We start from the raw sequence: 57,671 nt of genomic DNA on the forward strand, positions 1-57,671 counted from the left end.
CTCGCCGAGCAGACCCACGACGAGTCCGGCCTCTGCTGGCCCCGCGAGGTCGCCCCGGCCGACGTCCACGTCGTCGCGGCGGGCAAGGCCCTCCAGACCGAGCTGGCCCTGGACGTCGCCGAGAAGCTGGGCACGGCGGGCGTCCGGGTCATGGTGGACGACCGCGCCGGCGTCTCCCCGGGCGTGAAGTTCACCGACGCGGAGCTGATCGGCGTCCCGACGATCCTGGTCGTCGGCCGCGGCGCGAAGGACGGCGTGGTCGAGCTGAAGGACCGCCGCACCGGCGACCGCGAGGAGCTCCCGATCGACGAGGCGATCACCCGCCTCACGTCCTGACCCGCCCGGGCCCCGCAGAGGGCCCGCCGCGCTCCCCCCCCGGCCCCGGGCCGGGCCGCCGGGCCCAGGAGGGCTGTCCGGGCCCGGGCGGGGGGACTACAGCCAGCCCGCGAACTCCAGCAGCAGCTCGGCCCGCCGCCGGTCACCGGCCGCCCCGTACCGCAGGCCCGCCTCCACGGACCGGAAGAGCGCCCAGCCCCGCAGCCGGTCGCGGTCCACGTCCAGCGAGTCGGCCAGCTTGGCGATGCGGCGGCGCGCGGCCGCGGCCGGGCCGGGGCCCGCGGCCAGGTCCTCGCAGCGGTCCAGGACCAGCCGCGCCAGGTCGTAGGCGCGCTCCCCGACGACCGGGGCGGGCCCCACCGCGAGCCAGGGCGACCGCTCCCCGGCCAGGACCTTGCCCTGCCGGAAGCCGCCGTGCAGCAGCAGCCGTTCGGGCGGCTGGGCGGTCAGCCCGGACCGCAGTTCCAGGGCCTCGTCGGCCAGCGGGCGTACCTCGGCCGCCCAGGCCCCCGAGGCGAGGACGGGCAGCACCTCGGCGGCCGCCCCCGTCCGCCCCTCGACGGAGTCGAACGGATGCTCGGCGGGCGGCGGCACCCACAGCCGCCGTACCGTGCCCGCCGCCTCCAGCAGCGCCTTCGCCTCGGGCAGGGAGCGCAGCGACACGGCGGACTGGAGCCGTTCGATCAGCAGCACGCCGTCGTCTTGGCCGGCGCGCAGGAGCCGGGCCGCGCCCCAGCCGTTCCAGTGCGCGAGGGCGGCCGCCTCATGGGCCGCGTCGGGGCCGGGCACGGGGAGCTTGAGCGCGGCGGGGGTGCCGTCCGCCTGCCGTACGAGCACGACCAGGCCGCCGCGGCCGCCGGGGGCGACCACCCGCTCGGGGGTCAGCTCCCATTCCCGCAGCCGCCGCGCCGCCAGCTCCGGCAGGGCGGCGAGCCAGCTCCGTACGGGCTCGGCCGGTTCGTCGCCCACCGCGTCGATGAGCCGCCTCGGCACCTGGAGGGAGGCTCTGTCCCCGGTGCCGGGTTCCCGCTCCGCTGCCATCCCGAGCTGCCCCCTGTCACCCACGCACGTACGCCACCGAACCAGCGCACGTACACGATCGTCTCGAACTGTCAGACCCCGTCGGCGGCCCCGGTCGCCGAGGCGGACGGGGTGGCCGGCGCGGCGCGTTCGGTGAGCCCAGGGAAGGCTACGCCGCCGCCCCGCCAGCGCACCGACCGGACCGCCGCCTCGCGCAGCGCGCCGGCCGCCTGGCGCCGCAGGGCGCCGTCGGAGGTCCGTACGAGGTCGGCGTAGACGGCGGCCACCCGGTTCTCCAGTTCGGCGGCGAGCCGGACCGCGGCGGCCGAGTCGGGCACCGCGAACGGCAGGGCGTACGCGGGCGCCGCGCTCTGCGGCGTACCGCCCATGCCGCGCACGGTGCGCACGAGGTCGTCGCGGCGGGAACGGTGCGCGGCGTACCCCTCGCGCGCCTCGGCGAGACGGTCGTCGCCGATCCGGCCACCGACGACGCCGTATCCGTACACGGCGGCGTGCTCGGCGGCGAGCGCGGCCTGCGTGGCCTTGAGCGTCGCGGCCCGGTTCATACGGGTACTCCTTCCGCGCGGAGGGGGCTGAAGAGGGTGACCGTCATGAGTCCGGGTCGCTCTGGGTGAGGAGATACACATGGGCGGCCCCGCAGGCCGCGACGGAGGCCAGCAGCCGGGCCAGTTCGGGCGGCGCGCCGAGGAGCGCCGTGGTGCGGCTGTCGGCGGTGTGCCGCTCGGCCTGGGCGAGGGCGCTGAGCGCCTTCTTCTCGTCCTCGGGCACCGCGGGCAGCCGCCGCCCGCCCGCGGCCGGTGAGCGGGACGCGCTCGCGGAGGCGGACGCGGAGGGGTCCGTGGAGCCGAACGCCGCGATGTGCGCCGCCGTCTCCGCCCGCAGCGGCCGCAGCCGCCGCGCGAGCCCGGCATGGGCGTCGATGGTCGCGTCGTAGCGCGCGAGGAGCGCGGCCGAGTCCCGCACGCCCCGGGCGCGCAGCGCGGCGGCGGCCGCGGAACCGGATGAGCGGTCTCCGTCGTCCGAGTCACCGGAGCAGCCGACGAGCAGCGCGGCGGCCCCGGCCGAACCGCCGGCCAGCAGCAGACTTCGACGCCGCGGGGACGCGGCCTGGGGGAGTGACGGGGACGTGGGTCGAGGTGGGGGATTCGTGATCGACACGTTCCTCTTTCCGGGCTGCGGCAGCTCCCGGCCGCCGTTAGTGATCACAGCAGGCGAGCGTACCCGCGTGGGGCCGGAAAGCCGGGCAGCGGCCACCGAATCGTCAGCCCGCCGCCGGAACAGATAGGCTTTGAGCTGACACGCGACCTTCCCACAACAGCACACGCGGCCGAGGAGTCACCCGGATGAGCACGACCCAGAGCGAAAGGCTGCGCGGACTGCTGGAACCGCTCGTCAGCGCACGGGACCTGGATCTGGAAGAGGTCGAGGTGACACCGGCCGGGAAGCGGCGCGTCCTTCGCATCGTGGTGGATTCCGACGACGGCGTGCAGCTGGATGCGTGTGCGGAGCTGAGCCGGGCGATCTCGCAGTCGCTCGACGAGTCGGACGCGATGGGTCAGACCCCGTACGTCCTGGAGGTCACCTCCCCCGGCGCCGAGCGCCCCCTGACCGAGCAGCGCCACTACCGGCGGGCCATAGGGCGGCTGATGAAGGCACAGCTGGTGGAGGGCGGCGAGCTGATCGCCCGGATCATCTCGGTGGATGACGAGGGGCTGGATCTGGAAGTCCCCGGTGTGAAGGGGCGCAAGCCCACCGCGAGGCGGCTGGCCTTCAAGGAGATCTCCAAGGCCCGAGTGGAGATCGAGTTCAACCGCAAGCCCGAGGGCGACGAGAGCAAGGAGGAGGCGTAGCCGTGGACATCGACATGAGTGCCCTGCGGGGTCTGGTGCGGGAGAAGGAGATCTCGTTCGACCTGCTGGTCGAGGCGATCGAGTCGGCGCTCCTCATCGCCTACCACCGCACCGAGGGAAGCCGCCGCCGGGCCCGGGTGGAGCTGGACCGCACCAGCGGCCATGTGACCGTGTGGGCCCGGGAGGACGCCGACGACCTCGCGGAGGGCGAGGAGCCCCGCGAGTTCGACGACACCCCCTCCGGCTTCGGCCGCATCGCCGCCATGACCGCCAAGCAGGTCATCCTGCAGCGGCTGCGGGACGCCGAGGAGGAGATCACCTTCGGTGAGTACGCCGGGCGCGAGGGCGATGTCGTCGCGGGCGTCGTGCAGCAGGGCAAGGACCCGAAGAACGTCCTGGTGGACATCGGCCGCCTCGAGGCGATCCTGCCGGTGCAGGAGCAGGTGCCCGGCGAGGACTACGCGCACGGCACCCGGCTGCGTACGTACGTCGTCCGAGTGGTCAAGGGCGTGCGCGGGCCGTCGGTGACCCTTTCGCGTACGCATCCCAATTTGGTGAAGAAACTCTTCGCGCTCGAGGTCCCGGAGATCGCGGACGGCTCGGTGGAGATCGCGGCGATCGCCCGTGAGGCGGGCCACCGCACCAAGATCGCTGTCCGGTCCACCCGTTCGGGTCTGAACCCCAAGGGCGCGTGCATCGGCCCGATGGGCGGCCGGGTACGCAGCGTGATGGCCGAGCTGCACGGTGAGAAGATCGACATCGTCGACTGGTCGGACGACCCCGCCGAACTGGTGGCGAACGCGCTGTCGCCCGCCCGGGTGAGCAAGGTCGAGGTCGTGGACCTGGCGGCGCGGTCCGCGCGGGTCACCGTGCCCGATTACCAGCTGTCACTGGCGATCGGCAAGGAAGGGCAGAACGCCCGGCTCGCGGCCCGGCTCACGGGCTGGCGGATCGACATCCGGCCGGACACCGATCAGTCCGCCGAGCAAGCCTGATCACAGCTGATCGAGCACAGATCAAGACGTGTTCAAGCCGCGGACAACCGGGATCCAGCCGAAATCGTGTGACGGTTCGATCACTCCCCCCAAGGGGTGAGGTCGGCGCAGGGAGGTAGACTTAAGCAGTGTCTGGCCGCACGCGTGCCCGTGCCTGCCCTGAGAGAACCTGTGTGGGATGCCGGGATCGGGCGGCCAAGAACGATCTGCTGCGCATCGTGGCGGTCGAGGGCGTTTGCGTCCCCGATCGGCGCGGTACGCTGCCCGGTCGGGGAGCTTATATGCACCCCACACGGGTCTGTTTCGACCTGGCGGTCCGCCGCCGGGCCTTCCCCCGGGCCTTCAGGGGACCGGGGGCGTTCGACACCACGGCACTGCGCCGTTATGTCGAGCACCAGGGTGACCAGTCACCCCCGTAAGAAGAACGGCACGGCACAGCCGTGCGGTCAGGTACCTCGCGAGTCGGAAGTAGGTCGAGATTGCGATGAGCACTCGATGAGTACGCGATGAGTACGCCCATGAAGTAGCGACGGTCCGGCGGTAACCCGGACCTAAAAGGAGCGAAGTGGCTAAGGTCCGGGTATACGAACTCGCCAAGGAGTTCGGCGTTGAGAGCAAGGTCGTCATGGCCAAGCTCCAGGAGCTCGGTGAATTCGTACGGTCGGCGTCCTCCACGATCGAGGCGCCGGTAGTCCGCAAGTTGACTGACGCTTTCCAGGGTGGCAATGGCTCCGGCCGTGCCTCCGGCAAGCCCTCGGCGCCGCGCAAGGCGACGCCCAAGCCCCCGACGCCCGGTCCGGCGTCGGCGGCCCGTCCCGCTGCCCCCAAGCCCCCGACGCCCGGCCCCAAGCCGGCCGCCGCCGAGGGCCCGCGCAGCACGCCGTCCGCGGCGCCCACTCCGGGCCCGCGCCCGACTCCGGGCGCCCGCCCGACCCCCGGCCCCAAGCCGGGTCCGGCGCAGCCCGCAGCTCCGGCGCAGCCCGAGTTCACGGCCCCGCCGGCCACGCCCGGCCCCAAGCCCTCCCCGGCCAAGCCGGCCTCGGGCGGCCCCGCCAAGCCGGGCGCCACGCCCGGCCCGCGCCCCGGCGCCCGTCCCGGCCCCGGTGGCCAGGGCGGTCAGGGCCAGGGCGGCCAGGGCGGTCGTCCCGGCGCCCCGCGCCCGGGTCAGGAGCGCGGTGGTCCGCGTCCGGGCGGCGGTCGTCCGTCCGGCCCGCGTCCGGGTAACAACCCCTTCACCTCCGGCGGCTCCACCGGCATGGCGCGCCCGCAGGCGCCCCGTCCCGGCGGCGGCGCCCGTCCGGGCCCCGGTGGCCAGGGCGGTGCCGGTCCGCGTCCGCAGGGCGGCGGCCAGGGTGGTCCCGGTGCCGGTCGCGGCCAGGGCGCCGGCGGTCCCCGTCCCACTCCGGGGTCGATGCCGCGTCCGCAGGGCGCCCAGGGCGGCGGTCCCCGTCCCGGCGGCGGCGCCGGCGGCCCGCGCCCGAACCCGGGCATGATGCCGCAGCGTCCGGCCGCGGGTCCGCGTCCGGGCCCCGGTGGTGGCGGCGGTCGCGGCCCCGGCGGTGCCGGTCGTCCCGGTGGTGGCGGCGGCCGTCCGGGTGGCGGCGGCGGTTTCGCCGGTCGTCCCGGTGGCGGTGGCGGTGCCGGTCGTCCGGGTGGCGGCGGCGGTTTCGCCGGTCGTCCCGGTGGTGGCGGCGGTGGCCGTCCGGGCTTCGGCGGCCGTCCGGGTGGTCCCGGTGGCCGTGGTGGTACGCAGGGTGCGTTCGGCCGTCCCGGCGGTCCGGCGCGTCGTGGCCGTAAGTCGAAGCGGCAGAGGCGCCAGGAGTACGAGGCCATGCAGGCCCCGTCCGTCGGCGGCGTGATGCTGCCGCGCGGCAACGGCCAGACGGTCCGGCTGTCGCGGGGTGCGTCGCTCACCGACTTCGCGGAGAAGATCAACGCCAACCCGGCGTCGCTCGTCGCCGTGATGCTCAACCTCGGCGAGATGGTCACCGCGACCCAGTCCGTCTCCGACGAGACGCTGCAGCTCCTCGCCGACGAGATGAACTACAACATCGAGATCGTCAGCCCGGAGGAGGAGGACCGCGAGCTTCTCGAGTCCTTCGACATCGAGTTCGGCGAGAACGAGGGCGGCGAGGAGATGCTCGTCGCGCGTCCGCCGGTGGTGACCGTCATGGGTCACGTCGACCACGGTAAGACGCGACTGCTGGACGCGATCCGCAAGACCAACGTGGTCGCGGGCGAGGCCGGCGGCATCACCCAGCACATCGGCGCGTACCAGGTCTCGACCGAGGTCAACGACGAAGAGCGCAAGATCACCTTCATCGACACCCCGGGTCACGAGGCGTTCACCGCCATGCGTGCCCGTGGTGCCAAGTCGACCGACATCGCGATCCTCGTGGTGGCGGCCAACGACGGTGTGATGCCCCAGACGATCGAGGCGCTGAACCACGCCAAGGCGGCCGACGTGCCGATCGTGGTCGCGGTCAACAAGATCGACGTCGAGGGCGCGGACCCGACCAAGGTGCGCGGTCAGCTGACCGAGTACGGCCTGGTGGCCGAGGAGTACGGCGGCGACACCATGTTCGTCGACATCTCCGCCCGTCAGGGTCTGAACATCGACGAACTGCTCGAGGCCGTCGTCCTCACCGCGGACGCCTCGCTCGACCTGCGCGCCAACGCGGAGCAGGACGCGCAGGGCATCGCGATCGAGGCGCACCTCGACCGCGGCCGCGGCGCCGTGGCCACCGTGCTGGTCCAGCGCGGCACCCTGCGGGTCGGCGAGACGATGGTCGTCGGCGACGCGTACGGCCGCGTCCGGGCGATGCTCGACGACAACGGCAACCAGCTCCAGGAGGCGGGTCCCTCGACCCCGGTCCTGGTGCTCGGTCTGACCAACGTGCCGGGCGCGGGCGACAACTTCCTCGTCGTCGAGGAGGACCGCACCGCCCGTCAGATCGCCGAGAAGCGCGCCGCGCGCGAGCGGAACGCCGCCTTCGCCAAGCGCACCCGCCGGGTCTCCCTGGAGGACCTGGACAAGGTGCTCAAGGCCGGTCAGGTCCAGCAGCTCAACCTCATCATCAAGGGCGACGCGTCCGGTTCGGTGGAGGCCCTGGAGTCCTCCCTGCTCCAGCTCGACGTCGGCGAAGAGGTCGACCTGCGCGTCCTGCACCGCGGTGTGGGTGCGGTCACCGAGACCGACATCGACCTGGCGACCGGCTCCGACGCCATCGTCATCGGCTTCAACGTGCGCGCCGACGGGCGTGCCACGCAGATGGCCGAGCGCGAGGGCGTGGACGTCCGCTACTACTCGGTCATCTACCAGGTGATCGAGGAGATCGAGGCGGCCCTCAAGGGCATGCTCAAGCCGGAGTACGAAGAGGTCGAGCTGGGCACGGCGGAGATCCGCGAGGTCTTCCGCTCGTCCAAGCTGGGCAACATCGCGGGTGTGCTCATCCGCTCCGGCGAGGTCAAGCGGAACACCAAGGCCCGCCTCGTCCGCGACGGCAAGGTCATCGCGGAGAACCTCAACATCGAGGGCCTGCGCCGCTTCAAGGACGACGTCACCGAGATTCGCGAAGGCTTCGAGGGCGGTATCAACCTCGGCAGCTACAACGACATCAAGATCGACGACGTCATCGCGACGTACGAGATGCGCGAGAAGCCGCGCGGCTGACGCGCTGCCTCTCATCCGGGGCCGGTCGGCGGAGAATTTCCGTCGATCGGCCCCGGCCCTTGCGTGTACGGTTCGAGAAGCCCGAACCTCCAAGGCCCCACGGGTGGCTTGACCCGGATTGCATGTATGTAGGGACGTTGTCCTTCGACCTGCTCCTCGGTGACGTACGGTCGCTGAAGGAGAAGCGCTCCGTCGTCCGCCCGATCGTCGCCGAGCTGCACCGCAAGTACGCGGTGAGCGTGGCGGAGGTCGGCGACCAGGACCTCTACCGCAGGGCCGAGATCGGCCTCGCGGCGGTCTCCGGGGACGCGGGCCACCTGACCGAAGTCCTCGACCACTGCGAGCGGCTGGTGGCGGGGCGGCCGGAGGTGGAGCTGCTGTCGGTACGACGGCGGTTCCACGGTGGCCACGACGAGTGAGGGCCGGGACCGACGACCGTCCCTGACCATCGATGAGTGAAGCGAAGAAGAGAGAAGAAGACGCATGACCGACACCGCGCGGGCACGCAAGCTGGCGGACCGCATCCGGGTCGTGGTCGCGGAGACCCTGCAGCGGCGGATCAAGGACCCGCGGCTCGGCTATGTGACCATCACCGACACCCGGATCACCGGTGATCTGCGGGAGGCGACCGTCTTCTACACGGTCTACGGCGACGACGAGGAGCGCGCGGCCTCCGCCGCCGCCCTGGAGAGCGCCAAGGGCGTGCTGCGGTCGGAGGTCGGACGGCAGACCGGGGTGCGGTTCACCCCGACCCTGACGTTCGTACCGGACGCGCTGCCGGACAACGCCCGCACGATCGACGACCTGCTCGCCAAGGCCAAGGCGGCCGACGCCGAGGTCCGTGAGGCGTCCTCGGGCGCCACGTACGCCGGTGAGGCGGACCCGTACCGCAAGCCCGGCGAGGCGGACGAGGACGAGGACACCGAAGGGAACGACGGTGAGTCCCCCTCCGGCGGCAAGGGTGCCGCGGGCGCATGACACGCAAGGGCAGGGCCGCCTCCACCGCGCCGGACGGCCTGGTGATCGTCGACAAGCCGGCCGGCTTCACCTCGCACGACGTCGTCGCCAAGATGCGCCGCTTCGCCGGTACGCGCCGGGTCGGGCACGCCGGGACGCTGGACCCGATGGCCACGGGCGTGCTCGTGATCGGGGTCGAGAAGGCGACCCGGCTGCTCGGTCATCTGGCGCTGACCGAGAAGGAGTACACGGCCACCATCCGGCTCGGCCGGACCACGGTCACCGACGACGCCGAGGGGGAGATCACCGCCTCGGCCGGGGCGGCCGGGACCACGCTCGACGCCGTGCGGACCGGGATCGGCGAGCTGACCGGGGACATCCAGCAGGTGCCGTCCAAGGTCAGCGCCATCAAGATCGACGGCAAGCGGTCCTACACCCGGGCCCGGGAGGGCGAGGAGTTCGAGATCCCGGCCCGGCCGGTGACCGTCTCGTCCTTCGTCCTCCACGACGGCCGCGAGGCGAAGGCCGACGACGGCACGCCCGTCCTGGACCTCGACGTCACGGTCGTGTGCTCCTCGGGCACGTACATCCGCGCCCTGGCCCGCGACCTCGGCGCCGGGCTCGGCACCGGCGGCCATCTGACGGCGCTGCGCCGCACCCGGGTCGGACCGTACGGGCTGGACGCCGCGCGGACGCTGGAGCAGCTGGAGGAGTCCCTCCAGATCATGCCCATCGCCGAGGCCGCGGCCGCCGCCTTCCCGCGCTGGGACGTCGACGCCCACCAGGCCCGGTTGCTGGGCAACGGCGTACGGATCGACATGCCGCCCCGCGAGGGCGCCGGGGCCGCCGGCCCGGTGGCGGTCTTCGGGCCGGAGGGGCGCTTCCTGGCCCTGGTGGAGGAGTCGAAGGGCCGGGCCAAGAGCCTCGCCGTCTTCGTCTGAGGGGTCCGCCGGTCCCCCGCAGACCGGCCTCCGGTGCACGGCGGCGGCAGGCGGCATGGCAGTCTTAGACCTGCGAAAGCGATAAGTCGGCAGAGTCAAAGGTTCGGGCGAGGAGCGGGCATAGTGCAGCGCTGGCGTGGCTTGGAGGACATCCCCGAGGACTGGGGGCGCAGCGTCGTCACGATCGGTTCCTACGACGGAGTGCACCGCGGGCATCAGCTGATCATCGGCCGCGCGGTGGCTCGCGCACGGGAGCTGGGCGTACCGGCGGTGGTCGTCACCTTCGACCCGCACCCGAGTGAGGTCGTGCGGCCCGGCAGCCATCCGCCGCTGCTCGCCCCGCACCAGCGGCGTGCGGAGCTGATGGCGGAGCTGGGCGTGGACGCGGTGCTGGTCCTGCCCTTCACCCAGGAGTTCTCGCGGCTCACCCCCGCCGACTTCGTGGTGAAGGTGCTGGTCGACAAGCTCCACGCGCGAGTGGTGGTGGAGGGCCCCAACTTCCGGTTCGGCCACCGGGCCGCCGGAAACGTCGACTCGCTGCGCGAGCTGGGCACCACCTACGACTACGAGGTCGAGGTGATCGACCTGTACGAGCGCGGCGCTGCGGGCGGTGGCGAGCCGTTCTCGTCCACCCTGGTGCGCAGGCTGGTCGCCGAGGGGGACGTCACGGGCGCCATGGAGGTCCTGGGACGGCCGCACCGCGTCGAGGGCATCGTGGTCCGCGGCGCCCAGCGCGGCCGCGAACTGGGCTTCCCCACCGCCAACCTGGAGACCCTGCCGCACACCGCGATCCCGGCCGACGGCGTCTACGCGGGCTGGCTGACGGCCGAGGGCGAGGCCATGCCCGCGGCCATCTCGGTCGGCACCAATCCGCAGTTCGACGGAACCGAGCGGACCGTGGAGGCGTACGCGATCGACCGGGTCGGCCTGGATCTGTACGGGCTCCACGTCGAGGTGGACTTCCTCGACTTCCTGCGCGGCCAGGAGAAGTTCGACTCGATCGAGGCGCTGCTGGAGCGGATGGCGGCCGATGTGAAGCGGGCGAGCGAGCTGGTGGAGGAGTACGACAGCCGCCGCTGAGCTTTCTTCCTCCTACCCAGCCCTACAAGGCGATCGCCCCGCCGCACCGGTGGAACCACCGGTGCGGCGGGGCGATCGCCTTGTACGGGACTACTGCCGGGGCGGCGAGGGCGGCTGCTGCCACGGCTGCCCCTGCCGCGGGGGCTCCTGCCCGGGCTGCCCCTGCTGCGGTGCCTGCTGCCAGGGCTGGCCGGGCTGGGGCGGCCGCCCCAGCTGCTGCTGCGCCTGGTTCGGCTGCTGCGGCGGCTGCCAGCCCTGCTGCGGTCCGGGCTGACCGGGATAGCCAGGCTGACCCGGCTGGCCCGGCTGGGGGTAGCCGGGCTGCTGCGGGGGCGGTCCCTGCTGCGGATAGCCGTATCCGTACGGCGGCGGCTGCTGGCCCTGCTGCGGCGCGTACGCCCCCGGGTAGGGCTGCTGACCCTGCCCGGGCATCGGCGGGGCCATCTGCGGCGGCGGAGTGCCGCCGTCGGCCGTCCACAGCCCCTGCGCCTGCTGCGCGCGGGAGAAGTCCTCGGCGACCAGGGCGGAGAGGTTGAAGTACGCCTCCCGGGTCTTGGGGCGCATCATGTCGAGGTCCACCTCGGCACCCGCCGACAGGTGTTCGTCGAACGGCACGACGACCACCCCGCGGCAGCGGGTCTCGAAGTGCGACACGATGTCCTCGACCTTGATCATCTTTCCGGTCTCGCGGACCCCCGAGATGACCGTGATGGAGCGCGACACCAGATCGGCGTAACCGTGCGCGGACAGCCAGTCGAGCGTGGTGCTCGCGCTGCTCGCACCGTCCACGGAGGGCGTGGAGATGATGATCAGCTGGTCGGCGAGGTCGAGCACCCCGCGCATCGCGCTGTAGAGCAGACCGGTGCCCGAGTCGGTGAGGATGATCGGGTACTGCTTGCCCAGGATGTCGATGACGCGGCGGTAGTCGTCGTCGTTGAACGTCGTCGAGACCGCCGGGTCCACGTCATTGGCGAGGATCTCCAGCCCGGAGGGCGCCTGCGAGGTGAACCGCCGGATGTCCATGTAGCTGTTGAGGTACGGGATCGCGGTGACCAGGTCGCGGATGGTCGCGCCGGTCTCGCGCCGCACCCGGCGGCCGAGCGTGCCCGCGTCGGGGTTGGCGTCGATCGCGATGACCTTGTCCTGGCGCTCGGTGGCCAGGGTCGAGCCGAGCGCGGTGGTCGTCGTGGTCTTGCCGACGCCGCCCTTGAGGCTGATCACCGCGATGCGGTAGCACGAGAGCACCGGGGTACGGATCAGCTCCAGCTTGCGCTGCCGCTCCGCCTCCTCCTTCTTGCCGCCGAGCTTGAACCGCGAACCGCCGGTGTTGTTCTTCTTGGGCTTCTGCTTGCCGCGGATGAGCCGGTCCGAGGACAGCTCGACCGCCGCCGTGTACCCGAGCGGGGCGCCCGCGTTGCCCTGCCCGGCGCCCGGGCGCTGCCGCTGGTCGGGCGTGACCACGGGCCAGCCGCCGGTACGGGGATCGGCCGGGGAGGCGGCGTCGGGGCGCGGGTAGGCGTAGCCGTCCTGCGGCTGGGGCGGCTGCTGGTGCTGCTGCGGGTACGGCTGCTGAGGGCCGGGCGCCGGCGCGTCGGGACGCGGATATCCGTAACCGTCCGGGGTGGGCGCCGGGGGCTGTCCGGCCTGCGGATAGCCGTACTGGGGCGCCTGGGGTGCCTGGGGCCCCTGCGGAGCCTGTGGGTGCTGCGCACTCTGCGGCCCCGGCGCGGCGGGACCCGGCATGGCAGGGCCGGGCGTGGCGGGACCGGGCACGGCAGGCCCAGGTACAGCGGGGCCAGGAGCCGCAGGGCCAGGAGCCGCGGGACCGGGCGCGGCAGGGCCGCCCTGTGGGTAACCACCCTGCGCCTGGGCCGGATTCGGTTCCGCGGCGGGCTGCGGCCCCGGCGCCCCGGCGGCCGGGCCGGGAGCGGGCCGACCCTGTGCCCCCGTCGTCGGCGGTGCCCAGGGGCCGGCCTGCGGCGGCAGCGGACCACCGGTGGCGCCGGGCCCGCTCGTACGCTGCTCCGGCACCGGGGGCGGGCCACCGCCCGGGCCGCCCGACTCCGGCGCGGCGGGCTGGAAGTCCGGCGGCAGCGGCGGCAGCCCGGACTGCGGCGCGGCGGGCGGCGCCCAGCCGTTGCCGGTCTCCGGCGGCGCCGTGGCCTCCGGCGCCGCGTCCTGCGGCCCGGCCTCGGCGCCCGCCGCCTTGGCGCGCTCCTCGGCCTCCCGGCGCAGCGATGCCGCGGAGAAGCGCATGGTGCCCTCGCTGCGGACCCCGCCGCTCCCGGCGTCGCCGTCGTCATCCGCCCCGGAGGCGCCGGGTTCCGCGTCGGCGGCCTGCTTGCGCTCGGCGAACTCGCGCCGCAGCGAGGCGGTGGAGAACCGCACCGTGGAGTTGCCCGCCACGGCACCGCTGTCGGAATCGTCGCCGTCACCGCCCGTTTCGGGCGTTTCGGGGGAGGCGACCGGCTGCGGCGCGGCGGGCGCCAGCGCGTAGTCGTCGTCCTTGGTCGCGGCGTCGGGGAGGTCGGACGCCTGCTGCTCGACCCGGTCGCCGCCGTCATCTGTCCCGGCGTCAACCGGAACCGAGGCGGCCGGATTGACCGGAGGACCCGGCAAAGGGGGTGTTCCGTCGGCCTCGTCGTCCCGCGGCCCGGCCTCCGCCTCCGTGTCGCCCGCGTCCGGCGCGGCCTGGCGCACGGAAGGCTCGACCGGCGCGGGCTCGGCGGAAGGCGCCGGGGGTGGAGGCGTCCACGCCCCCGGGAAGTCGTTCGGCTCCGGCGGCCCGGGCACGGCCACCGGGGTGCCGACCGGCGGAGGCGGCGGAGGCGGCGTCGCACCGGCCCCCGTGTCCGTCCCGGCCCCGGCGGCGGGCGCCGACGGCGTGGCGTTCTGCGTGTACCAGGCAGGTGGGGTGTAGTCGATGGTGAACTCGCCCGTGTGCTCGGTCTCGGCGTCGGACCGATCATCGCCGGGTGTGGTTCCGCCCGTGCGGATCTCGTCCCGATCGCTGCTCACAATGCCTCCTGGTGTGGTCGAACACCTTTGAAATTCATGGCGAGGCCGATCTGTTGCCGATCGCTACTGTCGTCCGACCGTTCGGCTTTCCCCTTTTTGTGGCGCCGGGGACACCTGATCAGGTTCATCACCGTGCGCACACCAAGCCTAATCACGAGAACCCTGTGGGCGGCAGGCCCGTCCCGGCGCCGGCAAGCGTCCGATAGGTCACGTCTCTTCGCCGTACCGGAAGATGATCAGTACGGAATCCACTCGAATCATCCCAAGGAGGGACTAGTCCACTCGGCGCGGCGATCCCAGCAACCCCGTCTCGGCGTCGGTCGCCTGCAGCGTCACGGCCTGCCGCGCCTCACGGGTACACCACAGGGTGACCCAATCCTGAAGGGTTGACAGCGCCGCGACATCGGGGCGGGGGAGGGCCATGATCCTGCCGATCTCCTCCGCCTCGTCGGGCGAGACGCGCTGGATCCCGACCAGCCCCGCGTGCTCCAGGAGCCGGGGCGCGACCGGGCTCAGATACGGCAGCAGGGTCAGCACCGACTGCCACGGCAGGGCGGAGACCCGGCCGCGCGGCGGGCGCATGCCACAGTCCCGAATGACCAGCACCGGGCTGCCCACCGAGGGACCCTGGGGCGGGACCCGACCCACGTCGAAAATGGTCATGCACTGCTGTCCGCCGCCCGCGACCTGCACCAGATTGGCCCACAGATGCGGCCGTCCGGTCTCGATGGCGACCCGGGCGCCGGTGGCCGCCGCCCGGAAGGCCAGCACCTGAGCGGTCCACAGCCCGCCGACGAGCACCACGTCGAACGGCTCGGGCCGGTTGAAGCCGAGCACGGCGGGCTGGTTGTGGCCGTCCACGCCGATGATGACGCCGTCGTCGCCGACCGGCAGGGCGAGCGCGTCGAGCTGGTCCGCGGTGAGCGACTGGCGTCCGCGACGGGGCCCGATGAGCCCGAAGCCGGGGCGCGTCCTGCGCGGTGCGCCCGGCGCGGCGGGGGCGTCGGGGCTCGGGGCGGACGGAGTGGAAGTGGCCATGGCCATCAGCGAGTACCTCCCAGCGGAAGCGTGGCGAGCACGCCGGGCAACTGCTCGCGATCGAGACGTACGAGTCCGACCCGCACGCCGCGCGCGGCGCGCTCCAGCGCCTTGCGCGCGGTGACCAGATCGGTGTCATTGCGGCCGGTGACGCGGATGTGTCCGTTGATCGTGGAGGTGTTCCGGCCGCCCTCGCCCTGGGTGAGCGTCAGGCTGAAGGTGCTCGCCAGGGCGGGCATGGAGGTCAGCAGCGCCACCAGCTGGGGCAGCGGCGTGGCTCCCGTGCCCACCTGCGGCCACCGGCCCACCCAGTAGGTGGTGTGCCAGCGGTCGTCGCAGCGCCAGGCGCGCGAGGTCTCCGCGGTCCGGCGCGCCGGAGTGCTCGTGCGCCCCGCCTGGGTCGCCGCGTTCGGGTTGACGCACGCCGAGGTGGCGATGGCCGTGGCCAGTTCGCCCTCGGCCAGCGGCCTGGCCGTGAAACCCGCCCCGGTGAGCCGGCTGGCGAGCTGGTCGACCGAGCGCAGCAGACAGCGCTGAGCCCCCTCCAGGCCGCCGCCACGGGCCCGTATGGCCTCCGGGCACAGCTCGGGATGGAGCTTGAGCGCCACCCAGGTCAGCCGGACGGCGGGCGCCCCGGCGTGCTCCTGGAGCGGGGCGTAACTGCGCGCCGCTGCCGCCTGCTCGGGCAGATGCGGCGCGGGCGCGGGCTGCGCGTGCTGGACGACCTGGACGGACTCCAGCCGGATGCCGTCCACCTCCAGCGCGTCGTGCAACAGCGCGAGCGGAAGCGGCCGCTTGTCCCGCATCGGCCGCAACGGGGCGTCGTGCGACTGGACCTGGAGGACCGCCGTGAGGAACGTGCCGTCGCCGACCATGCCGATCTCGCGCCGGTCCCGGGAGAGGTAGGCGTACGTCCGCAGCGCGGGATCGCATTCGATGGCGGGGGCGAGCGAGGGGTCGATGCCGGCCGGCACGGGCTCCTTGGCGAGCCGCTGGCGGGCCCGCAGCGCGCTGATGGAGACGAGCCAGTCGGTGAACGGCTGCTGCCGGCGGCGCAACACCGCGAGCAGCACGAGCACCAGAGCGACCACCCCGGCGGGCACGAGCAGCAGCGAATCGACGGTCCAGGCGACGACGAGGATCGCGGCGGCGACCTCCACCAGCACGAGTTGGTGCAGCCGTACGGGGCCGAAGCTCCCAGTGCGTGAGGGCTGGCGCGGTGCGGCGGTGCGCGCGTGGGTGGCAGAGCTCATCAGGGAGGCCGCCCCTTGTCCTGGTCTCGTCCTGGTCGATTGTGTGATTACGGTATCGGAAAGGCCGCGTGAGGGTGGCGCGGGTATCAGCTGGGCCGAGTGGGTGAGTAATCTCCCCTGTGGCGACCAAGCGCCGGCACGTGCGCAAGAACAACACGGGGAGAAGCGGGCTAAGACATGGCATCGCGGCGGGATGAGCTCAGCGCCTACACCTTTGCGAAGAAACGAATGGTTGCCTCGTTTGTGCAGCCATCGCCCACCGTCATGGACGACGGCGCCCCGCGCCCGCTGCGCGCCATTCTTCCCGGCGTCATCGTGGGGGCGCTGATACTGGCGGGATTCGGGGCCTGGGGGATGATCAAGCCGACGGCCCCGAAGGGCTGGGACGACACCGCGGCCCACATCATCGTCGGCAACGAATCCACGTCGCGTTACGTCATTCTGTCGACGGGCGGAAAGAAGCAGCTGCACCCCGTCCTCAACCTGGCCTCCGCGAAACTCGTCCTCGAATCCGGCAAGTCCGGCATCGTTCGGGTGAAGGACTCGCAGCTCGACAACGGCGACATACCGCGCGGCCCGACCATCGGAATTCCGTACGCACCGGACCGCATGCCGGCGTCCGATGAGGCCGTCAAGCAGAAGCGCTGGGTGGTCTGCGAGCAGCCCGGCGGCGGGAAGGACAAGGCCACACAGAAGGCCGTCTTCGTCTTCGCCGACCGGGAGGCGTCGAAGGTCCAGGGCGCGCAGCGGCTGCGCGGCAGCCAGGTGATGTACGTCGAGGGCAGCAAGGGCCGTTACCTGGTGGACCCGTCCGGCACGAAGTACCTCCTGGGCGGCCCCCAGGGCGAGAAGAGCATGTCCGCGCGCCAGTACGACCTGCTGCTGCGGACCCTCTTCGAGCAGTCCGCCGAACCGCAGAAGGTGACGGACGACTGGCTGGACACGCTGAAGGACGGCGCGCCGGTGGAGTTCCCCACCGTGCCGGGACAGCCGGGCGCGTCGGCCGGGGTCGACTCCCTGCCCGACGAGGCCGACCGCGTGGGCATGGTGCTGCAGGCCCCGACGGGCGGCGGTACCCAGCACTACGTCGTGCTGCGGGGCAAGGTGCAGCCGGTCTCCGGCTTCGTCGCCAAGCTGCTGCTCAGCAGCGAGCAGCTGTCCGGCCTCAACCAGCTCGGCAAGCCGATGAAGGTCAACGCGCAGGACTTCGTCTCCGACTCCGAGACCTTCGAGGGCAGCACCGCCTGGCCCGCCGAGGCCCCGCGCCAGGTCAACTCCGTGGCGGGCACGTCCGGCACCGCGGCCAGGGACACCGTCTGCAACGTCCTCACCAAGGTCGGCGGCAACGGCACGCCCACCCTGGAGACCTGGGCGGGCACGGACTATCCCGCGCCCGTCGTCGACGGCGGCACCAGCGCGTACGTCACCCCCGGCACCGGCCTGTTCTACCGGCAGTACCAGGGGCGGGCCACGAACACCGGCCAGACCTTCCTCGTCACCGACACCGGTCTGCGCTACCAGGTGCAGTCCAACAGCGACAGCAGCGCGGGCAAGTCCAAGATCGGCGGCTCCGCCGACCAGCAGAAGGCCGCGACCGACGGACAGGCGTCGGCCAACGAGGCGCAGACCCGGCTGGGCTACGGCGATGTGAAGCCGGTGCCGGTGCCGCAGAACTGGTCGCAGTTCCTTCCGATCGGGCCACGGCTCGACCTCAACAGCGCCCGACAGCCGCAGGGTTCGTGACGATGGGAAACCGACACCTGAGGCGGGTGGCCGCGCTCTCGGCCGCGACCGTACTGGCGTGCCTCACCGGCGCGACGGGCGTGACGGAGCCCGTCGCCGCCGCGGCCACCGCCCTCGACGGCAACGGCCAGTGCACGTTTCCGATGAAGGAGCAGATCAAGGGAACGCCCTGGTCGCTGCAGCGGCTGGTGCTGGACCGCATGTGGGAGGAGACCAAGGGCAAGGAGAAGGACGGCACACCGGTCAAGGTCGCCGTCATCGACACCGGCGTGGACAACACCAACGTCCAGCTGAAGACCGCGGTCGACGCGTCGAGCGGCGCGAACTACCTGCCCGTGCCGAAGGACGTCACCGGCGCCGACCGCAAGCGGGCGCAGAGTCCCACGTACGACGAGGTCGGGCACGGCACCAAGGTCGCGGGCATCATCGCGGCCCGGCCCCGCGCGGGCACCGGTTTCGTCGGCCTGGCCCCGGACGCGAAGATCATCCCCCTCAAGCAGAACAACGCCGAGGGCAAGGGCACCCCGCAGATGATGGCGCGAGCCATCCGGAAGGCGGTGGACGAGGGTGCGCGCGTCATCAACATCTCCCAGGACACCAAGGGCGCCCGCTCGCAGAGCGACCTGGAACTGGCGATCGCCGAGGCGGTCAGGAGGGACGTGGTCGTGGTCGCCTCCGCCGGGAACGACGGCGCGGACGGCAAGTCGAAGCGCACCTACCCGGCCTCCTACCGGGGGGTCCTCGCCGTCGCCGCGTCCGACCGCAACAACGAACGCGCGTACTTCTCGCAGAGCGGCGACTTCGTCGGGGTCGCGGCGCCGGGCGTGGAAATGGTCTCCACCGTGCCCAAGGGCGGCCAGTGCGTCGACAACGGCACCAGCTTCGCCGCCCCGTACGTGGCCGGTGTCGCGGCCCTCATCCGCGCCAAGCACCCGGACTGGACGCGGCAGGAGGTCGTCGCCCAGATCGAGCAGACGGCCGAGCGCGGGGTCAACGGCCGGGACCGCTACATCGGCTGGGGCGTCATCGACCCGGTCAAGGCCCTCACCGACGACGAGCAGAAGATCGAACGGCCCACCGTCGACAACGGCTCGGCCGAGAACGTCCCGAAACCCGAGCCGGGCAAGCTCGTCCTGGGCGAGACCCCCCACGAGCGCAGCGTGCGCCTGGCCACCTACGCCCTGGGCGCGGGCGCGGTTGTGGTGGCCATCACGGCGGGCGGCGCGATCGTCCTCCGCGACTGGCGCCGCCGACGGGGTGCGTGAGTTTCGCGTTCCGTCTCACTCGTCCCATCCGTGTAACAACCCGGAGGCTGCTGGTCATGGACACGGGGGCGATGACTAGAGTGGTGTCTTGACAACTTCGGTCCGATGTTCGGGGTGGTCGTCGAGAGGGCGCCCCGCGGCATCCGATTCATGGGGGAAGGTGTGCCATGGCGGAAAAGCTCCGCGTAGAAGGCCATGATTTCAAGACCCTGGAAAGCGCCATCGACTGGATGGAGGGTCAGCTGACCGAGCGGATCGGCAAGCTCAACGGTGTGATCGACCACATCGAAGGGCACTGGAAGGGCATCGCGGCCGGCGCGTACAACAACCTCCAGACGGAGGTCAACAACGACGTCCGCCGGGTCAACCAGTTGCTGAGCTTCACCCGCGAGCTGGTGAAGGCGAGCCGGGACGGCTTCGACCAGGAAGAAATGGATCAGCTCAAGAACATCAACAGCGTTGGTGGCGGCGGTGCCGGTGGCCAGAGCGGCATCCTGGGCTCCTTCCACGCTTCTTGATCCTTCTTGACCCGTCCGCTTCGCACCAGGGAGTTAGAGCTCGATGGAAATCACGTACGAAGTTGTCGTTGAAGCCTCGACCACGGTCAAGAGCGAGGCCGACAAGCTCAAGACCGACCTCGACACCATCATGAGGCAGTGCAAGACCGTCTCCGAGTCGTGGACCGGTGAGGCGCAGCGGGCGTTCAACGAGCGCCAGCACGAGTGGAACACGCGCGTCAACCACCTGCACACGACGCTTCTCACCATCTCGAAGAAGCTGCTGGAGGCGACGGAGGGCTACAAGGCCAATGACCACCGTCAGGGCCAGCGCTTCGCGCAGGGATAAGAGACGCAGCGCACAACCCGCGGTCGTGTCGTGGGTGCGGGACATGACGGCCGCGGCCGCGTGTCCCGCACCCACGACTGCCGCATGTCGGTACCCGGAGGAGGTGTTTCATGGCTGAGTCGGCACCAGACGGGGGGAGCTCTGCTAAGTCTCCTTCGTCGCCGAAACTCGACGCGCCCAGCGAGTCCCTGCAGGAGTTCAAGAAGCGCGTCGACAGACTTCTGACAGAACTGGACAAGTCAACCGCCGCACACGGGACGCTGAGCGAACAAAAGGTCGCCCCCACTGCCTACGGCTCGATCGAGGAGGCGAAGGCGCTGGCCAAGGCGTACGACAAGGCGCACAGCCACCTGCAACTGCTCTCCCGCACCCTGGGCGAGCAACTGGAGGCGATGGGGATCACGGTAGGCGCCGCCGATGGCGACTACCAGGAGATGGACCAGGAGCACGCGCGCCGTCTGAAGGCGATCCAGGCGCGCACCCACAAGTACTACGAGAAGTACCAAGAAGAGCACGGCCACAAGGGCGGCAAGAAGCCCGACGACGGTGCCGAGACCGGCGACGGTAAGAAGGCAGAACGCGGCGGCATATGATCGAGAACGGGGGATCAGGGCATGAGTGAGCCGAATATGTGCTATCGCAGCACGGCTTTCGATGGAATGTCCTACGATCAGATGCTCCTCTTGGTCGCCGGTACGGATGAAAAAGAGGTCATCCGTAAGGGCGAAGCGCTGAAGAGCGCGAAGGGCGAGCTCGACAAGATCGGCGATGAGCTCAAGAGGCGTGTGGGCCGGGTTACCTGGGACGGCGAGGGCGGTGACGCCTTCCGTGAGTGGGGCGACGACTTCGCCAAGCAGACGCTGAAGCTGGCGCAATACATCGGTGACGTCGGCAACGCCATGTACGAGGCGGGCAACGCGCTGAGCGAGGTCAAGAAGGCGATGCCGAAGCGCCCGGATGGCACGGGCGTGTGCTACGCGGACGCGGACAAGGAGAAGGAACGCCTCAAGACTCTGAAGGAGCTGGAGCCCGAAACCCGCGACCAGCTGCTGAGGCTTGCGGGCAGCTACGGGACGCAGGCGGGGGCCATCGAACTCTCCGGGAAGGACGCGCCGGTCTTCAAGCCGCTGCCGGCTGCGGCTCTTCCTTCATCGTCGGGGTACGAGACCTGGCAGGAGTCGTACGGTTCCTCCGGCGGTTCCGAGGGGACCGCCGCCTCGGCGGCGAGTGGGGTGCCCAGAGTCCAGCACGCCGCCCAGGACTCGACATTCTCCGCCGGGCATGCCACCAACCCGTCCGCTCCGAGTGCTGGTGGCCATGTCACTGTTCCGGACGCGACCCACACCAACATCGACGGTGTGAAGGAACTGCCGCGTACGGATCCGTCACCGACCCCCACCGCGCCTTCACCCACCGGGCAGCAGGGGCCCGGTCGTGACATCACGGGCATGCCGGTCACTCCACCCGTATCCCCTTCCCCGGGGTCGGGTAGGTCCGGTCCTACCGTGAAACCCGTCGGGCGGTCGGGCGGCCCCAGGCTGGGAGGCGGCAAGGGGCTCGAGTCCGTCAACGCCCGCTCCACCACCGATCCCGTGCGTGCGAACAGGGACGTCGTCGGTGGTATGCCTCCCCGTCAGACGCCGACGAGCGGCGACGCCCGGGCGGCCCGCGGCCCGGTCATCGGTGGCGAACAGGGCCGTACCGTCGGCCGCACCGGAGTCCCGACGACCACCGGCCAGGGTGTCGTGGGCGGACGGCCCGTCGCGGGCGCCCCGTCTCGCGCGTCGGCGTCCTCGGCCCGCCGGGGCAGGGTGGCGCGTTCCGCGAGCGAACTCAGGATCAACGGGGAGTTCACGCAGGGAGGAAGCGGTCTCGTCCGGGGCTCCGCCGGAGTGTCCGGTGTGCCGTCGAGGAAGGACCCGCGTCGGTCGAAGAAGCGTGACGGTGGGGAGACTCCCGACTACCTGACCGAGGACGAGGAGACCTGGACCGGGGGAGAGCGTCGGAACGCGCCTCCCGTGATCGAGTAAGACCCGCCCGTACAAGTCTCAGATGACGAGCACAGGACGAATAGGCACCATGAAAGAAACGCTCACTCTGGTCCGGAGCCGGGCATCGGCAGTACTCGCGCTGCTGGCGTCCTTGCTCGTCATCATGGGGCTCGTCGCGCCCTCCGCGCTGGCGGAGAACATGCGGGAACGCCAGTGGTACCTGGACGCCATGCAGGCAGACAGCATGTGGAAGGTCGACTCCGGCAAAGGCATGACCGTCGCCGTTCTCGACAGCGGTGTGGATGCCTCGGAGCCGGAGCTGACAGGAAAGGTCCTCAAAGGCAAGAACTTCCTGAACCCCAAGCAGGATGCCCATACAGATCAGGACGGTCACGGAACGGCGATGGCCACGCTCATCGCCGGCAACGGTGCCAATGATCAGGGCATCAAAGGTCTTGCACCGGACGCGCGCATTCTTCCGCTGACCGTCTTCGGTGACAGCCAGAAGGCCGGGACCAACAGTGCCCCGGCTCTTATCAAGGGGATCCGGTACGCGGCTGACAGCGACGCGCAGATCATCAGCATGTCACTGGGTTTCATCGAAGCCAATCTCGGAGACGGCCAGCGTGAGCAGATCCAGCAGGCGGTGGATTACGCGCTGAAGCGCGGCAAGCTTCTGTTTGCCGCCACCGGAAATGACGGGGATTCGGGAAATTACGTCTCCTACCCCGCGGCCACCGAGGGGGTGGCTGCTGTGGGCGCTGTCGACCAGGGCCTGGCCCATGTGAAGTACTCAAGTTATGGGTCCCATGTGGCCCTGGCCGCCCCGGGGGAGGAAATCCCGATCCCCTGCGCGAAGGGCAAGCCCGGCTATTGCCGTAGCGGGGGGACCAGCCAGGCCACCGCCATCACCTCCGGCGCTGCCGCCCTGATCTGGGCCAAGCACCCCAAGTGGACCGCGAACCAGGTGCTCCGGGTCATGATCGAGACCGCGGGCAAGCCCGCCGACGGCAAGATCCCCAGCCGCTACCTCGGCTACGGCACGATCCGCCCCCGCTACAACGTCCTGGAGAACAAGGGCGACCCGGGCCCGGCCGACGTCAATCCCCTCGTGGCCGCCAAAAAGCCCGATTCCCCCTCCAAGGGCGAGGACAAGGGCACCCCGTCCATCTCCCCCAAGGGCGGCGCCGAGGCCGATAACGCCGCCGAGGGAACCGAAGGCGGCGGTGGCAGTGCGATGCCCTGGATCCTGGGCGCGGCGGGTGCCGTGGTCGTGGTCGGCGGTGGGGCCTTCGTCTTCCTCCGCCGCCGTAACGCCCAGCGATTCTGACTGTCCCTCAAAAAGTTCGCCGTGATGTACTGAATTCTTCGCGGTTTGCCCCGAACTCTTGGCGTGCTAGCGTGCACGACACGTTTGAGCCACGTGCTCTGCAAACGCCTCGTAAACGGTCAGATAGGGGGAAGCGTGACTGACGAGATCTTTCGAGGAATGCGGGAGTTCCAGCAATATGCGGAAAAACTCCAGCAGCTCATGACGGATATGCAGGATCAGGTTCCGCGGCACGCCACGGGCGAGGATGCCCAAGGCGCTGTCAGTGTCACTCTGGGCCCGGACCGGCTGCCCGAGTCGATCAAGGTCGCGTCCGACTGGCAGCGTCGGCAGCCCCCCGAGAACCTCGGCCCGGCCGTCGTCGACGCCTACGGCTCCGCCATGAGCGAGCAGATGGAGGGCTGGTCGCGCAGTCTCGAGCAGACGGGCTGGGAGGAGCGGGCCACGGAACTCGACGGCATGCTCGAAGTCCCCGGCTCGGGGACCGGGCCCGTCACGCCGCCCGCGGAGCCTTCCCGGCAGGATCTGCGCCATGTCCGCCCGCGACCCATGGAGGACGTGGTCGAGGACACCCTCGCCGCGCTCGATGCCCTCGACGGGCTGGACGTGGACTCCTTCCGGGCCCCGGAGGCCACGGGAGAGTCCGCCGCGCGCCGGGTCACCATCGGCCTCAGTTCCCACGCCTTGGTCTCCTGCGACGTGGATCCGCAGTGGGCCGCCCAGCAGTCGTCCATCCGGTTGAGCCAGGCGCTCAACGAGGCGTTGAGCCATGCCCGCGCCAAGCTGGCGGACGTCCAGAGCCCCGGCGCGGCCCGGATCGAGCATCTGAACCCACAGGGCCTCATGAACGAGTTCCTGGCCATGCTCAACGACCCGCAGCAGCTGCGCTGACGCGCGAACCGGCGCGGAAAGGAACTGAGGCCCCATGGGGAAGGACCATCTCAAGGTCGTCACGGACGCCATTCGCTCCGAGGCCGGCATGTGGGACAAGCAGGCCAAGGCCATCGGCGAAGTCGGCACCACGATCAAGGGCATGCGGCCCACTCGGCTTGAGTACGGCATGTACCAGATCTTCGTCGGCGCCTATCAGGACGTCATCGATCACTTTTCGGCTCGTTGTGCCGAGGGGGAGAAGCGGATGACGGACATCGCCGACGCCCTGGTCAAGAACGCGAAGGCGTACGACAACCACGAAGCCGACACCAAGAAGTCTGTGGAAGACGCCTACTAGTCCTGAACGGCGCTCGGGGAACGGGGAGAGCAATGGCATTCAGTCAATCGGCATTCGATGATCTCATCGAAAAGATCAATGAGAAGTTGAAGAAGGCCGGGGAGCTGATTAACGATATCGTCAACGATGCCAACGGCTTCGCGGATAAATGGTACATACCTGCTGCTGTGGCGAAGCCGGTCATCGCCGCGGTGAACAAGCTCGTCGAATTCGTCAACTGGATCCTCGAGAAGATCGGCGAATTCCTCAAGGGCGTCATCGCCCCGGTGATGCTGTTCCTGGACTCCCTCGACTGGCAGGACAAGAAGATCCGCGGCAAGGCGAGCACCGCGTCCTCCACCACGGCGAAGGGAAACCTCCAGGCCCCGAAGGAATGGAAGGGCGAAGGAGCCGACGCCTATACGGGTGCGATCTGGACCCAGTCCTCCGCCGCCGGCCAGGTCAGCAGCGCCGCCGACTCGGTCGCCACCAGTCTCCTCGTCGCCGCCGGAGCGGGACTCGTCTTCTACGGGGCCATCGCCGCCTTCCTGGTGCAGTTCGTCCCTGCCATGGTGGCCTGCTCGGCCGCCGGAGCGACAGGCGTCGGTCTGATCCCCGCCGCGATCGCCGCCATCGGGGAAGGCACCGCCGGGTGGGTGCTTGTCACCACCGCTTCGCTCGCTCTGGTGACCGTGCTCGGCGACCAGGCGAAGACCCTCGCCGAGATGAAGGGTCAGGCCGGCGACAACAGCGCGTTCCCGAACGGCCACTGGCCGATCGGCACCGCCTGACCAGTACCACTTTTGGGGTGAACCTGTGTACGGACCTCGTATCGCCGGAGTGAGCATCGCAGTCCTGGCGTTGCTGTGGCTGATGATGCCCGTCCTCACCGACTGGGCGGTCGCACCGTCCAAGCCGGTGGGCGTGGTGCTCTGCGTGCTGATCGTGGCGTGTCCGGCGATCGGTGAGGTGTTCACGAGACGGCGGCAGCAGCGCAACCGCCGCTGACCACGACCGGACAGCGGTAGGGGCTCGTCGATGATTCGACGAGCCCCTACCGCTGTGCGCTGACGCTGGTTACCGCCGCCTCACTCCTCCGGCAGCCACGCCGTCTGGATCAGCGACGCCCCACCGCGCCGCGAGACGAACACACCCCGCCCCGGCGGCAGCGGACGCGCCTTGACCTGACCGAGCAGTTCGCCCTCACCGGGCGAGCCCGACAGCACGACGCCCTGCGCGCCCAGCTCCTTGAACCGCTGCATGAACGGCTCGTACGAGGAGCGCCCGGCACCGGCCGTCGTCCGCGCGACGATGATGTTGACACCCGCGTCCCGCGCGTACGGAAGGTTGTCCACCAGCTCCGACATCGGGTTCCCGGACGACGTGGCGACCAGGTCGTAGTCGTCCACCACGATGAACGCCCGCGGCCCCGACCACCAGCTGCGGTTGCGCAGCTGCTGCGGGGTGACGTCCGTCCCCGGGATGCGCTGGCTGATGAGGGTGTTCATGTCGGCGATGTACTTCTCGAACGCGTCCTGCGTCGTGCCGTAGCCGACCAGATGGGACTGCGGCGCGACCTCCAGCAGGCTGCGCCGGTAGTCGCCGACGACGATGAGCCCCTCTTCCGGGGTGTAGCGCTCGGTGATCTGCTTGATGAGCAGGCGCAGCAGCGCCGTCTTCCCGGACTCCGTCTCGCCGTAGATGGCGAAGAAGGGGTCGCTGTCGAAGTCGACGAAGACCGGTTCGAGGTTCATCTCGTCGATGCCGATCGCGACGCCCCGCCGCGGCTGTTCGTGGCCGCCCGGGATCTCCCGTACCGACAGCTGACGCGGCAGCATGCGCACCTGCGGGGCGTGCGGGCCCGGCCAGTTGTCGACCGACGCCTTGACGAACTCCGAGGTCGCGTCGGCCAGATCGTCGGCGTTGCCGGTGACGCCGTCGATGCGCGGCAGGCTGCTGAGGAAGTGCAGCTTGTCTGGGGTGAGACCGCGCCCGGGGTTGCCCACCGGCACGTTCGCGGCGATCTTACGGTTCAGCTCGGAGTCCATCGGGTCACCGAGCCGCAGCTCCAGCCGGGCGAGCAACTGGTCCTTGAGCGCCGCTCGCATCTCCATGTAGCGGGTGACGGTGACGACCAGGTGCACCCCGAGCCCGAGGCCACGGGTGGCGATGTCGGCGACGACCGGCTCGAGCATCTCGTAGTCCGTCTTGAAGGACTGCCAGCCGTCGATGACCAGGAAGACGTCACCCCAGGCCTCGCCCGGCAGCTGTCCGGCCGCGCGCATCTGCCGGTAGGTGCCGATCGAGTCGATGCTGTTGTCCCGGAAGAACTCCTCACGCCGGTTCAGCACACCGGTCACCTCGGCGATCGTGCGGCGGATCTTCTCCGGGTCCAGCCGGGACGCGACCCCGCCGACGTGCGGCAGCCCCTGCACCGCGACCATGCCGCCGCCGCCGAAGTCCAGACCGTAGAGCTGCACCTCGTACGGGGTGTGGGTGAGCGCGAAGGCGCCCATCAGGGTGCGCACCAGCGTCGACTTGCCGGAGCGCGGACCGCCGACGATCAGCATGTGGCCCTGCGCGCCCGAGAAGTCGTGGTAAAGGATCTCCCGGCGCTGCTCGATCGGCTTGTCGACCATGCCGAGCGGCACGCACAGGCCGCCGCTGCGGGCGTAGCCGCTCGCGTGCAGCCCGCGCTCGGTGGAGACCGCCAGCTGCGGCATCAGCTGGTCCAGCGGCGACGCCTCGGTCAGCGGCGGCAGCCACACCTGGTGCGCCGCCGGACCGCGTCCCTCGAGCCCGCGCACGATGACATCCAGCACCGTGTCCGCGAGGGCGTCGTCGGTGCGGTTGCTCTCCGGGGTGTACGAGTAGTCCGGGTCCGGCTCGGCGAACCGGACCGGCACCGGGGAGGCCGTGAACAGTACCGGCCGGCGGTCGGTCGGCAGCGGCCCGCTGCCCGCGATGGTCGTCGTCGTGGACCGGTAGGCCCCGGACACGTACGCCGCCTTGAAGCGGACCATCTCGTCGGTGCCGAACTTGAGGTAGCCGGAGCCGGGCACGGACGGCAGGTGGTACGCGTCCGGCACGCCCAGGGCCGTACGGGACTCCGCCGCGGAGAACGTCCGCAGACCGACGCGGTACGACAGATACGTGTCCAGACCGCGCAGCCGCCCCTCCTCCAGGCGCTGCGAGGCCAGCAGCAGGTGCACACCGAGCGAGCGGCCGATGCGGCCGATCTGGATGAACATGTCGATGAAGTCGGGCTTGGCCGTCAGCAGTTCGCTGAACTCGTCGATGACCAGCACGAGGGAGGCCAGCGGCTCCAGCGGACTGCCCGCGGCGCGCGCCTTCTCGTAGTCGTGCATGTTGGCGTAGTTGCCCGCCGAGCGCAGCAGCTCCTGGCGGCGCTGCAGCTCACCGCTGATCGAGTCGCGCATGCGGTCGACCAGGGTCAGATCGTCCGCGAGGTTGGTGATGACCGCCGCGACATGCGGCAGTTCCGCCATACCGGAGAAGGTCGCGCCGCCCTTGAAGTCGGCGAGCACGAAGTTCAGCGTCTCGGACGAATGCGTGACCGCCAGGCCCAGCACCAGGGTCCGCAGCAGCTCCGACTTGCCGGAACCGGTGGCGCCCACGCACAGCCCGTGCGGGCCCATGCCCTCCTGCGCCGCCTCCTTGAGGTCGAGCATCACCGGAGCGCCGCTCTCGCCGACCCCGATCGGCACCCGCAGCCGCTCCGCCGTCGAACGGGGCCGCCACGTGTTCGCGGGGTCCACGGACGCCGCGTCCCCGAGACCGAGCAGATCGGTGAACTCCAGATTGGTCAGCAGCGGTTCGTCGTCCCCACCGCCGCTGGACATCCTGAGTGGGGACAGCTGGCGGCTCAGCGCCTCGGCCGCGGGCAGCGGCAGCGCGTCCGGCACGCCCTCGTACACCGCCGACGCCGATTCCACCTGCAGCAGCCCCGGCCGTACGATCAGCGACAGGCCGCCGCGCAGCTCGTCCAGCTCGCCCCGGATGACCTCCAGCACCGTCACGCCCTGCAGGCCCTCCTGAGCGGCGAGCATCGAGTCGGGCGGCACGAAGCCGCCGTCCAGGATGACCACCACATGCGGCTGGTCCAGCAGCGGCTGCCCGTCCCGGTTGAACCGCGAGCGGCCCTGCAGGTGGCCCTTCAGCAGCTCCTCGACCTCGGCCAGGTTGTCGCCGAACAGCCGCTTGGTGCCGGCTCCGTCCACCGTCCCCGGCACCTGGGTGTGCGGCAGCCACTTGACCCAGTCCCACTCGTCGGTGGTGCCCGGCGCGGCCACCACCGCGATCACCAGCTCCTCCGGCGAGTGCAGCGCCACCAGGCTCGCCACCAGCGCCCGGGCGGTGCCCAGCGTCGTCTCGGGCTCCCCGGAGACCGTCATGTGGTAGAAGGCGCGCAGGCTGACCGCCATCGGCATGCCCTCCAGCGTCCCGTGGGACGCCAGGAACTGCTGCATGGCACCCGCCGACAGCGGTTCCAGCTCCTCCACCGGAGCCGTTTCCGGCGCCACCAGCGGCGTCCACAGCTCCTGCGGGCCGAGCCCGATCCGCACCTGGACGAAGTCGTCGTCGGTGATGCGCCGCTCCCACAGCCGGCTGCCCTCGGCCACCAGCGACCACAACTGCTCGGGGGAGGGATGCAGATAGAACTGCGCGTCCCGCTGCTTGCGCGCGGTGCGCTGCACCTGGCGTCGCGTCTTGGAGAGGTACTTGAGGTAGTCGCGGCGGCCCTCCACGGCCTCGCCCTGCGCCCCCTTGCGGTACCGGATCAGCTGTGCGATCGCCATCGCGACCGTCGACAGCAGCATCATCACGCCCATGATCTTCATGAACGGTGCCGAATTCGGCATGAAGAAGAAGACCACCGACGAGCCCATGCCCAGCATCGGCAGCAATTGCATCGCCATGCCCTCCTGTTCGCCGCGAGGCAATTCAGGAGGGGATTCGAGCCGGAGCTCATCCGCGGACATCTCGGGCGGAGTCACCCGAGGCGGGCGTTTCACGATGATGTGGCTCATCGGCCTATCTATCCCCCGGTGCGGGCTGAACGATTGACGACCGGTCGAGGCCGGCACCCACGCTGGGGAGTGTCTCGCCGATCATGCTGGGCTCCCGACGCCGCTGTGACATCAGCCGCTGCCGCGGCGGGCGGCACCTCGCGGCCCCGCGCTCGTCGCGCGCAGCGCCGCTGCGCACTCCTCACGCGAGTTGCGATGCACCGCACCAGATGCCGCTCGCTGATCCGGCCTGTTCGACAAGACACCCCCTGGGGCGCGTCATGGCGGCGCCTGCCCGGCAATGTGCTGATCCTACGTGTAGGGACGGCAAACGGCGCCGGGTAGGGTGACGTTCCGCACGCGCAGTCGCAATCGCGTCCGAATCGCGTCCGAACGCGTCCGCGAAAGAAGCGGAGACACGGGGAATGAGAGGGTTCCGCAGGTGAGTTCGACCACAGCGACCGGTTTCTGCCGAGTGACGGTCGTCGCACCCGACAGCCGCATAGATGTCGCTCTGCCTGACGACATTGCCCTTGCCGACCTGTATCCGGAAATACTCCGACTGACCGGCCAGACGCAGCCCGCCGGCGCACCGGTCGGCTATCACTTCGTCCGCCGCGACGGCACCGTCCTGGACGGCGCCCGCTCCCTCGCCGCCCAGCGCGTACTCGACGGCGACGTGCTGTCCATGCGCCCCTTCGCCCAGTCCCTCCCGCCCGTCGTACGCGACGACGTCTCCGACGCCATCGCCTCGGCGATCTCCGGCGACCGCACCCTGTGGAACGCCGACTACCTGCGCATCAGCGGCCTCTTCGGCGGGGCGCTGCTGCTGATCTTCATGGGCTTCGTGCTCTGGTTCGCCGACCCGGTGCGGCACGACATGCACAGCCTGCCCGGCATCATCGCCGGCGCCGTCGGCCTGCTGCTCGCCGTCTTCGCGGGCGTACGGGCCCGGGTGTACGACGACCGGGGCTCCGCCATCGCCCTCGGCCTCGCCGCCCTTCCCCACGTCATGATCGGCGGATCCGGGGTGCTCGCCCTCGACCGCGGCGAGGGCATCGGGCGGCTGCAATTCCTGCTCGGCTGCGTCGCCGTACTCGTCGTATCGGTCGCCCTGGTCGCCGCCATGCCGTCCGGTGACGCACCCTTCGTCGCCGCCGTCGTCCTCTCGGCCTTCGGCACGGTGGCCACCTTCTGCCAGATCCTCGCCGACATCGACGCCTCGGGCACCGCGGCCGTCTGCGCGGCCCTCGCCATCGCCACCATCGCCTTCCTGCCCGGCCTGTCCGCACGCGCCGCCCGGCTGCCCATCGGCTACGTCGCCCCCCGCGACTCCTCGCGCAACGACTTCGGCGGCGGCGCCAACGACGCGGACAGCGCCACGGCCGCCCCCGCCCCGATCGACAGCGAGCGCATCGCGACCCAGGTGCGGCGGGGCCACGAACTGCTGCTCGGCCTCGTCGGCGGCTGCGCGGCGGTCGTCGTCGGCTCCGCCGCGGTGCTCGGCTTCTCCGACAACGCCTGGGCCCAGGTCCTCGCCCTCGCCGCCGGCGTCGCCATGCTGCTGCGCGCCCGCCTCTTCCGCTACACCTGGCAGGTCGCCTGCGTCCTGGTGTCCGGCATCGTGTCGCTCGCCCTGCTCGTCCTCGGCCTCGCCCTCAACCCGCCCGCGAGCGCGGTGATCGACCTGCTCAGCGGCGACAGCGGCCCGCTCGACATCCGCACCGTCTGGCTGACCGCCTCCGTCGCCTTCGGCTCCCTGCTGCTCATCGCCATCGCGCTGATCGTGCCGAAGAAGAGCGTGACGCCTTTCTGGGGACGCTTCGGCGACCTGGTCGAGGGCGCCATGCTGCTGGCGATCACGCCGCTCGCCCTGGCCGTTCTGGACGTCTACGCCACGGCGCGGGGCCTGGTCAGCAAGTAACGCCCCCGGGAGCACGCCCCGGCTCGCCTCGCCGGGCATGGGGAGCGGTCGCGGGACGGCAGCGTCGTCCCGCGCATCCCCAGCCGCCCCGACGACAGCCCCCGGCCCGTCCGGCCCCTGGCCCACCCCGAACGCGTCCCCCTGCCCGGCGAGCCGGACCACATGGCGGGCCCGCGGCAGGGGCAAGGCCGTGCCGGAGTGACGCAACGCCGGCCGCGAGAACGAGACAGTGGGGCACTCGAGCCGCTTCGCCCCGTGGCTGCACATAGCGGGCGGACTTCCTCCACCGAGGACGGCCACAGGGATGCTTGAACAGGGCCATAACGATCGGGGGCAACGGCGTCCCACATGCCGCCCTATGCCCGGAAATCGCCGGACGCGTGCTCACCCCAACGTAGTGGGGAGCTGCACGCTCCGCGACTACAGTGGCCCCGATCGCCGTATACGCCGTAGGGGGGCTGACGATGAGCGAGGGGCGGCAGGCGTCCGCATACGACGCGAGCGCGAGCCGGGACCGCAGCGGAGGCGACGGAAGCGGCGGACGCTCGGACCTCAAGGTCGAGGCCGAGACGCTGGCGAGCTTCAAGAGCAGGATCGACAAGATCCTGCTGGACCTCGAAGACTCCCCGGCGGCCCGCGGCAAGATCAGCGACCAGACGCTCGCGCATGCCGCCTTCGGCGCGGAGTTCACCGCGGCTGCCGACCTGGCCGGCGCCTACGAGAAGCTGCACGCCCGCCTGGAGAGGTTCTCCAGGACCCTGGGCGACCAGCTCGAAGCCCTGGGCATCGCCGTCCAGATCTCGGACCGCGGCTACGACAGCATCGACGCCGAACAGGCCGCCCGCCTCCGCGCCATCCAGAAGCGCACCGCCGAGTACTACGGCCCGAACGCGGACGACCGCCCCGCCGCGGGCCACCACAAGGACACACCGAAGACCGGCAGGGGCAAGTCCGGCACAGCCGACTCGGACTTCAGCTAGGGGGAAACACATGCCGAACGGAGAGTTCGACGGACTGTCGGTGGACAACTTACGGGCGATGCTGGCCAGCGCCGACGCCGACAAACTGACCGCCGCCGGCACGGCCCTGGGCGATGCGGGCCCCAAGATCCTCGACATCGGCTCCGACCTGCGCCACCACGTCTCCCGCGTCGAATGGACCGGTGAGGGCGGCGACGCCTTCCGCGAATGGGCCCACGACTTCGCCCTCGAAGTCATGCGCTTCGGCCTGTTCACCACCACCGTCGGCAAACACGTCGCCCAGGCGGGCCAGACTCTCTCCGAAACCAAGTCCGCCCTGCCCGCCTCCAGGGACCCCCGAGCGGCCCACGAGGACGCGGCCGCCCAGCAGGCCGCCAGCGCCGAGGCCGAAGAGGCCCGCCACCAACTGGAGCGCCTCTCCTCGGCCTACCGTGCGGCGCAGCAGACGATGGAGGCGGAGCGGGAGCCGGAGTTCAAGGTGCTGCCTCTTATGGTGGGCGATCCGGAGCTTGACGAGCGGAGGTACGACTCAGGATCAGTGGCACAACATACGCCTGGCGCAGGATCAGGCGTGAGCCGCTTGCCACAGGTGCAAGAAGGCGTGCCAATCGCGGCATGGAACGCGGTTAAGGAGGCGGATCACCGCGAGGCGACAGGCACCCACATCGACTCGACAACCACGCTCCCCAAGCATGAGACAAGGGCGCCGACCGACGGTCCGACACCACCTGTAGACCCACCTCGTCAGCCGAGCCACAGCCCGATGTCCCCTCTACCGGCTGGACCTGACGGCCCAAGGAACCGTCGAACCGCAATGCCTGAGGCAGGGAGGCGCATGTCGCGCCTCCCGACGAACGAACGAGCGGCGGGCATGGGAAGCGAGACCCCGCGTCGCCCGCTCGCCCCGCGTGGGCCTGCGGACCGTGACGTCGTGGGGGGCCAGCAGCGTCGCCCCAGTGCTTCACCTCGCCTCCCACGCGGGATGGTCGCGGGGGAAGAGAACATGCCCATGTCTCGTAGCCCCATGGGCGGCGGTGGGAACCCCACAGCGAGGGCAACCGGTGGGCCGAGGGCAGAAGGCATGCCCGCCGGGCGACGGTTGGCCTCAGACCCTGGAGGACAGGTCAACAGCCCACGCACGCCGAATCCTGGTACAGCGGGTACACGTCAGCGTGCCGTGGCCATTGGTAACGAGAACGGGGACATCATGCGAGGGTCGGTGCCTCGCACTGTTGTTCCTGGCGCATCAGGCGCCGTAGACACTCCGTCGAGTAGGCCTGGCAGGGGACGCAGAACCGCGTCCGAGTCAGGGGGCACCATCGCGGAATCTCGCTCGTCTTCCAGGAGAGCCACCTTCACCCGTGGGGGTACCGGACTTGTCAGCTCCGATCAGGCCGTGGGGCAAACTGCCCCACGGCCGGGGACTTCTGGTACTCCTCGCCGCCGTCCTAGTAGCGGACCAGGGCGGGCAGCCGAAGATCAGGAAGCCTGGGCTCTGGGGCGTCGGGATACGCTGCCTCCTGTCATTGAATAGCCGCACTTGAGGTCTCAGGAGATTTCGCAAGGATGTCACTCTTGTCCGGTGGGAACACGAGGCGATCGATGCGTGGCCTGGCACTGCTCGCTGCCTTTGCTGCGTGTATGGGGAGCCTGGTTTCCCCGGCAACTGCTCAGGACATCCGTTCACGTCAGTGGTACCTCGACGCAATGAAATCTGACGAAATTTGGCAGACTAGTACAGGCAAGGGTGTCACGGTTGCGGTGCTGGACACCGGCGTCAACGACTCGATACCTGAACTGCGTGGTCAAGTCATGCAAGGGAAAGATTTTTCTCACAAGTCAAAGGCGGTGAATATTGACACGAATGGCCATGGCACAGAAATGGCTGCTCTGATTTCTGGAACGGGACGCTCGGGTGGTGTCCAAGGGCTAGCGCCTGGCGCGAAGGTGCTTCCCGTCAAGACTGGCACAGGGAAGCCTGGTATTGGCGATTCCACTCCAATCTATGTCAAAGCGATGCGCTATGCCATAAAGCGTGGGGCTCGCATCATTAATTTCTCGCAGAGTATTCGCAACCCATTGGATGAGGATGCGCTAAAGCGACTCCAGGACGCTCTGCGTGAAGTTAATGTAAACGGCGTCCTCATGTTTGCCGCGTCAGGCAATGATGGTAAGTCCGATAATTTTGCAGGCTATCCGTCAAATCTACCCGGGGCTGTCGGGGTCGGATCCGTCGATCAGAGCGGCACCGTTTCCGAATTTTCGACGCATGGTTCGCAAGTGGCTTTCGCCGCCCCTGGTGAAGATATTCCTGGTCATTGCGCAAGTGAGACCGGCTGGTGCACGGAATCAGGCACCAGCCACGCCACGGCCCTCGCCTCCGCCTCGGCCGCCCTCATCTGGTCCGCGCATCCCAAGTGGACCGCGAACCAGGTCCTGCGCGTGATGATGCAAACGGCAAGCAGGCCCAAGGGCAAGGTCCCGAGCGAGTACATCGGCTACGGCATCATCCGCCCCGCCCAAGTCCTGCTCGATGGCAAGGGAGACCCTGGCCCGGCGGATGTCAATCCACTGTTCCCCAAGTACCATCCCGGGAAGACATCTCCCGCGTCACCGTCTTCACCTGCGAAGGGTGACGCCCCGTCGGATGCTGAGAACGGGCAGAGTGAAACCCCTGCGGCTGCCGCAACAGGCGGCGATGACGGCAACGACAGCGTGCTCGTCTATGCCGGGATCGGCGTCGCCGCAGTGCTCGCGCTCGGAGCCGGGGCCTACGCGTTGGCCCGCGGGAAGAGGCGGACGTAGGGCAGGTGACGTGTTGCGTGAAGCGGGGGCAGCCGAGCTATGCGACCCGCCGCATGTCATGTACGGGCATCTCGGGGGCAAACGGCAACCGCCGCCTGAAGGCGTTCGAGGTCGAGGTACCAGAGATTGATTGCGCGGCTGGCGAGAAAGACCTGATGGTCGATGTGGGGCGCTTGTGAGGTCGCCGGGCACGACGGGGCCACCCAGGAACTTGATCCAGAGGCCCTGGAGCGGGACTCGATGGCTCCTCCGATGAAAGACGTCATCGACAACGCCCTCGTGGTCGGCCAACTGATGCGGACGCTCGTCGACAGCGTTTCCCGTTTGCTGGCGCTGGCTGCTTTGGCGGCAAAGTGATGGTGGGTGAAGCCGGGAGCGTGGCTCGGGTGCCCTCTGCCGCCTCAGCGCGTCGCGACGGTAACTGCCTCCGGGGCGGGGTAGGTGATCTTGTTCTGGCATGACAATCGACCTTCCAGGTCGGTGAACCTCTGTGCGGACTTGGTCAGGATGCTGACCTCGGCACGATTGGAGAGGCCCACGTTGTCGATGAGTGTCACCTGGAAGGCGAGCATCTTCTTGTCCTTGGACTTCTTGACCAGGTCGGAGCGTTGGCAGTCAACCAAAAGTTCGGCACGCTTCCCGTCTTTGGCTTTTCCTACTCTGTAGGAGGTTGACTTACCATCCTGCCTCTCGGATGACGGGAAGGTGCTGGGCCCCCAGTTCACTGTGACACTGAACAGCCTTTTCTTGGCTGATTCGTCACGGATCACGCAGGGGCCACCGGCGAACGGCTTGAAGGTGGTCATCTGTTTATTCATGTCCAAGCTGACCATAATCGTCACATCATCCCCGGCGCGGGGTTCGGTGACCCTTCGGATAGCGTGATCGCGTTCAGCTTCGGTGACGACTTTCTTGTCGAAGATGCCTAGGCAGCTTTTCTCGGTGAGAATAGTTAGGTCCGGATTCTTGACCCGGTCTTCGTGTTCACCTTTTGAGTCACCATTGGGTCCACTGCAGGCAGTGACTGCGAGAACGAGTAGGTAAGCGAGTGATGTGGGGGTGTGAAAGATTTTCGTGGCTGGATGCGATTGGTGCATGATTACTCCTTCGGACTTCTTCTATTCTCCACTGTCGGAGAGATTGGCGTTGCTCGCGCCAAGGCCATAGCCACTCTCTATGGCCGAACTAGCTGCGCGCCACCATGTTGAGTTGTCAATTTCTGGGTGGACTGCCACATATGAATCAAACGCGAGTACTGTACGGTCTTGGCTTTTCCTCAGGAATTCCTTCTTTGTGTCGCTCGCTTCTCTCTCGATCTTCGTGTCGTATTCGTCTTGGCGTCGTTCCACTTCTCTGTCGATTTGGATCCCTTGGTGGGTTTCTATTGCTCCTGCTCCGGCTTCGACGAGCGGAGTTGCGAAAGGTGCGTACCTCGCCGCCTCAAGGGGAAGAGTGATGAGGTTTGCGGCGCTGCCGATTCCCTGGCTTACGTCATACTTCTTCCATTCCGCAGCTTCGGAAAGCTTTCTGGCCTGTTCGGCTGAACCCTCCTCGGTTTCCTTGGTTATAGCGTCAGCGCGTGCTTCGTCGAGGATTCCCTGTGTTTTTGCCCCAGCTCCAAAAACGGTTATGAGGGCGTCGTCCGCCTCGGGGTGGGCCTTTACGGTGCTCAGCGTGTACTGCAACTGTGCTGTGGAGAGAATGTTGTGGCTTGCTTCATCTCGTCCCAGTGTGGAAAGGAAGTCCTTTGCTTTTGTGTTTTTGATGAAAATGTCGCCGTCACCAATGCTGCCGAAGGCGGCATCTCGGAGGCCTACGCCAGAATCTTTGTCTCCGAAGTTGGAGATTGTCCAATTGAGATTGTCGATATAACCAGCTCCCATCCTTGCAAGGCTATTGCTGAGGCCTGGTTTATCTTCTACGAGTCCGGAATTCTCGGCTACAGTGACGACGGCTTGGGTCATCACATTGGCGCTTTCCGGAGTCCTGTGTAGGCCCAGGTCGGGTTGGTCGTAAGGGTGGCCCAGGGTAGCTGCCTCCAAGGCGTGCCCCAGTTCGTCGTAGCCATAGCCTCGGTCGTTTGCGGCTAGAGAGTTTCCATTGGGCCACTCCCGGTCCTGCAGAAGATACTTGAGGTCGGGGTCAAGCTTCGTATCCAAGTTCTTGTCGAATCCTTCTCGGTAGAACAGTGCCTGCGCCGCCCCCGGGTTATGCCCCAGGGCCTCCATGTACCCCGCCATGGGGTCCATGCCGTGGTCGCTTCCCTTGCCGAAGCTGAGGTAAGGCGCATATCCATCGGGGCTCCATAGTCCCTTGAGGTCGTCCTTGTGCTTGCGGTCAAACTCGAGCAAGCCGCCGGTGCGGCCGTCTTTATCGTGGCTGCGCGGGTCCTTATAGCCCTTGCCGTAGTCGAGCAGGAAGTTCTTGTCGTACTCCCCGTACCGCAGCAGGCTGCTCATGGCCTGGAATCCGTAGGGGCCCTTACTGAAGGGGCCGCCGGAGTGGGTGTCGTCGAGCCGCTGGGGGCCGAGGTTGATCACATCCCGCTTCCACTGCGCGATCGCCTTGTTGTCGGAGTGGGAAGCTGTGGCCAGGGTGAATCCCAGAGACCTCTGCAGCTTTTCCAGTATCTTGGTTCGTTCGCCGCCCGTCTGGGTTACGTCGGCAGCGTGCTCCCAGAACTGCAGCGTGCCCTTGGCCCCCAGCCGTGTTGCGAACCTCTCTGAGAAGAGGGGATCGCCTTCGTGCTTCGAGAGAATTGAGTTGGCTTTCTCCAGGTCGGCCGTGGAGAGCTCTCCTTTGAGTCTTGCCAGTTCGGTGACGGTCTTGAGGTCTTCGTAAGCCTGCTTGCGCCCCTTTTCGGCCCCCTTGATGCTGTTGAAGCCATCACCGGTGAACCCTTTGCCTCGCCCGTTGAAATCCTGCGTGAGGGCCCACTGGAGGATCTCGTCCGCTGTGGTGGCGTCCGAGAGTACTTGGGTGATCCGGTCGTTGTAGCTGGAGATCGCTTCGGAGTATCTCTTGGCCTGCAGGGTCTCTGCCTGCTCTGAGAGGTCGTCCAGGTTCGTAGGCTTGTATGACACTCGGCCATGTTCGTCGATGGCCAGGTTCTTGTCCGCTTCGATATCGTCCTTGTAGCCCTTGAGCTTCTTTTGGGCATCCTTGAACGTGGTGTGGGCGTCGCTGAGAAGGCCGTGCACATCCTTGGCTTCAAGGGCGGCCTGCTCCATCTGCTTCGCGACCGACTTGAACTTGTCGGCGGCCGCTTCTGCCGCTTTGCCTTCCCAGTCCGAGTTGGTGATGGGGGACGAGACCTGCTTGGTGAAGTTGGTCCGGACCTGGGTGAAGTGGTCCGGCAGGTTGCGCCACTTGTCGACGGCGTCGGAGAGTGGTTGTAGATTCACTTTGAGGAGGTCGTGGTAGGAGACCATCGCCGTTCTCGCGCTCCAGGAATCTTCGGTTGAATGCGGCTTGTCGCTTCGGGGTGCTATCTGGCCACCCGTTTGTTTCCGTCGTGATCCTTGAACTTGTCGGCGGTGTCCTTGTCTCCTACCTGGAACTCTGCCGCGGCGTTCCGTAGGGCTCCCGCGACCCCGTGTTCGAGCAAGCCCTGGACGTAGCGCATCTGGTCCCGCCACCGGTCTTCGAACGCGTCGAAGGCGGTGGCGCAATCGAACCCCTTGAGGCTGTCCTTGACCTGACTGGTTTCCTTTACAGCCTGGTTATCGGCTTTCGCGAAGTTCCTGCGCGCGTCATCAGCCTTGTCAGCCATGTCGCGTAGGACCTTCGGTGTGACCTTGAGCTTCCCCTTGGGCGATGGCGTGCCGCCGGCGTCGAACGAGTTGATCTGCGTGCGGGTCGCTTGGCGTTCCGCTGCTTGCGTGCGAAAGCTCGCCCATTGCTCATCAAACGACACAATCCCCCCTGATGGTGCTTCGACTCCGGTTGGGGCATATATGAATGATCGTCAAACTTACCGTGTCGCGGTGTGCGCTGCACGGTTGACACGAGTCGTGTGTCTCCGAATTAGGTTGACAGCCAACCGAGTTGGACGAGCGGCGTGCCGCTCTTGCGAGTGATCAGGGTGGCGCGGCCCGGGGGGAGGCGGCGGGGGCGGGTGTTGGCGAGGAGGTCGCCTTCGCCGGGGTCGCCCGAGAGGATGACGCCCTGGGCGCCCAGTTCCTTGACGCGCTGCAGGAAGGGCTCGTACGAGGTGCGCGAGGCGCCGGCCGTGCTGCGGGCGATGATGAGGTGGACGCCGACGTCGCGGGCGAAGGGCAGGGCGCTCAGCAGGTGGTCCAGGGGGTTTCCGGCGCTCGTGGCGACCAGCTCGTAGTCGTCGACGATGACGAAGAACCGCGGCCCGCTCCACCAGTCGCGTGCGCGGAGCTGTCGCGGGGTGACGTCGGGGCCCGGGGCTCGGTGTCGCATCAGGGCGCTCAGTGCGTCCATGTGCATCTCGAGGGCGGGGGCGGCCGGGGCGTACTCCAGGAGGTGGGAATCCGGGACGGCTTCCAGGAGGGTGCGGCGGTAGTCGCCGACGATGATCCTCGCCTCGTCGGGGGTGTAGCGCTCGCTGATCTGCCGGGCCAGTAGGCGCAGCAGGGAGGTCTTGCCCGATTCGCTTTCGCCGAAGATCAGGAAGAACGGGGCGGCGTCGAAGTCGATGAAGACCGGGGCGAGGCTGTCCTCGTCGATGCCGATCGGCAGACCGAGCTGCGGGTTGTCGAGGGGCTTCGGGAGCTGTTCGGCGGGGAGTTCGCGGGGGAGGACGTGGATCTCGGGGGCGGCGGGGCCGGACCAGTGGGCGCGGACCGCGCGGACGAGGGCGGAGGTCGCGGCGGCCGGTTCCGTGGCGAAGGCAGGGCCGACCGCGGTGGTTGGGTCGGTGCCGGCGGTTGGGTCGGTGCCGGCGGGCGCGTCGGTGCCGACCGCCGGGGCGGCCGGCCCGGCGTCGGGAGTCGAGTCGGTGCCCGCGGCGGTGGCGCCGAGGCGGGGCTGAGCGGCCAGGAAGTGGAGACCTTCGGCGGTCTGCCCGCGGCCGGGGACGCCGACCGGGACGTTGGCGGCCGTCCTGCGGTTAAAGTCGGAGTCGAGGGGGTCGCCCAGGCGCAGCTCCAGGCGGTTCATGAACTGGTCCTTGAGCGCCGCTCGCACCTCCATGGAGCGGGTGGCGGTCAGGACGAGGTGGACGCCGTAGCCGAGCCCGCGGGTCGCGAGGTCCATGACCGGGCCTTCGAGCGCCTCGTGTTCCCGCTTGAAGGCGCCCCAGCCGTCGATGACGAGGAAGATGTCACCCCGGGACTCGTCGGGAAGCTCGCCCACCGCCCGTCGCTTCCGGTATGTGGCGATCGAGTCGATGCCGCGCGCGCGGAACAGCTCCTCGCGGTCGGTCAGTACGGCGGTGACCTCGGCGACCGTGCGGCGCACCCGCTCCGGGTCCAGTCGCGAGGCGACCGTGCCCACGTGCGGCAGGCTCGCGATCGCGGACAGTCCGCCGCCGCCGAAGTCCAGGCCGTAGAACTGGGCCTCGCACGGGGTGTGGGTGAGGGCGAAGGACGCGATGAGCGTGCGCAGGAGGGTGGATTTGCCGGACTGCGGGCCGCCCACCACCAGGAGGTTGCCCGCGGCATCGGAGAAGTCGCGGTAGAGGACTTCGCGCCGTTGCTCGAAGGGTTTGTCGACCAGCCCGACCGGGACGACCAGGTCGCCCGGACGCGCGTAGTCCGGCGCGTGCAGGCCGCGGGCCGGGGAGGTGGCCAGCGGGGGAAGCAGTTCGTCGAGCGCGGGGGAGGCGTCGAGGGGTGGCTGCCACACCTCGTGCGCCGCCGGGCCCTGCCCCTCCAGCCGCCGGACGATGACGTCGAGCACCGTGTCCGACAAAGCGTTGTTCGGCAGGGCGTCGTCGGACAGGGCGTCGTCCGGCGGGGCCGCGCCTCGAGCGGGGGCGGGGGAGGCGTACGCGGCCGGGACCGGTTCGGCGGTGAACAGCGCGGGCCGCCGGTCGAGCGGGGGCGCCCCGTCACCGCCGTCGACCGCCGGGTCGTGGGTGCGGTACGCGCCCGAGACGTACGCCGCCTTGAAGCGCATCATCTCGTCCGTGCCGAACTTCAGGTAGCCGGAGCCGGGCAGCGTGGGCAGGTGGTACGCGTCGGCCACCCCGATGGCGGCCCGTGACTCGGTGGCGGAGAAGGTGCGCAGGCTGATGCGGTACGACAGGTAGGTGTCCAGGCCGCGCAGCCGTCCCTCCTCCAGGCGCTGGGAGGACAGCAGCAGATGCACCCCGAGCGAGCGGCCGATGCGCCCGATCTGGATGAACATCTCGATGAAGTCCGGCTTGGCGCTGAGCAGCTCGCTGAACTCGTCGATGATCAGCAGGAGGGTGGGCAGCGGCTCCAGCGGGGCGCCCGCGGCCCGCGCGCGCTCGTAGTCGTGGACGTTGGCGTAGTTGCCCGCACCGCGGAGCATCTCCTGACGGCGCTGCAGTTCGCCCCGGATGGAATCCTCCATGCGGTCCACGAGGGTCAGATCGTCCGCGAGGTTGGTGATGACCGCGGAGACGTGCGGCAGCTCCGCCATGCCGGTGAAGGTCGCGCCGCCCTTGAAGTCCGCCAGGACGAGGTTGAGGTGTTCGGAGGAGTGGGTGACCGCGAGCGCCAGGACCAGCGTGCGCAGCAGCTCCGACTTGCCCGAACCGGTGGCGCCCACACACAGCCCGTGCGGGCCCATGCCGCCCTGCGCGGCCTCCTTCAGGTCGAGCATCACCGGTTCGCCGTCCTCGCCGGCCCCGATGGGGACCCGCAGCCGCTCGGCCGTCGTACCGGGCCGCCAGGTCCGGGTGGCGTCCACGGAGGCCGCGTCGCCGAGGTCCAGCAGGTCGGTGAAGTCCAGTTCGGCCAGCAGCGGTTCGTCCTGGTCGCCGGCGCCCGCGCGCAGCGGCGCGAGCTGGCGGGCCAGCGCCTCGGCCGCCTCCAGCGGGAGCGTGTCCGGCTCGCCTTCGTAGACCAGACCGGCGGCCGACCGCAGGACGAGCCGTCCGGGGCGTACGTCCACCGACAGGCTTCCGCGCGGCTCGTCCAGCTCGCCCGGCACCACCTCGATGACGGTGACGCCCTGGATGCCGTCCGCGTGAGCCAGCAGCGCGTCGGACGAGACCGTGCCGCCGTCGAGGATGACGACCACATGGCGCGCGTCGAGGACCGGTGGCCCGTCGGGGTTGAAGCGGGGGCGCCAGGCGAGCGGACTCCCCGACCCGTCCGGGCCGTCGGGGCTGTCCGGGCCGCCCCCGGCCAGAAGCGCCTCCAGTTGGTCCGCGTCCTGGCAGAACAGCCGCCGCGTGCCTGCCCCGTCCAGGGCGCCGGGGACCTGGGTGTGCGGCAGCCACTTCGTCCAGTCCCAGCGCGCGACGGCGTCCGGGCCGCCCGCCAGGACGGCCACGGCCAGGTCCTCGGGCGAGTGGAACGTGACGAGCTGGCCCACCAGGGCGCGCGCCGTGCCCCGGGCGGTGTCCGCGTCCCCGGCGACCGTGAGGTGGTAGAAGCGGCGCAGCGACACCGCCACCGGCAGCCCGTCCACGGCGCCGTGCAGCATCAGGAACTTCTGCATCGCGCCCGCCGCGAGCGGCTCCAGCTCGTCGACCGGCGCCGTGGTCGGGGCCACCAGCGGGGTCGACAGCTGCTGCGGGCCGACGCCGACCCGGACCTGGCCGAAGTCCTCGTCCCCCAGCCTGCGTTCCCACACCCTGCTGCCCTCGGCGACCGTCGCCCACAGCTGGTCGGGCGCCGGGTGCAGATACAGCAGCACTTCGAGCTGGCTCCGGGCGGTACGGCGCACACCGCGCCGGGTGTGCGCGAGGTACGTCAGGTAGTCCCGGCGCGCCCCCGCCGTCCGGCCCTCCGTGCCGCGCCGGAAGCGCACGACCTGGGCGGCGATGGTGGCCAGGGCCGACGCGAGCATCATCCAGCCCATGACGCGCATGAAGGGCCCCGCGCCGGAGTTGAAGAAGTAGACCATCGAGCCGCTCATGCCGAGCAGGGGCAGAAACTGGGTCAGCAGGCCGCCCTGCTCCGCGCGTGACAGCTCCGGGGGCGCTGTGAGCTGGACTTCGTCCGTGGGCACATCGGGCGGCAGCGCCCGGGGCGGACGCTTGACGACAATCTGGCTCACCGGGCGGTCAGTCCCCCTCGTTTCAGCTTCCCTGTACGGAGCGAGATCCGGTACACGTCACGCCGGTGCCGCGGTGACGTCGTCCCCCGAACCCTGTGAGCCTATCGCTACGCGCCGTCACGGTGGAGTCGCCCCCGGGACTCCTCCGGGGGAAAGCCGCCGCACGCGCGGAGGGGGCGTACACCGGTCGGTGTACGCCCCCTCCGCGCGCATCGCGCGAGCCCATGCTCAGCGCACGTCGAACTCCCCGTCCCGCGCGCCGAGCACAAAGGCGCGCCACTCCGCTTCCGTGTAGCGCAGCACCGTCTCGGGGTCGGCCGAATTGCGCATGGCCACGGCCCCGTTCGGCAGATAGGCGATCTCCACTCGCTCTTCGGTGGTGCTGCCCGGCGCGCTGAGCCACTCGACACCGGAGATGTCGAGGGCGTACAGCTCAGCCTTCTCTTTGGCGTCAGCCATCGGTGGAGAATTCCTTTCGCGATACCGCGGGAACAAACCCGCACGGCCCTTGACGGACAGTCTCATCCACCAGTGCGCACGGCGGCAATCGAACACCGCCAGTCCACACCGGAAGGACCGGGCGGACCGGCTGGACCGGGTGACCGGCTGTATCGGAAGGAGGCGGTTCGGAGCTGCCGGGTAGGGTGACTGCCGCGCGCATGTCACGAGCGGGTAAGCGGTACGACGAGGGGGCTTTGCACGTGAGTACGTACGCCACGACGAGGCGCTCGTGGAACCGCTGAGCCGGGACGACCCGCGGCGGATCGGTCCCTATCACCTCATCGCGCGGCTGGATCCGGAGGCGGGGGACACCGCGGCGGTGGCACGGTGCTTCATCGCGCGCAGCGGCGGTGGCGATCGTACGGTCCTCATCAGCGCGCCGCCGGTGGCCTCGTCGGACGACACGGGGTACCCGGAGCGGTTCCGGGCGGAGGCGGAGAACGCGCGGCTGCTGAGTGGCGCTTCGCGGTGCCCGTGGATCGTGCCTGTCATGGAGGTCTCGGGGGACGGTACGGATCTCCCGTGGAGCGCGTCCCCGTATCTCCCGATGCTGCCGCTGCCCGCCGTCCTGGAGGCGTACGGAGGGCCGCTGCCGGTGCGTACCGTACGGGCGGTCGGCGCGGTGCTGGCCGAGGCGCTGCACCAGACGCACGAGGCGGGGTTCACACATGCCGGGATCGCGCCGGCCACGGTGTTCCTGGCGGGCGACGGCCCCCGGCTGACCGGGTTCGGCGCCGTGCGGGCCGCCGGGCCGGACGGCACGGCGCGGGCCGGGCTGCCGGGGCTGGACACCGACGCCTTGCCCCCGGAACAGCTCGCGGGCGGACGGCCGCGCCCCCTGGGGGACGTCTTCGCGCTGGGCGCGGTGCTGGCGTACGCGGCGACGGGGCGGTCGCGGCCCGAAGCGGACGCGCTGCCAAAGGACTTGAGGGACACGCTGCGCGCGTGCCTCGCCCCGGACCCGGCGGACCGGCCGACGGCGCGGGCGCTGCTGGACGACCTGCTGCGCGGCGTACGCGCCCCGCTGCCCGCCCCGAGCACGGCGCGGGCGCCCGCGGGGGCGCTGCCCACGGTTGTCGACGGCGCCCCGGGTGGTCCGCCCACCCCGGGCGGCGGGCCGGGGGCGACCGCTCCGGGAGCCGGGGTCAGCCGCGCCGTGAGCCTGCTGGATCCGGGCTGGCTGCCGGCGCGGCTGGTCGTCGCGCTGGCGGAGCAGTCCGCGTCGGTGCTGGCGGCGGAGATCGACGCGGAGCCCGAGCCCGAGGCCGCCACAGAGCCCCGGGCCACGACCGGCGCCGCGACGCAGGACGAGACCGCGCAAGCGCACCAGGGCCCCGGCGGGACCACCGCGTCTCCGACGACCATGAGCCCCTCCCGGCGCGCTCTCCTCGTGGGCGCGTCCGGGAGCGTGGCGGGCCTGGCGGTGGGCGGCGGCGTCACCTGGGTGGCGACGGAGCCGGACCCACCCGCCCCGCCGACCCCGGCCCAGCGCCTCGCCGCCGCGCACCGTTCGCGGCGGCGTGTGGAGGGCGCGCCGCCCACGCCCGCGTGGCGTTACGGCATTGGGGGCGCGGCGCCGGTGTACGCCCCGCTGATCTGGCGTGATGCGGTCGCGGTCATCACGGGGGAGCGGTTCGTCGCGGGGATCGATCTGCGGACCGGTAAGCGGCTCTGGACGCAGGACGGACTCCGCCCGAAGGGGCAGCCCTGGACGGGCGGCGAGGACGCGCTGTTCGTGCCGGGCGACGGGATCGCGGCGCTGGAGCCGCGGACCGGCCGTATCCAGTGGCGGTCCAAGGAGTTCCGGCGGGGCGCGCCGACATCGTTCGAGGCGTTGCTCGCGGTCGACGGAACCACCGTGTGGTTCATGTCCGGGACAGGGGAGGGGAACGGCCGTGTCGTGGTCGCCTATGACGTCGGCCGACGCGATGAGATGTGGCGCGGAGCGTTGCCGGACGGTTTCACCGACGGGCATCTCCTCAAGGGCGCGCTCGTGGTCATGAACCCTGGCGGCCGGGGCGCGGAGCGGACCAGGGAAGCCGTGGCCTTCAGCCGGGACGCCGGAAAAAAGCTGTGGCAGCGGGTTTATCCGGGCGTGAGCGCAGAAGGGATGGTCACGACCGACGGCGACCGCACACTGATCGCCGCCGCCGACAGCACCCTGCGGGGATTCGACGCGCTCCGGGGCGGCAAGGGGCTGTGGTCCGTCGAGGCGCTCGGAAAGGATGGCGCAGGCCATCGCCCCGACTTCGGGCTGCCCCTCGTCCACGGAAACACCGCGTACGCCGCGGACGGTGGCTACGCCCTCCACGCGATCGAGGCGACGACCGGCCGGATCCGCTGGCAACGCACCTATGGATTCGTGCTGAAGGGACTGTCCGCGCCGCGCACCCCCGACATGCTGGTCAGCCCGGCGGGACACCGGGCGCTGATGGCAGGGGACGCGGAAGTGGACGCGTTCGACGCCGAGGACGGTGCGTTGCTGTGGCGCTTCACCGACGCGGGGGGCACCGCGGACAAGGGATCGGCGCGCCGCAAGGTGGCGGTCACGGACGACCGGGTCGTCGTGATCGGTCATCAGAGCGTGTACGCGCTGCCACTGGACTAGCTGGACGGGGGAAGGGCCTATGGAACCGCCGCACGTGCCGGACGTGGACGGCCGGACCGGTGCGACCGACGACGGTACGGAGCGGATCGGCCCGTACCGCGTCCTCGCCCCATGGGACGGGGACGGGGCGGCTGAGGACGCGCGCCGCCGCCTCGCGCGTGACGACCGTACGGGCCGCATCGTCGTCCTGACGCTGCCGCAACCGGCGCTGGCCGAAGACCCGGCCTATCGGGTGCGGTTCCGGGCGGAGGCCGAGAACTCCCGCCGTCTGACCGGGCGTTGGACAGCGCGCGTCGCCGATATCGCTCCGGCGGACGCCCCGCTCGCCTGGGTGGCCCACGACTGCTTCCCCGCCCTCACTCTGCCCGCCGCGCTGGCCGCGCACGGCGGCCCGCTCCCGGAGCCGGTCGTCCGCGCGCTGGGCGCGGCCCTCGCCGAGACGCTGGCGGGCGCGCACGCAGGCGGTCTGGTGCATGCCGGGATGTCGCCGAGCGCGGTGCTGCTCACCTCCGACGGCCCCCGGCTGACCGGCTACGGGCTGGTCCGGGCCGCGGCGCTGGACCGGAGCGAGCGCGCGGGACCGTGCGGTGTGGACCCCACTGCCCTGCCGCCGGAACAGCGGGCGGGCGAATGGCCGCGGCCCCCGGGCGACGTTTACGCGCTCGGCGCGGTGCTGGCCTACGCCGCGACGGGCCGGCCGTCGGGCGATATCGGGGCGCTGCCGCAAACGCTCCGGGAAGCAATCACCCCCTGCCTGTCAGCGGACCCCGCACACCGGCCCCGGCCCGCCGCCCTGCTCCAGGCGCTCCGTACGCCCGCGGGCTCCGGCTGCGGTCTGCCGGAGGCCATCGCGACAGCCCTCGCCGAACAGGTCGCCCGGTACCCGATGGAGGCGGTACCGGACGCGACGGAGTCCACCGGCCGCGACGAGGCCCGCAGGGCCTCCCGGCGATCGCTCGCCATCGGCGGCCTGGCCGGGCTGGCCGGGCTCGTCCTGGGGTCGGGAGGGGTGGCCGTGTGGCGCGCGACGGCGGACGAAGGGCCGACCCGCCGCGCCCCGCTGTCCGTAAGAGGGACCGCCCCCGCCCCGCTGTGGCGGCGCGACATCGACTTCGGCCTCGAAGGCCCGCCCGTCCTCGCGGGCGGGAACGTCGCCCTGATGGCGGGCGGGAGCGCGGTGACGGCGGTGCGGCTGCGCGATGGCAAGAAGCTCTGGACACGTGAGAACATGTGGCCCTCGCAGACGCTCATGCCCCTCGCCGGTGGACTCTTCCTCAGCTCCCGTGCGGGCATGGCCGAAAGCGAGTTCGCGGCCGTCTCGACGCGCACCGGAAAGGTCACGTGGACCGAGCGGAGATACGACGACGGAAAACTCCCCGCGTTTCTGGGCCCCTTGGCGACCCGCGGCAACACGCTCTGGTTCATGGCCGGGAAGTCCGAAGGAGACCGCGTCAAGACGATGGTGATCGCCTACGACCTCGAGAAGCGTGAGGAACTGTGGCGCACTCCGCTCCCTTCCGGGGGCTCGGCCGATGACGAGGAGAGCCCAGGAGTGCTCAGCGGCGGCGCCCTCATCGTCGAGAACAACGGCCCGCCGGGCAGCGGCTTCCTGCGGACCGAGGGAAAGACCTGGTCGTACGCGGCGCTCAGGCAGCGGGACGGCAAGAAGCTGTGGACGCGCGACTATGAAGGCGTGAGCGCCGAATTCCAGGGCGCCTTCCGGACCGTCGCCCCCGGAGACCTGCTGATCGCCAGCGATGACAAGGCCGTCCGCGCCCACGACCTCACCAGTGGCAAGCGGCGCTGGCGGTTCACGACCAAGGGATACATGTACACCAAGCCCGCCATACGGGGCCGCACCCTCTGCGTCACCGACGAGGACAGCGTCACCTACGCCGTCGACACGCGCACCGGACATCCGCGGTGGCGGCGGGGAGCCGCCGTCGAGCCCCAGGGCGAGATGAGGTACAGCGAGACCGTGATCAGCCACGCCGGCCGGACCGTGCTTCAGGTCAACACCGGCGAAATCGAGGCGCTGAACGCGGCCGACGGATCGCTGCGCTGGCGCTTCGCCCCTGTCGGCAGCGGTCAGGGCGCCGGCGGCTTCAGCGGCTATGTGGACACCGCGCCGGGCATGGCCGTCGTCGTGAACGGAAGTTCCCTCTACGCGCTGCCGGTGGACTGATTCGGATATGGCGCATCCCCTCACCCACGACGACCCGCGACGGCTCGGCGCGTACGTCCTCGTCGCCCGCCTCGGCAGCGGCGGCATGGGCACCGTGTACCTCGGCCGCTCCCCGGGCGGACGTACGGTCGCGCTGAAGACCATGCACCGGCGGTTCGCCGCGCAGACCGAGTTCCGTACCCGCTTCCGGCTGGAGATCGACGCGGCCCGCGTCATCGGCGGGCAGTACGGCGCCCAGGTCGTCGACGCCGATCCGCTCGCCGCGACTCCCTGGTTCGCCACCGAGTACGTCCTCGGCCCGCCGCTCGACGACGCGGTCGCCCTCTGCGGCGCGCTGCCCGAACCGGCCGTACGGGCGCTCGGCGCCGCCCTGTGCGACGCGCTCGCCCAGCTGCACCGCTCCGACGTCGTGCACCGCGACCTCAAACCGTCCAACATCCTGCTGACCGCCCGCGGCCCCAAGGTCATCGACTTCGGCATCGCCCGGGCCGCGGGCGACGACCGGCTGACCCGTACGGGCGCGGCGGCCGGAACCCCCGCCTACATGTCGCCCGAGCAGGCGGTCGGCGGCGAACACACCCCGGCGGGCGATGTCTTCGCCCTCGCCGGGGTGCTGGTCTTCGCGGCGACCGGCCGCCCGCCCTTCGGCACCGGGCAGCCCGCGGACCTGCTCTACCGGGTGCGGTACGCGGAGCCGGACCTGACCGGCGTGCCGGACGGTCTGCGCCCGGCGCTGGAGCGGTGCCTCGCCAAGGACCCGGAGCGGCGGCCCGGCACGGCGGAGCTGGGCGCGCTCCTCCACGAACGAGCCCCCGACGGTGCCCCCGGCGGAATCGGCGACCTCGTGGACCACCTTCCGGACGCGCTGCTCGCCGACATCGCGCGGCGCAGCGCGGCCGTATGGGAGATCCAGCCCGCCCGACTGCCCGTACCGGACGAGGAGTCCACCACCCTGACCTCCCTGACCTCCCTGTCGCGCCGCCCCCGCGTCACCCGCCGCAGGCTGCTCACCCTCGGCGGCGGCGTGCTCGCCGCGGGCGGCGCGGCGGGCGCCTGGGGCCTGCTCGCCCGCGGTGACGACACGGCGGACAGCGGGCGGAAGGCCCGGCCCCGGAGGACGCCGGGAGGCGCGCCGCGCCTCGCGTGGAAGGCCACCGTGGGCCGGAACCTGGCCGTGGGGGACGCCACCGTGCTCACCGTCGGGGACGACCTGGCCCTGGTCTCGGAGGGCGAGCTGCTCTGTGTCGACGCGAGAACCGGCAGGCGGCGCGCGGAGAGTGAGCTGGTGGCGGACGCGAAGACCGTCCTGTCGGACGGCGAACGGCTGTTCGCGCTGGATGGCAGCGCCTCGAAGCTCCGCCTGGTCCCCGTCGACCTCGCCACGGGCAGCTTCCGGGCGTCGCTGGCCGAGTTCGGCGACCTCGACCCGCTGGAGACGCGCCTGGTGATCGCGGTAGGCCGATCGCTGGTCATCGAAGGGAAGTCCCGCAAGGGATGGGTGCGGATCGCCGTCGACTCCCGGACCGGTGAGCAGAGATGGCGCCGCTCGATGCCCACGCCGGGCGACACCGTCGCCGGCCTGGTCGCGACTCCCTTGGGCTCGTCGTTCCTCCGGACCCAGGGGGAGTCGGCCTCCCTGATCGACGCCCGAACCGGGGCGGCCCGCTGGTCGGTGCGGGTTCCAGCGAAGCACGCGAACGGTCTCGACGCGGGGAGGCGTCATGCCCTCTCCCCGGACCATGTGTTCCTCGGCAGCTCGGAACTGCTCGCGCTGCGGCTCGCCGACGGCAAGACCGCGTGGAACTTCGGCAAGGGCCGGAAGTTCGGCGAGAACTACGACCCGGAGGCCCAGCACTACGGCCCGCCGGTCTTCAAGGACGATGTCGTCTATACGACGGAGCGCAACAACCGCCTCATCGCCCTGGACGCACGGAACGGCCGTCTGCTGTGGGAGGAGGACAAGGCCACCGCGTCCGCGCTCTTTTTCGCCGCCACCTCCGCCGTGAGCGGCGGGTACTTCTACGCCTCGCCGGACAACGACGCCCAGTGGATCGCTGCGATCGATCTGCGGACGCACCGTGTCGCCTGGACCTTCCAGAGCCCCTTCGGTGACCAGGGCGGAATCTCCCCGGCGATCATGGCCTTCCCCAAGGCCGGGCGGCTCATCGTCGTGCGCGGCCCCGCCGTATGCGCCCTACCGCTCGACGAGTAGCGCCTCCCCACCCCACCCCGCCCCCGCCACCCCATCTCCAGGAGCCCCATGAACCCCCTCGGCACCGGCGACCCCCTCCGCCTCGGCCCGTACCGCCTCACCGGCGTGCTCGGAGCCGGCGGGATGGGCCAGGTGTACCTCGGGCGGGACGCACAGGGCCGGACCGCGGCGGTCAAGGTGCTGCGGCCCGAGCTGGCGCACGATCCGGAGATGGCCCGGCGCTTCCTGCGCGAGGCGTACGCGGCGCAGTCCGTGCGCGGCGACGGGGTGGCACGGGTGCTGGCGGCGCGGACCGAGGGCGGACGGCCGTGGATCGCCACCGAGTTCCTGGCAGGGCCCACCCTCGACCAGGCCGTCGAGCGGTACGGGGCCCTCGGCGAACCCGCCGTCAGGGCGCTGGGCGCGGCACTGGTGACGACGCTGCGGGAGATCCACGGGGCGGGGCTGGTGCACCGCGACCTCAAGCCGTCGAACATCGTGCTGACCTCGCGCGGCCCCAGGATCATCGACTTCGGCATCGCCCGCCCCGAGCACGGACTCACCCTCACCACCACCGGACAGACGCTCGCCACCCCCGGCTACGCCGCGCCCGAGCAGGTCCTCGGGCGGCGGACCGGGCCCGCGGGGGACGTGTTCTCCCTCGGTGTGGTCCTGGCGTACGCGGCGGGTGGGCGGCCGGTCTACGAGGGCGGGCACGTGGCCGCCGTGCAGTACCAGGTGGTGCACGGTGAGCCGGAACTGGGCGCGGTGCCGCAGGACATACGGGCCCTGGTCGCCCCCTGCCTCGCCAAGGAGGCCGCGGACCGGCCCGACCTCGACGCCCTCGCCGGGCAGCTGACGCCGCCCCGCGGCGCCGGGCGGATCTGGCGGACCGGGTCGCTCGCGGAGGACATCGCACGACGCGAGGCGGACGCCCGCCGGATGGCCACCATGCCCGGCGACGAACCGTCCCGCCCCACCCGCCGCAGACTGCTCACCACCCTCGCCGCGGGCGGCGCGGTGCTCGCGGCGGGCGGCGGCGCCGGGGCGTGGTGGCTGCTGAGCGGCGACGAGGACACGGCGGGCGGGGCGCGGCCCTGGGACGCCAAGCCGCTGGCGCACTACGACGAGGGCACCGCGCCCTCGCCTCTGTGGGGGCCCGTCGACATCGGCCCCCTGCACCTCGCCGACCGAGCCGTACCCGCGCCGTTCCCCATCCATGACCTCGTCCTCGTCCCGGCCGCGGGCGGACGGCTGCGCGCCTACCGCGTACGCGACGGAAAGCCGCGCTGGACGTCGAAGGGCACCGGTCTGACCGGCCGCGCCCTCGCGGCCCCTGACGGCACCGTTCTCGTCGCTGACACCCGGGGTGCCGTACGGGCGCTGCGCGCCGCGGACGGCACCGAGCGGTGGGAGGCCGACCGGGCGGACGCGCGCGCCCTGCTGGCCGCCGATGACCAGGCCGTCTACCTCGTCACCCGCGACGGCCGTATCCGCGCCGTATCGCTCACCTCCCGCGCGACCCTGTGGACCGCGCCGGGCCCCACCGGCCGGACCACCCCCGCCGCGACGGCGGCCGGTGACAGGCTCGTGGTCCACGCCGCCGACGGCAGGGTGACCGGGTACGACACCGCCGACGGCAAGCCCGTCTGGCACCGCGACCGGCAGGGCTCCACCCCGCTCGCCCCGGTCACCGCCGACGGCACGGTCTATCTGGGCGGACGCACCCTGGCCGCGCTCTCGCTCGCGGACGGCGAGGAGAAGTGGGCGCGCACCGCCACCGGAGACCTCGGCTGGAGCGCGCCGGCCGTGCGCGACGGCACCGTCCACGCCGTGGACGCCACCGACTTGACCGCGCGCCGGGCATCGGACGGCTCGGACACCTGGACGGTGACGGTCTCGTCCGAACAGCATCCGCTCGCGCCGCCGGTGGTGCAGGGCAACAGCGTCTGGACGGTGATCGACGACTACGGTCAGCGGGGCATCACGACCGTGGACGCGCGCAGCGGAAGCGTCGCCTGGCCGTACGCCCAGGGCGGCGCGGGCGCCTGGCGGCTGGCCGGAGCCGGAAACCGGGTCTTCCTGCTGCACGACGAGAAGCTGACGGCGATGCCGGTGTTCTAGGACGACGGTTCAGTCCGATTCACCGCCACACCACACGATCCCCCTCCCCGGAGACACCCTTGGACAGCGACACGCTGGACGCGTACATACGGGCCCGCCTGGCACTGGCCGGGGTCGACCTCGACCAGCTCCCGGACGTGGCCGACCCGGACACCGGGACGCCCACCCGCGCCGTGATCATGCTGGCGTTGCGCGAGTTCGTCGCCACGACGCCCGGCGCGCTCGCCGACTGGACGCCGCCGGCCGGCGGCGTGGGCGGCGCGCTGGGGGCGGCGTACGCGCAGCAGGAGGCCGCGCCGCTCGCGTACCCGTCGATCACCACCGGCTGGACCGGGGAGGCGGGCCGCTGATGGGCCGGGACCTCAACCGCCGTACGTTCCTCGCCGCTTCGGCCGCCGCCGGGGCCGGTGGCGCCCTCGCCGCGTCCGCCACACCGGCCTCCGCGGCCCCTGCCCGCACCTCCGCCGCAACCGGCACGCCCGGCGCCCCCGCCGTCGCCGTGCCCGATCTGCCCGTGCGCGAGGCGGCGCGGCACGACCCCACGGAGGCCACGCTCGCCGAGGCCGTCGTCCTGATCCGCACCGGCCGTCTCACCTCCGCGGATCTCGTCCAGGCGTATCTGGACCGGATCGAGAAGTACGACAAGACCTACCAGGCGTACGCCGAGGTGACCCGGAAACAGGCGCTCCTCGCGGCCTACGCGGCGGACCGGGCGAACCGCGGCGAGGACCGAAAGCGCGCGCCGCTGGCCGGAGTTCCGCTGTGCGTCAAGGACAACTACTTCACCAAGGGCGTGCCCACCCGCGCCAACTCCTTCATCTTCGAAGACTTCGTGCCGGTCACCGACGCCACCGCCGTCGCCCGGCTCAAGGCGGCGGGCGGCATCCTGCTCGGCAAGGGGCAGATGGGACCGCTGGCCACCACCCGTGCCACCACGCCGGGCGGCCTGGTCACCACCGTCAACGCCTGGACGCCCGACAATCCGCTCATCGACCCCGGCGGTTCGTCCACGGGACCGGCCTGCGCGGTCGCCGGGCGGATGGCGTCGTCCTCCATCGGCACCCAGACCGGCGGCTCCATCGTCAACCCGGCCAACCGGCAGAACCTCACCGGCCTGAAGCCCACCATGGGCCGGGTCTCCCTGAACGGCGTCATCCCGCTCTCGTACACCCGCGACCACTGCGGTCCGATCGCCCGCGACGCGATGGACGCGGCGGTCATGCTGACCGTCATGGCCGGTCCGGACGCCGAGGATCCGCGGACCCAGGGCCTGCCGCGCCTGCCCGACCTGGTGCGCGCGGCCACCCCCGTGGTCTCGCCCAAGGGGAAGGTACGGCTGCGCCGGCCCACCCGGATCGGGGTGCCGCCGGGGTTCACCGACGGCATCGCCCGGAGTGAGGCGCTCCTGGACACCCTGGCGGATCTGCCCGGCGTCACCCTCGTGGAGGTCCGCTACCCCGCCGACTGGTCACTGCTGACCGGTAGCGCGTTCAACGCCGCACGCCTGAGCGAGCGCACCGAGCCCTTCCGGCACTGGCTGCGCCAGGACCTGACGAAGTTCGGCGTCTCGGTGCTGGGCTGGCTGCAGGGGCTGATGATCTCCGGCGACGAGTGGATCACCGCGCAGCGCGCCAAGCACCACTTGCTGCGCGCGGTGCTCGACGGTCCGTTCGACCACTGTGACGTGCTGCTGCAGACCAGCCCGGTACCGTTCGACATCCTGGGCCTTCCGGAGATCGGCTTCCCCATCGGCTTCACGGCCGGCGTGCCGACCGGGGCGATCCTCGGCGGGGCACCGTACGAGGAGGACCGCCTGCTGGAGGTGGTCGCCGCCTATCAGGCGGTCACCGACTGGCACGAGCGGCGCCCGGTGGATCCGGCCCTGGAGCCCGTCAAGCGGGTCGTCCGCCCGCTGCTGGACGCCGTGGAGGCCGCGGCCTCCAGCGCGTAGTGCCGGAGGCCGCCCGTGCGTAGTGCGGCGGCCGTGAGTGCGCAGTGGCCGCGGCGGCCTGAAGGATCCCGCCCGGGACACTGGTACTCTGTGTGCTGGCCGTTTGCGTACGCGCCCCCGGAGCCTTCTGCGAAGGTCCTGGAGACAGCGCCCAGCGGACCCCGCCTTCCGAGTCACGGAAGATCCCCTGAGACACCGACCAGGGGCACTCGGCGGCTGAAACTGAGAAACCTAGGAGTACGTGTGTCGCTCGACGCCGCTACGAAGAAGCAGATCATGACCGAGTTCGCCACGAAGGAAGGCGACACCGGCTCCCCGGAGGTCCAGGTCGCGCTGCTTTCGCGCCGCATCTCGGACCTGACCGAGCACCTCAAGACCCACAAGCACGACCACCACTCCCGCCGTGGTCTGCTGCTGCTGGTCGGCCAGCGCCGCCGGCTGCTGCAGTACCTGGCGAAGAAGGACATCACGCGCTTCCGTGCGCTGGTCGAGCGCCTCGGCATCCGTCGCGGTGCGGCGGGCGCCAAGTAAGTCGTCGTGGAGGGAGCGGTTCCCGGGTCAGGGGGCCGCTCCCTTCGCTGTACGCGGCCTCTCGCGCCGCGTCGCCCCCTCGGCACGGAGCGTATTTTGTCCGCTACGTCCCGTACGCGCCAGACCGCACACCCATCGTGATGATGGCCGAAGCTTTGTAGTCTGGTCCCAACAACGCCATAACGCACGAGGAGGAGCGCCTCATTCCCGCCGCACCGGCGCCATAGGAGCCGGTCCTCGGTAGTGGCTCCCGGAACTGGCAATTTCCGGTGGCTTCGATCGAAGACCGGCCCGGCAGCCGGACAGCAAGGCCCGGAGGCGCTGCTCCACCACCGTCCACCGTCATACGGACGGGGACGCAGACGAGGAGATTTCCCTGGTGGAGAACGAGACCCACTACGCCGAGGCCGTCATCGACAACGGCACCTTCGGCACCCGCACCATCCGTTTCGAGACGGGCCGCCTGGCCCGTCAGGCCGCCGGCTCGGCCGTGGCCTACCTGGACGACGACACCATGGTGCTGTCGGCCACCACCGCTTCGAAGAACCCCAAGGACCAGCTCGACTTCTTCCCGCTGACGGTCGACGTCGAGGAGCGGATGTACGCCGCCGGACGCATCCCCGGCTCGTTCTTCCGCCGTGAGGGCCGCCCGTCCGAGGACGCGATCCTCACCTGCCGCCTCATCGACCGCCCGCTGCGCCCGTCCTTCAAGAAGGGCCTGCGCAACGAGATCCAGGTCGTCGAGACGATCATGGCGCTCAACCCCGACCACCTCTACGACGTGGTCGCGATCAACGCCGCATCCTGCTCCACCCAGCTGGCGGGCCTGCCCTTCTCCGGCCCGATCGGCGGCACCCGCGTCGCCCTGATCAAGGGCCAGTGGGTCGCCTTCCCGACCCACAGCGAGCTGGAGGACGCCGTCTTCGACATGGTCGTCGCCGGTCGCGTCCTGGAGGACGGCGACGTCGCGATCATGATGGTCGAGGCCGAGGCCACCCAGCAGACCATCCAGCTGGTCAAGGACGGCGCCGAGGCGCCGACCGAGGAGATCGTCGCGGCCGGCCTCGAGGCCGCCAAGCCGTTCATCAAGGTCCTGTGCAAGGCCCAGTCGGACCTCGCCGCCAAGGCCGCCAAGCCCACCGGCGAGTTCCCGATCTTCCTGGACTACCAGGACGACGTGCTGGAGGCGCTCACCGCCGCCGTGCGCGACGAGCTGTCCCAGGCGCTGACCATCGCGGGCAAGCAGGAGCGCGAGGCCGAGCTGGACCGCGTCAAGGGTCTGGCCGCCGAGAAGCTGCTGCCGCAGTTCGAGGGACGCGAGAAGGAGATCTCCGCCGCGTACCGCTCGCTGACCAAGTCCCTGGTGCGCGAGCGCGTCATCAAGGAGAAGAAGCGCATCGACGGCCGCGGCGTCACGGACATCCGTACGCTCGCCGCCGAGGTCGAGGCGATCCCGCGGGTCCACGGCTCGGCGCTGTTCGAGCGCGGCGAGACCCAGATCCTGGGCGTCACCACGCTGAACATGCTCCGCATGGAGCAGCAGCTCGACACGCTCTCGCCCGAGACGCGCCGCCGCTACATGCACAACTACAACTTCCCGCCGTACTCCACCGGTGAGACCGGCCGCGTGGGCTCCCCCAAGCGCCGCGAGATCGGTCACGGCGCGCTGGCCGAGCGGGCGCTGCTGCCCGTGCTGCCGACCCGCGAGGAGTTCCCGTACGCCATCCGCCAGGTCTCCGAGGCGCTCGGCTCCAACGGTTCGACCTCCATGGGCTCGGTCTGCGCCTCCACGATGTCGCTGCTGAACGCCGGTGTGCCGCTGAAGGCCCCGGTCGCGGGCATCGCGATGGGCCTGATCTCCCAGGAGATCGACGGCGAGACCCACTACGTCACCCTCACCGACATCCTCGGTGCGGAGGACGCGTTCGGTGACATGGACTTCAAGGTCGCCGGCACCAAGCAGTTCGTGACCGCCCTCCAGCTGGACACCAAGCTGGACGGCATCCCGGCGTCCGTCCTGGCCGCGGCCCTCAAGCAGGCCCGCGACGCCCGGCTGCACATCCTCGACGTGATGATGGAGGCCATCGACACGCCGGACGAGATGTCCC

Annotated in this window: 45 protein-coding genes (2 of these 45 cut by a window edge); 32 read left to right on the forward strand and 13 right to left on the reverse strand. The window is 70.5% G+C overall.

Going from position 1 to position 57,671, the window contains the following annotated elements; all coding sequences use genetic code 11:
- On the forward strand, positions 1 to 336 hold the end of the coding sequence (locus tag ASC60_RS31170; RefSeq protein WP_055556837.1) for a proline--tRNA ligase. It extends 1,374 nt beyond the left edge of the window; 336 of the gene's 1,710 nt are visible here — the last part of the coding sequence; its start codon lies beyond the left edge, outside the window; its stop codon occupies positions 334 to 336.
- Positions 337 to 432: 96 nt separating this feature from the next.
- On the opposite strand, the gene ASC60_RS31175 is transcribed toward ASC60_RS31170, so the two are convergent.
- From ASC60_RS31175 to ASC60_RS31185, 3 genes are all read right to left on the reverse strand, one after another.
- A complete protein-coding gene (locus ASC60_RS31175; RefSeq protein WP_055556838.1) occupies positions 433 to 1,377 on the reverse strand; it encodes an aminoglycoside phosphotransferase family protein in 945 nt (314 codons plus the stop codon).
- Between the two features lie 71 nt (positions 1,378 to 1,448).
- On the reverse strand, positions 1,449 to 1,922 hold the full coding sequence (locus ASC60_RS31180) for a ferritin-like domain-containing protein (protein ID WP_055556840.1): 474 nt from the start codon (positions 1,920 to 1,922) through the stop codon (positions 1,449 to 1,451).
- 43 nt (positions 1,923 to 1,965) lie between these two features.
- Positions 1,966 to 2,583, reverse strand: coding sequence for a hypothetical protein (locus tag ASC60_RS31185; RefSeq protein ID WP_370592987.1), 618 nt, complete (start codon positions 2,581 to 2,583; stop codon positions 1,966 to 1,968).
- A 137-nt stretch (positions 2,584 to 2,720) separates the two neighbouring features.
- Here ASC60_RS31185 and rimP point away from each other — a divergent pair, with 137 nt between their 5' ends.
- The 8 genes from rimP to ASC60_RS31225 all read left to right on the forward strand — a co-directional run bounded on the left by rimP (position 2,721) and on the right by ASC60_RS31225 (position 10,873).
- Positions 2,721 to 3,227, forward strand: coding sequence for a ribosome maturation factor RimP (gene rimP / locus ASC60_RS31190; RefSeq protein WP_055556842.1), 507 nt, complete (start codon positions 2,721 to 2,723; stop codon positions 3,225 to 3,227).
- Positions 3,228 to 3,229: 2 nt separating this feature from the next.
- Entirely contained in the window at positions 3,230 to 4,222 is a 993-nt protein-coding gene (nusA, locus tag ASC60_RS31195; RefSeq protein WP_055556844.1) for a transcription termination factor NusA, read from the forward strand.
- A gap of 128 nt (positions 4,223 to 4,350) precedes the next feature.
- Positions 4,351 to 4,641, forward strand: coding sequence for a YlxR family protein (locus tag ASC60_RS40025; RefSeq protein ID WP_079038737.1), 291 nt, complete (start codon positions 4,351 to 4,353; stop codon positions 4,639 to 4,641).
- 146 nt (positions 4,642 to 4,787) lie between these two features.
- Positions 4,788 to 7,895, forward strand: a complete 3,108-nt coding sequence (gene infB / locus ASC60_RS40030) for a translation initiation factor IF-2 (RefSeq protein ID WP_079038738.1) — start codon at positions 4,788 to 4,790, stop codon at positions 7,893 to 7,895.
- A gap of 122 nt (positions 7,896 to 8,017) precedes the next feature.
- Positions 8,018 to 8,314: a DUF503 domain-containing protein gene (locus ASC60_RS31210; RefSeq protein WP_055556847.1), complete on the forward strand. Its 297-nt coding sequence runs from the start codon at positions 8,018 to 8,020 to the stop codon at positions 8,312 to 8,314.
- Positions 8,315 to 8,378: 64 nt separating this feature from the next.
- Positions 8,379 to 8,873 carry a 30S ribosome-binding factor RbfA gene (gene rbfA / locus ASC60_RS31215; RefSeq protein WP_055556848.1) on the forward strand — a complete coding sequence of 165 codons (495 nt, stop codon included), beginning with the start codon at positions 8,379 to 8,381 and terminating at the stop codon, positions 8,871 to 8,873.
- Positions 8,870 to 9,793: a tRNA pseudouridine(55) synthase TruB gene (truB, locus tag ASC60_RS31220; RefSeq protein ID WP_055556850.1), complete on the forward strand. Its 924-nt coding sequence runs from the start codon at positions 8,870 to 8,872 to the stop codon at positions 9,791 to 9,793. The genes rbfA and truB overlap by 4 nt, the downstream gene beginning before the upstream one ends.
- Positions 9,794 to 9,916: 123 nt before the next feature.
- Positions 9,917 to 10,873, forward strand: a complete 957-nt coding sequence (locus ASC60_RS31225; RefSeq protein ID WP_079038739.1) for a bifunctional riboflavin kinase/FAD synthetase — start codon at positions 9,917 to 9,919, stop codon at positions 10,871 to 10,873.
- A gap of 90 nt (positions 10,874 to 10,963) precedes the next feature.
- Here ASC60_RS31225 and ASC60_RS31230 read toward each other — a convergent pair whose 3' ends face one another.
- The 3 genes from ASC60_RS31230 to eccE all read right to left on the reverse strand — a co-directional run bounded on the left by ASC60_RS31230 (position 10,964) and on the right by eccE (position 16,182).
- Entirely contained in the window at positions 10,964 to 13,891 is a 2,928-nt protein-coding gene (locus ASC60_RS31230) for an SCO5717 family growth-regulating ATPase (RefSeq protein ID WP_055556852.1), read from the reverse strand.
- A 273-nt stretch (positions 13,892 to 14,164) separates the two neighbouring features.
- Entirely contained in the window at positions 14,165 to 14,935 is a 771-nt protein-coding gene (locus tag ASC60_RS31235) for a hypothetical protein (RefSeq protein WP_055556854.1), read from the reverse strand.
- The gene (eccE, locus tag ASC60_RS31240; protein WP_079038740.1) at positions 14,935 to 16,182 is read right to left on the reverse strand and encodes a type VII secretion protein EccE; all 1,248 of its coding nucleotides are present in this window, start codon (positions 16,180 to 16,182) and stop codon (positions 14,935 to 14,937) included. Before eccE ends, ASC60_RS31235 begins: the two co-directional genes overlap by 1 nt.
- A gap of 177 nt (positions 16,183 to 16,359) precedes the next feature.
- On the opposite strand from eccE, the gene eccB reads away from it, so the two are divergent.
- The 11 genes from eccB (at position 16,360) to ASC60_RS41840 (ending at position 25,575) form a co-directional block, all read left to right on the forward strand.
- Positions 16,360 to 17,925, forward strand: a complete 1,566-nt coding sequence (gene eccB / locus ASC60_RS31245; protein WP_055556856.1) for a type VII secretion protein EccB — start codon at positions 16,360 to 16,362, stop codon at positions 17,923 to 17,925.
- Between the two features lie 2 nt (positions 17,926 to 17,927).
- Positions 17,928 to 19,190 (forward strand): type VII secretion-associated serine protease mycosin, encoded by a 1,263-nt coding sequence (gene mycP / locus ASC60_RS31250; RefSeq protein ID WP_055556857.1) that lies wholly within the window; start codon positions 17,928 to 17,930, stop codon positions 19,188 to 19,190.
- Positions 19,191 to 19,357: 167 nt separating this feature from the next.
- Positions 19,358 to 19,708: a WXG100 family type VII secretion target gene (locus ASC60_RS31255; protein ID WP_055556859.1), complete on the forward strand. Its 351-nt coding sequence runs from the start codon at positions 19,358 to 19,360 to the stop codon at positions 19,706 to 19,708.
- A 43-nt stretch (positions 19,709 to 19,751) separates the two neighbouring features.
- On the forward strand, positions 19,752 to 20,036 hold the full coding sequence (locus tag ASC60_RS31260; RefSeq protein WP_055556860.1) for a WXG100 family type VII secretion target: 285 nt from the start codon (positions 19,752 to 19,754) through the stop codon (positions 20,034 to 20,036).
- Positions 20,037 to 20,146: 110 nt separating this feature from the next.
- Positions 20,147 to 20,629, forward strand: a complete 483-nt coding sequence (locus ASC60_RS31265) for a hypothetical protein (RefSeq protein WP_063787238.1) — start codon at positions 20,147 to 20,149, stop codon at positions 20,627 to 20,629.
- An 81-nt stretch (positions 20,630 to 20,710) separates the two neighbouring features.
- The gene (locus ASC60_RS31270) at positions 20,711 to 22,066 is read left to right on the forward strand and encodes a WXG100 family type VII secretion target (RefSeq protein ID WP_159043342.1); all 1,356 of its coding nucleotides are present in this window, start codon (positions 20,711 to 20,713) and stop codon (positions 22,064 to 22,066) included.
- 49 nt (positions 22,067 to 22,115) lie between these two features.
- A complete protein-coding gene (locus ASC60_RS31275; RefSeq protein WP_055556863.1) occupies positions 22,116 to 23,357 on the forward strand; it encodes a S8 family serine peptidase in 1,242 nt (413 codons plus the stop codon).
- Between the two features lie 135 nt (positions 23,358 to 23,492).
- Entirely contained in the window at positions 23,493 to 24,248 is a 756-nt protein-coding gene (locus ASC60_RS31280) for a hypothetical protein (protein WP_159043343.1), read from the forward strand.
- A gap of 34 nt (positions 24,249 to 24,282) precedes the next feature.
- Positions 24,283 to 24,588: a hypothetical protein gene (locus ASC60_RS31285; RefSeq protein ID WP_055556866.1), complete on the forward strand. Its 306-nt coding sequence runs from the start codon at positions 24,283 to 24,285 to the stop codon at positions 24,586 to 24,588.
- 32 nt (positions 24,589 to 24,620) lie between these two features.
- Positions 24,621 to 25,358 (forward strand): hypothetical protein, encoded by a 738-nt coding sequence (locus ASC60_RS31290; RefSeq protein WP_063787240.1) that lies wholly within the window; start codon positions 24,621 to 24,623, stop codon positions 25,356 to 25,358.
- A gap of 49 nt (positions 25,359 to 25,407) precedes the next feature.
- Entirely contained in the window at positions 25,408 to 25,575 is a 168-nt protein-coding gene (locus ASC60_RS41840) for a hypothetical protein (RefSeq protein WP_159043344.1), read from the forward strand.
- 80 nt (positions 25,576 to 25,655) lie between these two features.
- Here the strand turns inward: ASC60_RS41840 and eccCa (ASC60_RS31295) are convergent, their stop codons facing one another.
- Positions 25,656 to 29,618, reverse strand: coding sequence for a type VII secretion protein EccCa (gene eccCa, locus ASC60_RS31295; RefSeq protein WP_055556870.1), 3,963 nt, complete (start codon positions 29,616 to 29,618; stop codon positions 25,656 to 25,658).
- A 421-nt stretch (positions 29,619 to 30,039) separates the two neighbouring features.
- Here eccCa (ASC60_RS31295) and eccD point away from each other — a divergent pair, with 421 nt between their 5' ends.
- Both eccD and ASC60_RS31305 read left to right on the forward strand, forming a co-directional pair.
- Entirely contained in the window at positions 30,040 to 31,521 is a 1,482-nt protein-coding gene (gene eccD / locus ASC60_RS31300) for a type VII secretion integral membrane protein EccD (RefSeq protein ID WP_055556872.1), read from the forward strand.
- 464 nt (positions 31,522 to 31,985) lie between these two features.
- The gene (locus ASC60_RS31305) at positions 31,986 to 32,501 is read left to right on the forward strand and encodes a hypothetical protein (protein ID WP_159043345.1); all 516 of its coding nucleotides are present in this window, start codon (positions 31,986 to 31,988) and stop codon (positions 32,499 to 32,501) included.
- Positions 32,502 to 32,550: 49 nt separating this feature from the next.
- Here the strand turns inward: ASC60_RS31305 and ASC60_RS31310 are convergent, their stop codons facing one another.
- Positions 32,551 to 32,904, reverse strand: coding sequence for a hypothetical protein (locus ASC60_RS31310; protein ID WP_055556876.1), 354 nt, complete (start codon positions 32,902 to 32,904; stop codon positions 32,551 to 32,553).
- Positions 32,905 to 34,103: 1,199 nt separating this feature from the next.
- Here ASC60_RS31310 and ASC60_RS40035 point away from each other — a divergent pair.
- Positions 34,104 to 35,306 (forward strand): S8 family serine peptidase, encoded by a 1,203-nt coding sequence (locus ASC60_RS40035; RefSeq protein WP_234357210.1) that lies wholly within the window; start codon positions 34,104 to 34,106, stop codon positions 35,304 to 35,306.
- Between the two features lie 17 nt (positions 35,307 to 35,323).
- Positions 35,324 to 35,485, forward strand: a complete 162-nt coding sequence (locus ASC60_RS41845; protein WP_159043347.1) for a hypothetical protein — start codon at positions 35,324 to 35,326, stop codon at positions 35,483 to 35,485.
- A gap of 222 nt (positions 35,486 to 35,707) precedes the next feature.
- Here ASC60_RS41845 and ASC60_RS41850 read toward each other — a convergent pair whose 3' ends face one another.
- The 5 genes from ASC60_RS41850 to ASC60_RS31345 all read right to left on the reverse strand — a co-directional run bounded on the left by ASC60_RS41850 (position 35,708) and on the right by ASC60_RS31345 (position 43,931).
- Entirely contained in the window at positions 35,708 to 36,403 is a 696-nt protein-coding gene (locus tag ASC60_RS41850) for a hypothetical protein (protein WP_159043348.1), read from the reverse strand.
- 21 nt (positions 36,404 to 36,424) lie between these two features.
- Positions 36,425 to 38,737 carry a hypothetical protein gene (locus tag ASC60_RS31330; RefSeq protein ID WP_055556883.1) on the reverse strand — a complete coding sequence of 771 codons (2,313 nt, stop codon included), beginning with the start codon at positions 38,735 to 38,737 and terminating at the stop codon, positions 36,425 to 36,427.
- A 56-nt stretch (positions 38,738 to 38,793) separates the two neighbouring features.
- A complete protein-coding gene (locus ASC60_RS31335; protein WP_055556885.1) occupies positions 38,794 to 39,222 on the reverse strand; it encodes a type VII secretion target in 429 nt (142 codons plus the stop codon).
- A 110-nt stretch (positions 39,223 to 39,332) separates the two neighbouring features.
- Positions 39,333 to 43,472 carry a type VII secretion protein EccCa gene (gene eccCa / locus ASC60_RS31340; protein WP_055556886.1) on the reverse strand — a complete coding sequence of 1,380 codons (4,140 nt, stop codon included), beginning with the start codon at positions 43,470 to 43,472 and terminating at the stop codon, positions 39,333 to 39,335.
- 228 nt (positions 43,473 to 43,700) lie between these two features.
- Positions 43,701 to 43,931, reverse strand: a complete 231-nt coding sequence (locus ASC60_RS31345; protein WP_055556888.1) for a DUF397 domain-containing protein — start codon at positions 43,929 to 43,931, stop codon at positions 43,701 to 43,703.
- 271 nt (positions 43,932 to 44,202) lie between these two features.
- Between ASC60_RS31345 and ASC60_RS41855 the strand changes: the two genes are divergently transcribed.
- The 8 genes from ASC60_RS41855 to ASC60_RS31385 form a co-directional block, all read left to right on the forward strand.
- A complete protein-coding gene (locus ASC60_RS41855; protein ID WP_063787241.1) occupies positions 44,203 to 46,581 on the forward strand; it encodes a PQQ-binding-like beta-propeller repeat protein in 2,379 nt (792 codons plus the stop codon).
- Between the two features lie 19 nt (positions 46,582 to 46,600).
- Complete coding sequence (locus ASC60_RS31355) at positions 46,601 to 48,766, forward strand: PQQ-binding-like beta-propeller repeat protein (protein ID WP_055556890.1); 2,166 nt, start codon at positions 46,601 to 46,603, stop codon at positions 48,764 to 48,766.
- Positions 48,767 to 48,773: 7 nt separating this feature from the next.
- Positions 48,774 to 50,978: a PQQ-binding-like beta-propeller repeat protein gene (locus ASC60_RS31360; protein WP_055556892.1), complete on the forward strand. Its 2,205-nt coding sequence runs from the start codon at positions 48,774 to 48,776 to the stop codon at positions 50,976 to 50,978.
- 48 nt (positions 50,979 to 51,026) lie between these two features.
- On the forward strand, positions 51,027 to 53,081 hold the full coding sequence (locus tag ASC60_RS31365; RefSeq protein WP_055556894.1) for a PQQ-binding-like beta-propeller repeat protein: 2,055 nt from the start codon (positions 51,027 to 51,029) through the stop codon (positions 53,079 to 53,081).
- A 59-nt stretch (positions 53,082 to 53,140) separates the two neighbouring features.
- A complete protein-coding gene (locus ASC60_RS31370; RefSeq protein ID WP_055556896.1) occupies positions 53,141 to 53,431 on the forward strand; it encodes a hypothetical protein in 291 nt (96 codons plus the stop codon).
- The gene (locus ASC60_RS31375) at positions 53,431 to 55,032 is read left to right on the forward strand and encodes an amidase (protein ID WP_055556898.1); all 1,602 of its coding nucleotides are present in this window, start codon (positions 53,431 to 53,433) and stop codon (positions 55,030 to 55,032) included. The genes ASC60_RS31370 and ASC60_RS31375 overlap by 1 nt, the downstream gene beginning before the upstream one ends.
- A 243-nt stretch (positions 55,033 to 55,275) precedes the next feature.
- Positions 55,276 to 55,563 carry a 30S ribosomal protein S15 gene (gene rpsO / locus ASC60_RS31380; RefSeq protein ID WP_009714645.1) on the forward strand — a complete coding sequence of 96 codons (288 nt, stop codon included), beginning with the start codon at positions 55,276 to 55,278 and terminating at the stop codon, positions 55,561 to 55,563.
- Between the two features lie 379 nt (positions 55,564 to 55,942).
- Positions 55,943 to 57,671 carry the 5' portion of a polyribonucleotide nucleotidyltransferase gene (locus ASC60_RS31385; protein WP_055556900.1) on the forward strand. The gene runs 518 nt beyond the window's last position, so only the first 1,729 of its 2,247 coding nucleotides appear in the window; the start codon lies at positions 55,943 to 55,945; its stop codon lies off the right edge, out of view.

The sequence above is a fragment of the Streptomyces sp. NBRC 110028 genome (genome assembly GCF_001417735.1).
Lineage (GTDB): Bacteria > Actinomycetota > Actinomycetes > Streptomycetales > Streptomycetaceae > Streptomyces.

Coding starts and splice junctions, on each gene's coding strand:
- ASC60_RS31360 (WP_055556892.1), top strand. CDS start 48,774: ATGGCGCATCCCCTCACCCACGACGACCCGCGACGGCTCGGCGCGTAC.
- ASC60_RS41850 (WP_159043348.1), bottom strand. CDS start 36,403: ATGCACCAATCGCATCCAGCCACGAAAATCTTTCACACCCCCACATCA.
- ASC60_RS31285 (WP_055556866.1), top strand. CDS start 24,283: ATGGGGAAGGACCATCTCAAGGTCGTCACGGACGCCATTCGCTCCGAG.
- ASC60_RS40035 (WP_234357210.1), top strand. CDS start 34,104: ATGCGTGGCCTGGCACTGCTCGCTGCCTTTGCTGCGTGTATGGGGAGC.
- ASC60_RS31235 (WP_055556854.1), bottom strand. CDS start 14,935: ATGGCCATGGCCACTTCCACTCCGTCCGCCCCGAGCCCCGACGCCCCC.
- ASC60_RS31265 (WP_063787238.1), top strand. CDS start 20,147: ATGGCTGAGTCGGCACCAGACGGGGGGAGCTCTGCTAAGTCTCCTTCG.
- eccE (WP_079038740.1), bottom strand. CDS start 16,182: ATGAGCTCTGCCACCCACGCGCGCACCGCCGCACCGCGCCAGCCCTCA.
- ASC60_RS31355 (WP_055556890.1), top strand. CDS start 46,601: ATGGAACCGCCGCACGTGCCGGACGTGGACGGCCGGACCGGTGCGACC.
- ASC60_RS31255 (WP_055556859.1), top strand. CDS start 19,358: ATGGCGGAAAAGCTCCGCGTAGAAGGCCATGATTTCAAGACCCTGGAA.
- ASC60_RS31180 (WP_055556840.1), bottom strand. CDS start 1,922: ATGAACCGGGCCGCGACGCTCAAGGCCACGCAGGCCGCGCTCGCCGCC.
- ASC60_RS31290 (WP_063787240.1), top strand. CDS start 24,621: ATGGCATTCAGTCAATCGGCATTCGATGATCTCATCGAAAAGATCAAT.
- ASC60_RS31330 (WP_055556883.1), bottom strand. CDS start 38,737: ATGGTCTCCTACCACGACCTCCTCAAAGTGAATCTACAACCACTCTCC.
- ASC60_RS31365 (WP_055556894.1), top strand. CDS start 51,027: ATGAACCCCCTCGGCACCGGCGACCCCCTCCGCCTCGGCCCGTACCGC.
- ASC60_RS31175 (WP_055556838.1), bottom strand. CDS start 1,377: ATGGCAGCGGAGCGGGAACCCGGCACCGGGGACAGAGCCTCCCTCCAG.
- truB (WP_055556850.1), top strand. CDS start 8,870: ATGACACGCAAGGGCAGGGCCGCCTCCACCGCGCCGGACGGCCTGGTG.
- ASC60_RS31270 (WP_159043342.1), top strand. CDS start 20,711: ATGCTCCTCTTGGTCGCCGGTACGGATGAAAAAGAGGTCATCCGTAAG.
- rbfA (WP_055556848.1), top strand. CDS start 8,379: ATGACCGACACCGCGCGGGCACGCAAGCTGGCGGACCGCATCCGGGTC.
- eccB (WP_055556856.1), top strand. CDS start 16,360: ATGGCATCGCGGCGGGATGAGCTCAGCGCCTACACCTTTGCGAAGAAA.
- eccCa (WP_055556870.1), bottom strand. CDS start 29,618: ATGAGCCACATCATCGTGAAACGCCCGCCTCGGGTGACTCCGCCCGAG.
- ASC60_RS31260 (WP_055556860.1), top strand. CDS start 19,752: ATGGAAATCACGTACGAAGTTGTCGTTGAAGCCTCGACCACGGTCAAG.
- ASC60_RS31375 (WP_055556898.1), top strand. CDS start 53,431: ATGGGCCGGGACCTCAACCGCCGTACGTTCCTCGCCGCTTCGGCCGCC.
- mycP (WP_055556857.1), top strand. CDS start 17,928: ATGGGAAACCGACACCTGAGGCGGGTGGCCGCGCTCTCGGCCGCGACC.
- rimP (WP_055556842.1), top strand. CDS start 2,721: ATGAGCACGACCCAGAGCGAAAGGCTGCGCGGACTGCTGGAACCGCTC.
- ASC60_RS31305 (WP_159043345.1), top strand. CDS start 31,986: ATGAGCGAGGGGCGGCAGGCGTCCGCATACGACGCGAGCGCGAGCCGG.
- ASC60_RS31275 (WP_055556863.1), top strand. CDS start 22,116: ATGAAAGAAACGCTCACTCTGGTCCGGAGCCGGGCATCGGCAGTACTC.
- ASC60_RS31210 (WP_055556847.1), top strand. CDS start 8,018: ATGTATGTAGGGACGTTGTCCTTCGACCTGCTCCTCGGTGACGTACGG.
- ASC60_RS31345 (WP_055556888.1), bottom strand. CDS start 43,931: ATGGCTGACGCCAAAGAGAAGGCTGAGCTGTACGCCCTCGACATCTCC.